Genomic DNA, 48349 nt, shown 5'->3' with positions numbered 1-48349 from the left:
CCTGAAGGAGCCCTCCATGACCCTCTGCCAACCCCTTGCCCGCGGCGCGGGCGCAGCGTGGGCGGGCCGCAGCGCAGGAAGCGGCCGCGCCCGGCGCGGGGGTGGAACTGCCGGCCGTCCCACACCACGTCGCCGCCGGCGATGGTGGTGCCGGGCCAGGCGCGCAGGGTCTGGCCGGCGTAGGGCGTGTAGTCGACGGCGTGGTGCAGGTGATCGTTGGACAGTACGAACTCGCGCTCGTCCCAGATCACCAGGTCGGCGTCGCTGCCGATGGCGATGGTGCCCTTGCGCGGGTGCAGGCCATAAGCCTTGGCCGGGTTGGTGGACGTGAGCTCGACGAACTTCTCGAGCGTGATGCGGCCGCCGAGCACGCCTTCGGAGTACAGCAGCGCCAACCGTGTCTCGATGCCCGGGATGCCGTTCGGGATGTGGCGGAAGGGCACCTCCTGGCCACCGGGCTTCTTGCCCTCGGGCGCGTCGTAGCGGAAGGGCGCGTGGTCGGACGAGAAAACGGTGAACAGGCCGTCGACCAGCGCGTCCCAGATCACCTGCTGGTTGGCCTTGTCGCGCGGCGGCGGGCTGCACACGCAGCGCGCGCCCTGGTAGCTGTCGTCGGTGCCCAGATCGGCCGCGGTCAGGAACAGGTACTGCGGGCAGGTCTCGGCGAACACCGACAGGCCATGGGCGCGGGCCCAGCGGATCTGCTCCACCGCCTCGCGGCCGGAGACGTGGACGATGAGGATGGGCACGTCCACCAGCTCGGCCAGCGCGATGGCGCGGTGCGTGGCCTCGCGCTCGACCAGCATCGGCCGCGCCTGCGCATGGAAGCGCGGCGCGGTGCGGCCGGCGGCCTCGAGCCGTTTCGTCAGCCACTCGATGCAGTCGGCGTTCTCGGCGTGCACCATGGCCATCGCGCCATGCTCGCGCGCCACCGCCAGCACGTCGAGCATCTGGCCGTCGTCGAGCTTCAGGTCGTCGTAGGTCATGTAGATCTTGAACGAGGTGTAGCCCTCGGCGATCAGCGCCGGAAGCTCCTCGGTCAGCACCTGCGGCGTGGGGTCGCTGACGATCAGGTGGAAGGCGTGGTCGACGTGCGCGCGGCCCTCGGCGCGGCGGTGGTAGTCGGCCACCGCGGCGCGCAGAGAGCCGCCCTTTTCCTGCGCCGCGAACGGGATCACCGTGGTGGTGCCGCCGCAGGCCGCGGCGCGGGTGCCGGTGTCGAAATCGTCGGCCATGCGCAGCGGCGGGGCCATCGGCTGGTCAAGGTGGCAGTGGGCGTCGACCCCGCCGGGCGTGACCACGCGGCCGGCGGCGTCGATCTCGCGCGCGCCCGGCGCCAGTTGCGTGCCGAGCTGCACGATGTGGCCGCCAGCGATGCCGATGTCGGCGTCGAAGGTGTCGCTGGCGGTGGCCACGCGGGCCCGGCGCACCACCAGGTCGAAGGCGGGGGTCATCGGGGCAGCCTGGCGCTGGGCGCTGCCATCGCCGCCCGCCGCAGGCACGCCGACGGGGTGCCCGGCGCACCAATCCGGCGCGGCATGCGACGACTTGTTGGCGACATGCTTGTTGACATTGCTGATTTGCCCATCGTTGGTGCGTCGAGGCCTGATTCCTGCTGCTGACAAGCGTTCGAGCAAGAGCCGGGCCAAGTTGTTGGTGAAGCTTGCGACTTTGATGTCAACATCATCGTCAACATGTTTTGTGTCGGGTATGGTGTTAGCACCAATGCCGACAATTTTTCGATTTCGGGCATCATCGGCCCACCGCCGCGGTTTCGGGGCCCTGCCCGCCCGCGCCACCCAGCAAGGAGTGCCATGACCCGTCCCCTGCGGCTCGGCGTGTTGACGCCGTCGTCCAACACCGCCCTCGAGCCCCTGACCAGCGCGCTGGCCGCGGCGGTGCCGGGCTGCAGCGCGCATTTCTCGCGCTTCAAGGTCACCGAGATCTCGCTCTCGGCGCAGGCCCTGGGCCAGTTCGACGACAGCAAGATCCTGGCCGCGGCCGAGCTGCTGGCCGACGCCAAGGTGGACGTCATCGGCTGGAGCGGCACCGCCGCCGGCTGGCTGGGCTTCGACAGCGACCTGCGCCTGGTCGAGCGCATCCACCAGCGCACCGGCATCCGCGCCACCACCGCGGTGCTGGCGCTCAACGAGCTGATGGCGCTGCAGGGCATCACGCGGCTGGCGCTGGTGTCGCCCTACACCGCCGACGTGCAGCAGCGCATCGTCGACAACTACCGCGCCATCGGCATCGAGGTGGTGGCCGAGCGGCACCTGGGCATCTGCGTCAACCACGACTTCGCGCTGGTCGAGCCGGCGCAGCTCGAGTCGCTGATGCACGAGGTGGCCGCCGCCAAGCCGCAGGCCATCACCACCTTCTGCACCAACCTGCGCGCCGCGCCGCTGGCCGAGCGCGTGGAGGCCGCCACCGGCATCGCGCTGCTCGACACCGTCAGCACCACGGTGTGGGGCCTGCTGCGCGCCGGCGGTGCCGACCCCGCGCAGGTGCGCGGCTGGGGCCGCCTGTTCGGCTGGCACTGACCGGTGGCGGCGTCGGGGCCCAAGGGCCTGCTCGATAAAATGCTGGCACCGGGTGGCGCGGCCCCCCGGACGGCCGCGGCCGCCATGCCCCGGCGCCTGGCGCGGCGCACCGCCCCCACCCCAGCAGTTGCATCCCCCGCCATGGCCAGTTCCGCATCCCCCGCGCGCAAGGCACCGCCCCAGGCCCGCCTGGACCGCGAGAACGCCAACGACGAGATCTACGAGCGCATCTACGTCGCCATCCTCGAGCACCGCCTGCCGCCCGGCACCAAGCTGGTGGAAGAGCGGCTGGCCGACATCTTCCACGTCAGCCGGGCGCGCGTGCGCGAGGTGCTGGCGCGCATGGCGCACGAGCAGATCGTCGAGCTCTACCCGCAGCGCGGCGCCTACGTGGCCAAGCCCACGCCGCAGCAGGCGCACGATGTGTTCGAGGCGCGCCGGCTGATCGAGCCGGCGCTGCTGCGGCGGCTGATCGACACGCTCACCCCCGAGCGCGTGACGCGCCTGCGCCAGCACCAGGAGCTGGAGGTGGACGCCCGCCGCCGCGACGACAAGCGCGCCATCGTGCGCCTGTCGGGCGAGTTCCACACCGTGCTGGCCGACCTGGCCGGCAACTCGGCGCTGTCGCGCAGCATGCGCGAGCTGTCGATGCTCACCTGCCTGATCATCTTCCTGTACGACGCGCCCACCGCCACCAGCTGCCGCGCCGACGAGCACTCCGAGATCATCGACGCCATCGCCCGGCGCGACGCGCCGCGCGCCGAGCGGCTGATGCTGGAGCACCTGGCCCACATCGAAAGCAGCCTGAAGCTCGACACCTCGACCGAGGAAGTCGACCTCGAGGCCATCTTCAAGGCCTGACCCGCGGTGCGCCGGCCCAGGCCATGCGGCTGCTGCTGATCAACCCCAACACCTCGGTGCACATCACCGAGCGCCTGGCGGCCTCGGCCCGGCAGGCGCTTGTGCCGGGCGACACGCTGACGGCCGTCACCGCGGCCGACGGCCCGCGCGTGGTGCGCTCGGCGCCCGACCTGCAGGTGGCCGAGGCCAGCGCGGCAGCCCTGGCCGCGGCGCATGCGGCCGACCACGACGCCATCGTGCTGGCCATCTCGCTCGACGGCGCCGCGCCGCGCTTGCGCGCGCTGCACCCGCACCTGGCGGTGGTCGGCATGACCGAGGCCGCCTTGATGACGGCCTGCCTGCGCGCCGACCGCGTGGGCCTGCTGACGCTCGGCGCCGCGCTGCTGCCGCTGTACCGCCAACGCGTCGACGACATCGGCCTGGCCTCGCGCCTGGCGGGCTTCGAGGCGCCGGAGGCGCCACTGGCCTTCGAGCCCGGCCCGGACGCCGTGTCGCCGGCACTGCTGGACACGCTGGGCGGCGCCGTCGATCGCCTGCGGCAGGCCGGCGCGCAGGCCGTCGTGCTGGCCGGCGCCGTGCTGTGCGGCTACGCCCGGGCGCTGCAGGCCGGCCATGGCCTGCCGATGTTCGATGGCGTGGCCTGCGCCGTGCACCAGGCGCGGCTGCAGCAGGCGCTCAGAGAGTGACCAGCAACTCGGCCACGGCCTCGCCGCGCGTCCAGACATCGCCGCTGGCGTCGACGCAGGTGAGCTGGTAGCGGGCGGTGCCAGCCGCCCGCGGGATCACCACCTGCGTGCCCGACACCGGCTTCGGCCCGCTCCAGGCGCCGCTGGCGGTGCAGCTGGCGGCATGGCGGGTCGCCCACGACAAGGTGGCGGCGCTGCCCACCGCCACGCTCTTCGGATCGACCACCAGGTCGACCTCGACGAACACATCCGCCGGACCGCAGCCCCCCGGCCCGATCGAGATGCACACGCCACCGCCGCAGCCGGTCAGCAAGCTTGCGCCTGCCAGCATCCAGGTCCATCCGAGTTGCATGGGTTCTTCCCTTTCTCAGGGGCGCGACCGACCAACAGCCTGGCCCTGCCGACAGGCGCGGCGTTGAGGCCCGTCAACCCGCGCCTGTGCCCGCCGGGGGCATTGAGCATCCTCAACGGCCAACCCGTGGCCACGCCCACACTTTATCCGGGCCGGGGCAGCCCGGCGATGGCTGTGGAGGTCGCGTCCTTCACGTGGCAGGATTCACTCAGGAGCCAGACCATGGAACTGATCCGAAACGGCTACTTCGAGACCGGCGAGCTCGACCCATGGCAACCCTGCATGGGCATGGCGCTCGAAGGCGGCGGTGTCAGCGAGGACAACCCCGTCTTCCTGAGCGCCTTCAACCTCAGGCTGATCGAGAACGACTGCGTGCGGCAGCCGCTGCCGTACCACGGCGTGGCGACGGATGGCGGGCTGGCCCTGTGGCTGATGGTGCACCACGTCGAGGGCGCCTGCGGGCGGTTCGAGGCGCGCATCGAGTACTCGGACGGCGGCGACCGCAGCGTGGGCAGCGTGACGCACGAGACCCTGCACGACCGGCCCCACCCGTCCTACCCCTATCACCTGCGGGTCGCCGTGGATCCCGATCGCTACGTCTCCGCGGTGCAGCTGCGCTGCGTCGATGCGGCGGTGGCGTGGTACGTCTGTGCGGTCTCGATGGAGGGGCGCTATCTCTTCCCGAACGACGGGCCCATGATGCGGGCGCAGCTCAGCCTGCTCGACCGGGTCGCCCGCATGGAACACAAGCTGGCCCGCATGGAGCGTTCGATGACCACCGCGCTGAGCACCTTGCCCCGGTCGAAGCGGCCGTCCAAGGCCTGATCGACCCGCGCTGGCGCGCGCGCCGGCCGCCGTTCACCGGAGGTTTCCGATGCGAACGCCGGCCTGATCGCGGCGCCCGCATACTCTCGGCACGGCATGGGCATCCTTCGTTCGCCTCGAACGGCCATGGCCATGGGAGGCGTTCATGGGTCGTCCAAGGAAGAAGCACAAGCCAGGCGTTGCCGGCCCCAGCCGCCGCCACTTCATCCAGCGCGTCGGCGGGTCGGCCCTGGCACTGGGCACGGTGCCGCTGATGCAGGCCTGCGGCGGCGGCGACGGCCAGATGCTGCCCACGCCGCCCGGCACGGGTGTGTTCCGCCACGGCGTGGCCAGTGGCGACCCGCTGGCCGACCGCGTGATCCTGTGGACGCGCGTCACCCCGCCCACGGGCGCGCCGGTGGCGCTGGACTGCGTGGTGGCCACCGACACGGCGCTCTCGCGCGTCGTTGCGCGCCTGAGCCTGGCCACCGACGCCAGCCGCGACCACACGGTCAAGGTCGACGTCGCCGGCCTGCAGCCCGACACCACCTACTACTACCGTTTCACCGCGGACGGCGTGGCCTCGCCGATCGGCCGCACGCGCACCCTGCCAGTGGGCACGGCCAGCCGCATGCGCATCGCCGTGGTCAGCTGCTCGAACTTCGCGGACGGCTTCTTCAACGCCTACCGCCGCGTGGCCGAGCGCGCCGACCTGGACCTGGTGGTGCACCTGGGCGACTACTTCTACGAAGGCGGCAACGCCTCCGGCAGCTACCGCGCGGTGGAGCCCGACGGCGAACTCGTCACGCTGGCCGATTACCGCGCGCGGCACGCGCTGCACAAGCGCGACGGCGACCTGCAGGAGCTGCACCGCCAGCACCCGATGGTGGCGATGTGGGACGACCACGACATCGTCAGCGATGCCAGCGCCACCGGCTCGCCCAGCCACGCCGCGGGCGCCGAAGGCACCTGGGCCGACCGCGTCGGCAACGCCCTGCGCGCCTACACCGAATGGATGCCGGTGCGCGTGGCCAACCCCGCCGACCTGCGCCAGGCCTACCGCGGGTTCGCCTTCGGCAACCTGGTCGACCTGCTGGTGCTCGAGACGCGCGTGGCCGGCCGGTCGCCGCAGTTGCCCGGCGATGCCACGCTGCCCGGCACCTTCCGGCAGCGCGGCGCCTTCACCGACCCCAGCCGCGAGATGCTGGGCCGCGTGCAGCACGACTGGGTGGCGGGGCGCCTGCGCACGTCCACCGCGCGCTGGAAGTTCCTGGCCCAGGGTGTGATGTTCGCGCAGCTGAAGATCCAGGCGCAGCGCAATGCCGACGGCGGCGGCCTGTACGCCAACGCCGACCAGTGGGACGGCTACCAGCCCGCGCGCGACCGCCTGTTCCAGGTGCTGACGGGCGACGGTGTGGCCCCGCCGGTGCGCAACGTGGTGTTCCTCACCGGCGACGCCCACAGCGCGTGGGCCGCCGACCTGACGCAGGACCCGAACAACGGCGACGTCGGCCGCGGCGGCTACGACCCCGACACGGGCGCGGGGTCGGTGGCGGTCGAGTTCATCGGCACCTCGGTCACATCGCCGATGATCCTGGACACGCACGGCTTGGCCGAATCGCTGCTGCGATCGGTCAACCCGCACCTCAAGTACATCGACCTGGCGCGCCGGGGCTACCTGCTGATCGACGCGGACGCCTCGCGGGTGGTGGGCGAGTGGTGGTTCGTCGACACGGTGGAGGTGCCCAGCAATGGGCAGGCCTTCGGCGCGGCCTTCCAGGTGCGGGACGGGGCCGCGCACATGGAGCGCGCCGAGCGCACCAGCCCGCGCGCCAACCCGCCTGCGCTGGCGCCGGCGTGAGGCACAACTGGCCCGCGCGTCACGCGCGGGCCGGGCGGCGGATCGGGCGGTAGATCGGGCCACCCCCGGCGCGGCCGCGACGGGCCAACGCCGTTTGTCGGTGCTGCTTACGGATTCGCGGCGCGGTACTCGACGCGCTTGGCGCGGTGGGCGATCACCCGCTCGGCCGCGCCGGCCAGGCCACGCTTCTCGTCGCGCAGCGCGCGCTTCAGGCGGTCGCGCAGGACGTGGAGCCGGGTTCGGTGCTTGTGGGCGGCAATGGCATTGGACATCGGGAAACCTTCTGGGATGGTGAGGCGCCCGTGTGTACGCGGCCGGCCACGGTCCGTCTGTGCGTTGGCCCACACAGGCGGCCTTCGATGACCCTTTGCCGTGAAGATGTCCCGCCCACGGGCGAGCCCCGGCCCTTCCGCGCGGCGATGGTCGCAGCGACCACGCGACGGCATTCGGACTGGCCACTGCGGAGCCGAGGAAACGTCCGGTGCAGTGGCCGGCTCGGCTGGCGCCGAACAAGCCACCCCTTGGCCCGCCGGCCAGGCCCGCACCCGGCGCCCGATGCGCTGAACCCGAGCCGCCGTCGATGGCTCGCTCAGCGGCCGCGGCAACGCCGTCGCACGGCATCGCCCAGCAGCCCGGCTGCGGCCACGGCGAAGGGCAGTGCCAGGAGGAAAGCGACGCTGGGGGACACCGTGTCCCACCAGGCCGACCAGGAGCTCAGGGCAGCATCCAGCATGAACGTCTCCTAAAGCAGCCTGAAAGCCAGGATCGCTGTGAGCGTCGGCGGCAACGCTGCGATGAACAGGCCCAGGGGGCTGATCGCTTCATCCTCGAACTGGCCGCGCAGGATGGCGTAGCCCGCCGGGTTGGGTGCATTGGCGATCACGGTCAGGCCACCGCCCGTGATGGCCCCGGCCACCACCGCGCGCTTGAACTCCTCGCTCAGACCTTCGACTTGCGAGGCCAGGTAGGTGAGGGCCGCGTTGTCGGTGACCGCCGTGAGTGCGGTGGCGCCGAAGTAGACGGTGTCTGCGTTCAGGCTGCGCAGCAAGGGCTCCAGCCACCACTGCTGCTGGCCACCGAGAACCACCAGGCCCGCCAGGAAGAAGGCCACCAGCAGACCTTCGCGCAGGATCAGGCGGTCCTGGTACTGCGGGTAGGCCCCAGCGAAGCCCATGAAGAACAGGAACAGCCCCATGAAGACCGCCGGGTGGTGCGCGAAGGCGACGATGCCCGCCAGGAACACCAGATGCACCAGCAGCACCGGGCCTGGGACGAGCCCTGCGGTGCTGGGCTGCGCCTTGGCCATGGCGGACAGTTCCCTGCGGAAGACCAGCGTCGTGATCCCGGCATTGACGCCCACGGCCAGGGCCATCTTCCAGCCGAAATGCGTCAGCATGTAGAACAGGTCCCAGTTCCACTTGCCCGCGACCATCAGCACGGGCGGCGCCGCGAACGGCGTGAGCGCCCCACCGATCGACACATTGACGAACAGCAGGCCCAGCGTGGCGTACTTGAGCTTCAGCGAGATGCCGGCCGTGTACAGCCGGTCGCGCAGCATGAGCGCGGCCAGCGTCATGGCAGCCGGCTCGGTGATGAACGACCCGAGCAAGGGCACGACGGACAAGGTCAGGAAGTAGAAGCCCAGCGACCCTGGCAGCGGCGCAAAGCGCGAGATGGCTTCGACCAGGCGGCGAGCCATGTGCAGCACCGACCGGCTGCCGGCGACCACCATGATCGCGAACACGAACATCGGCTCGGTGAAGTTGCGTGTGTCCAGGTACTGGGTGGTCGTCCTGGTGTCGACCAGGACGACCATCGTGACCATCAGCACCATGGCCCAGAAGCCGAACACCGCCTCGACTTCTCCAAGCAGGTGAAAGATGCCCGCGTGGGCAGGACGGGCATGGGCCAGTTTCTCGAAATACTTCGTCGAGAAGGTGTGGACGATGGCGATCGCAAAGATGATCGCCCCGGCCCACTGGACGGCCGTGGGGTTCATCGACGACCTCGGTTCTGCAGCTGGAGGCGAAGGCCGCGGCGCAGCCGGCGCAGATGGAAAGGGCCGAGCACGGCCACGAGCAAGGGCATCGCGACCGCGAAGTTGATCAAGGCCAGCCCGAACCGCGACGCCATGGACGGCTCGGGCACGCTGTACTTGGTCAGCGCCGTCACGACCACCAGGCCCACGGCCATGCCCACCAGCTCGATCACGTCGAGCGAGGTCTGTCTGGCCTGCTGCAGCGCCTGGTCGCGCTCGGTTTCCGGAAACTGCCGCAGTTCAGGCAGCAGCGCCGGCCAAAGCCGTTTCATCGAAGGACCACCGCCCAGCGCTTGCGCAGGGCGTGGATGTTGGGGCGCGGCCGCTTCACGGGGTGTCTCCATCTGCCCGTCGAGGGTAGGGAGAACCTGCGCTCCTGGAAATTCGCGCGCGCTCGTACGGGCGCGCCCGTACGAGTCTTGTCAGCGGCGCGCTGCGCCGCGTGCGTGCTCAGTCGTCGACGCTGCGGTCAAGCTTGCGGTCGACCAGGCGGACGAGCTCGACGACGCTGCGCACGCCCAGCTTGTCGAGCACGCGCGCCTTGTGGACCTCCACCGTCCTGTGGCTGATCCCCAGTTCCTCGGCGATGCGCCGGTTGTGCAGGCCTTGCACGAGCAGGCCCATCACCTCATGCTCGCGTGGCGACAGCACCGCGGCAGTAGGCGTGAGAGTGCCGTGCGGCGCCCTGCGTGGCGCCACGGCCTCCGCACAGGGCGCGACCTGTGCAGTCGCCACCGCACGGACCCCGGCCAGGGCGGACTCGACGGCACGCAGCAGTTGCTCGCCGTCGAACGGCTTTTCGAGGAAATCCACGGCATCGGCCATGAACGCCTGCCGTGCAGCCGCCACGTCCCCGTGCGCCGTGATGATGATGACCGGCAGCGGCAGCCCCTGCTCGCGCAGGAACGCCTGCAATTGCAGGCCGCTCATGCCGGACATCCGGATGTCCACCACCAGGCAACCACGCCAGTTCGGCTGCAAGGCGGAAAGAAAGTCTTCCGCCGAGGCGAACGCCGCACCGACATGCCCGCGCAAGCTCAGCAGCAACATCAACGCATCGCGAACCGAGGCATCGTCGTCGATGATGAAGACCGTCTCGCGGTGCATGTGGTCGTGATCCTCAGGAGGTCGGCCCGTCAGCCTCTTCGCCTTCCCGCGCGAGGGTAAAGCAGAAGTGACCGACCGGGCCCGGCAGAGCCCAGAGTCGGCCGCCGTGAGCCTCGACGATCGCCCGGCAGATGCCCAGGCCCACGCCCATGCCACCGACCTTGGTCGAGGTGCCCGGTTCGAAGACCGAAAGCGCCTGCGTCGGCGTGACGCCGCTGCCGCTGTCCAACACTTCGACGAGGATCTCCGAGCTGTCTGCACTCAGGCGAACCGTCACCTCGCCGGGTTCGCCCCGTGCGCTTGCCGAATCCAGCGCGTTGCCCACCAGGTTGCGAAGCACCACCTGGATCTGGACCTCGTCCACCCAGACCTTGGGCAGGCCGCCCGGTGCAGGCGACGTCAAGCGAATCGCCGAGGTGTCGGCACGGCGCTGCTGGGCCTGCAGTTCGGCCTGCACGAGCTGGGCCATGTCGCAGGCCTGCAGGTGGGTTGCCCCCGTCTGGAAGAAGTCGCGCAAGCGCTTGACGACATCGCCGGCGCGCCTGGCGTCGGCCGAGATGCGGCGGGTGACGTCGACCAGCAGGGCCTGTCGGTCCGGCGTCAGCGACGCCGGGTCTGCCACGAGCAGCTCGCAGGTCTGCGCGTAGGTGGCCAGCGCCGTCAGCGGCTGGCTGAGTTCATGGGCCAGTGCGGCAGACATCTGGCCCGCTGCGGCCATGCGCAGACTGCTGCGCAGTTCGGCGTCCGAGCGTGCGCGCTCGTCGACCGTGACACCCAGCAGCAAGCCGGTGGTGGTGATGGCGGCCATCAGCAGCTGCAGTTCGACGACGAACCCGTCCTGGTGCGCGCCGATCTGCATCGCCACGATCAGGCCGATCTGGGTCAGCGCCGCAGCCAGCACCGCGCCAGCGATGCCGAATCGCATCGAGGCCCAGATGACCGGCAGGAGCAGGAGGTAGGCGTAGTTGAAACTCTCCTCATCCCCTCCAGACAGCAGGCCCAGCAGCATGGCGATCGACACGGCGGTCAACCACCACTGGCCTTGCCGCAACGTCTGCATCAGCGTCTCGCGCCGATCGGCGTCCATCGCCACCAGCAGGATGGGCAGCGTGACCGTCATGCCCACCGCATCGCCCACCCAGTAGCGGGCCAGCGCGGCCCAGGCCGGGCCGGGTGGCAGGACGCCGCCCGCCGCATAGGTGCCGACATAGACCACACCACTGAGCAATGCGCCCAGCGCGATGATGGCCAGGAACCAGGCCACATCGCGCCCGGTCGAGACCCGCCAGCCGTCACCCAGCTTGCGTTCCAGTGCCGCTGCCATCGCAAGGTAGCTGCAGGTCAAGGCGGCCGCGGCCAGCGTGACCACGACGACGTCTCCCGGTATCCCGCGCACCAGCACCTCGGCCGCCAGCAGCCCGCCGATCACCACCCACCACAGGCGCCGGCTGGCCATCAGCAGTGCCACGGCCAGCGCCGGCTGCGGATTCCAGGGCGTGATGTTCAGCCCTTGCAGAGGCCGGATGAAGCTGGCCCAGTCCAGGATCAGGAAGACGAGCACATAGCCCACGACCACCGCCCATGGCAGGGGCGTCAGCATGGGCAGACGTGCCAGGTTCGGCAGGTCGTTGCGCTGGACTTCGGACATGCGGCGATTGTCCGCTCGACACCCCGTGCCGTGCCGGCCTCGCCGTGCGTTGGTGCCGAACCGATCGCCGGCCCCAGAATGGTCCGCCATGGGATACGACTGGCTTCAACTCGCAGCCTGTGCACTGGCCATTGCCTACGCCGGTGCCCGGCTGACTCGCCTGGCCGATGCCATCGGCGAGAAGACCGGCATGTCCGGTTCCTGGGTCGGGCTGCTGCTGCTGGCCGCGGTGACCTCGCTGCCCGAACTCGCCACCGGCATCAGCGCGGTCACGGCGGCACAGTCGCCCGACATTGCGGTGGGCGATGTCCTGGGCAGCACGGTCTTCAACCTGGCGCTGCTGGTGATGCTCGACGTGCTGCACCGCCCGGACACGATCTACCTCCGTGCCGGCACGGGCCACATCCTGTCGGCCGGGTTCGGCGTCATCCTGCTGGGCGTGGTCGGCGCCAGTGTGCTGCTGGAGCGCGAACACGTGCTGCCGGGACTTGGCTGGGTGGGTGGCTACACCCCGCTGCTGGGGGTGCTGTACCTGCTGGCGATGGGCAGCGTGTTCTCGTACGAGCGGCGCCAGGCGAGCACCCGGGAGCCGGCGGGTGAACCGCGCCATGCCGGACTGAGCCTGCGCACTGCCGCATGGCAGTTCGCGCTCTTCGCCGGCATCGTGGCCCTTGCGGGGGTCTGGCTGCCCATTGCCGGCAGCCGCATCGCCGACGAGATGGGGTGGTCACGGACCTTCGTGGGCACCCTGCTGGTGGCGGGCGCCACCTCGTTGCCCGAGGTCGTCGTCACGCTGGCGGCACTTCGGCTGAGGGCGCTCGACATGGCCATCGGTGGCCTGTTGGGCAGCAACCTGTTCGACCTTCTCATCATCGCGGTCGACGATGTGTTCTACACGAAGGGATCCCTCCTCGCGGACGTGTCGCCGATGCATGCGGTGACGGCGTTCTCGGCCGCCATGATGTCCGGTGCCGTCATCGTGGGCCTGGTCTATCGCCCGCACGGACGTGTCCTGCGCACCATGAGCGTCGTGAGCGCCGCGCTGCTGGCGGTGTACCTGATCAACGTCTACGTGCTGTTCGTCCATCGCGAATGAGGCCCGCTGGCGCTGCGGCACACGCCGCCGCCATCACAGCAGCAAGAAGGCGAGGGCAGCCACGACCGTCGGGCCCGCCGCGCCCAGAAGCAGCCCGCCGGCGCCGATGGACTCGTCGGCAAAACCCCGCCGGAGCAGCGCGACGCCCGCCGGGTTCGGCGCGTTGGCAATGACGGTGAGGCCGCCGCCGGCGACCGCCCCGGCCACCAGCATGTACTTCGATGAATCGGAGATGCCGGCGATCTGCGAGCCGAGGTAGGTGAGCGCCGCGTTGTCCGTGATGGCGGTCAGGCCCAGGGCGCCGATGAACAGGGCCAGGGGCTCCAGGCTCGACACGATCGGCTGCAGCCACCAGCTTTGCATGCCGCCCAGCACCACCAGCCCGGCGAGGAAGAAGGCGACCAGCAGGGCCTCCTTCAGGATCAGCGGACTCTGGTAGCGACCGTAGGCCTGCGTGAACCCCAGGAACATCAGGAACAGGCCGAGGAAGGCCACCGGGTGGTGTGCCAGCAGGACCACGCCTGCCAGCAAGCCCAGGTGCACGGCAGCAACCGTCTTCGGCACGGGGACTTCGATGTCTGCATCGGTCGCGGGCGCCGGCGCCGGAATCACATGGGCACGCAGAGCGAAGGCGCAGACCGTGGCGTTGACGATCACCGCCAGCGCGGCCTTCCAGCCGAAGTTTGCAAACATGAAGGCACTGTCCCACTGCCAGGTGGACGCGACCATCAGCACCGGCGGAGCGGCATACGATGTCATGGTCCCGCCGATCGAAACATTGACGAACAGCACACCGATCGACAGGTACTTGATGGGCTCGGGCATGTCGGGACGGAAGATCTGCGGCGCCAGCATCAGGGCCGCGATCGTCATCGCGGCCGGCTCGGTGATGAGCGAGCCGAGCAGTGGCACGGCGGCCAGACCCAACCAGGCGGTGGCCAGTGGTGTCGGCAACGGCATGGCGCCGGCCGCCAGGCGCACCAGCCACAGCACCGTCGTCAGCACCGGCCGCGAGGCCGCAACGACCATGACGACGAACACGAAGAGTGGTTCGGTGTAGTTCCTGGACTCGGCGTAGGCCAGTGCGTCGCCGCCGCCGGTGGCCAGGGCCATGACCAGGACGAGCACGATGGCCCAGAACCCGAAGACGACCTCGACTTCGCCGACCAGGTGGAAGAGGCCCGCGTGCTTGGGGTAACGGTGGGCGAGGCGCTCGAACTGCTTGGCAGCGAAGGTGTGGACGAGCGCCACGGCAAAGATGATGGCCGCGATGACTTGCATCGCCGGCTCCTGCGTCGAGTTCATGGTCATCCTTGATCCGCGTGGCGGCCCGACCGACGCATGAACCTGTCGACCTGCGATGCATCGACACCCGGAGTCAGTTTAGCCCACGGCGCGGAGTGCCCGCTGGAGGCACCGCATTGGCTGCGGATGCATCTGCGACCAGACGGTCTTGGGTGCCACCTGGCGTCAGTCGCCCTCGGGCCGGTGCCAGCGCGGGAATAACTTCGCCACCTGCGGCCCCGACGACTTCAGCGCATGGCAGCCGTCGATGCTGAAGGGTTTCTGCTCGGGGTCCTGTGTCAGCACCGACCACATCGCCTGCAGCACGGCGCTGCCCATCGCGCCGGCCAGTTCGTTCATGTGCGTGCAGCCGGCGGTGCGGCCGAACAGGCGGCGGATCGCGTCGCGGTAGCCGCGCGCCACCTGCACGCCCACCAGTTGGCCGTAGTCGGGTGCGATCGTGCCGCAGGCCCGGCCGTAGGGCCCGGCGTCGGTGACGGCCTGCACGGCGACGATGGTGGCGGTGCGGTCCACCGTCAGCCGCAGCCACATCGAGTGCATCGGCTCGCCGGCCGGTAGCACGCCGCCGGCCACCGGCACCGGCTCGGGCCAGGCGTCGGTGAGCCAGCCTTCGACGTCCCACAGCCCGTCGGTGCGGGCATAGGCTTTGATCGTGATGGCGCGCTGGTGCGAGGCTTCGCGGGCGCAGTCGGGTGGGGGCAGGGGCATGGGTCGCGGCGCAGTGGGGTCGAGACCAAGCCTACACCGGCCTCACCTGCATCCACGCAGACGCGGGCCGGGGCCACCGCACAGCCGCAGCCGACGCCGGGCTTTTCCGCTACGCTGGCGGCCATGCCCCTCGAAGTGACCCATGGCTGAGACGGTGTGGCGGCTCGAGATCCGCGGCTCGGTGCAGGGCGTCGGCTACCGCTGGTCGATGGCGGAGCAGGCCCGGCGCCTGGGCGTGCGCGGCTGGGTGCGCAACCGCCTCGATGGCTCGGTGGAGGCGCTGGTGGCGGGGCCGCCGGACGCGGTCGAGCGCCTCGTCGCCTGGGCGTGGCAGGGCCCGGCCTCGGCGACGGTGCGCTCGGTCGAGGCCTTTGCCGCCGAAGGCCCCGTCGACATGCCCCAGACCTTCGAGCCATGGCCCACGGTGTAGGCGAGGGGCCGTCGGCGCCGCCGCCCGCGCTGCCGGGTCGGGCCGCCGAGCCCATCGAGGCGGCCCCTGCGGCCTCCGATGCGCTGCGGCCGCGTGCGCCCCGCCCGGCGGCGCGCCTGCCCGACATCGACGCCGCCCGCTGCACCGGCTGCGGCTGGTGCGTGGCCGCCTGCGACCTGCACCTGCTCAGCCTCGAGGTGCGGCACTGGCGCAAGACCTCGGTGCTGCACGAGCCCGGGCGTTGCACCGGCTGCGGCCTGTGCGCGGTGCGCTGCCCGTTCCATGTCATCACCTTGCGCGCGCCGGCCGCGGGCCAGGCCCGCAAAGCTGCCGTGGCGGCGCCCGATCAGCCCGCCGACGGGCGCTGAAGGATCGCCTTCGAGTCCTCGAAGCCGATCGGCGCCGAGGTGTGCTCGTGCACGATGCGCAGCACGTGGCCGGACGTGCGCAGCCCCCAGGTCAGCCGGTTCTGCATCGCTCGCAGCGGCGCGCCCTCGGCGGAGACGCCCTCGTAGGCGACGATGGCGGTGACGATCGCGAGATCGGGGCCGCCCACGGTGCGCAGGTCGTCGAAGCGCACCTTCACCCGCTCGGTGCCCAGCGAGGTGAACCAGCCCTCGACGGCGGTCTGCCAGGCCTCGGCCTTCTCGTACGACCACAGGCCCCAGGTGTCAAACACCCGCACGGCGGGGTCGTACAGCCGCACGAAGGCGGCCACGTCCTTCGCGTACACCGCCGCCTTGTAGGCCTCGACGATCCGGCCGACGGGCTTGTCCATGTCGTTCATGTGAACCTCTGTGGGTGGGGGATGGGTCTGGGAGTGCGATGGCGTGCGTGGCCGCCCGGCCGAGTCAGTCCGCGCAGGGGCCGTTGACGACGGCTTCGATGCGGTAGCCGTCCGGGTCGACGACGAAGCAGGCGTAGTAGTCGGCACCGTAGTCGGGCCGCAGCCCCGGCGCGCCGTTGTCATGCCCACCGTGGGCCAGCGCCGCCGCGTGGAAGCGGTCGACCGCGGCCCGATCGGGCGCCGCGAAGGCCAGGTGGAAGCCCGGGCCGGGGGCCACGACGGCGCTCGGCCGGTGCTTGATGGCGAACGCATCGCCGCCGCCTTCACGGCCGTAGCCGATGGCCTGGTTGGGGTGGTCGGGGCCCAGGTCGTCCCACACGCGCACGAAGCCCAGCGCCCCGAGCACCGCGTCGTAGAAGCGGCTCGAGCGGTCCATGTCGGACACGCCGAACGAGAGGTGGTGGAGCATCGGCGGGTGGGGTGGCGGGTTCGGTCGAGGGATCAGGCTGGCGGCGGGATGCGGTACAGGTGGCGCTCGAGGCCGTCGGGAAACGACTGTCGGCGCAGTATCGTCCCGTCCAGGCGGTCCACCCGTTCCAGGCCGCGCCCGGCGTGAGCGGTCCGCCGCAGGCACGCGGCATGCACCCGGCGCCGGGCCGATCCAGTCGACGGGCCGAACTGAACGGGCCCTGCACCCGGCCCACGCCGACGGGTGCGGCCAGACGATGGCTGCCATGGCCGTTCGCGGGGCACCGGACACCGCGCCTTGGCATCGGCGCCGTCGTTGGTTCAACGGCCGCCAATGCCCGAGGGGCCCATGCCGCAGGCCAGGACGTTCTATCCCCAGCGCGAGAGCCGCGAGGCGAGTTCGGTCGTCGCACCGCCGGCCTGCAGCATGTTCTGGAGGCCTTTCACATCGGTTCGCCCGCCCACGCAGAAGCCGTAGGCCCGGCGAATGCCGGCAACCTGCCTGTAGGCCTTGATTTCGTCGGGCTTGTCAAAGAGGAAGTTCATCTGGGACAGCCCCGTGCCGGCGCACACGAGCAGGTGCAGGTTGCGGGGGTCGGCATCGAAGCGCTCCAGGGTGGCCCGCAAGGCGTCGTGTCCCATGCCGGGCAGCACCAGCGTGCCGTAGAAGCCGATCGCGTAGTCCATGTAGCCGTGCCGGGTCAATGGCCACGCGCATTCCACCAGGGCGTGGTGACCCTGGGGCACCATGGTGGCAATGGCGATGAGCTGCGACAGCGCGTTGTTGCGGTCCTGGCCCGCCCAGCGCAGCGCGGCGATGGAATCGGAGGTGGTGCCCGAAATGTCTCCACCCTCGATGTGCAGGCCGAAGGTCCAATCGATGGTCTGGATCACGCTGCGGTCGCCGAAGCTGAACTTTTCCACCCCTCGCCAGGGCACGGCCTGCCGCGGGATGTCGACGAAGGGTTGTTGCATGACCGCCGGATTTTCCTTGTCGTTTCTGTCGCGGTGTCCCCAGCCCTGGTCGTTGACCTTGGGCTTGCCGTACACCGGCTCGGGTCGGAGCTGGGCCTTGTCCAGCATCTTGCCGAGGGCGGCACCCCAGATCGACTGCGCCAGCGCGCTCTCGGACAACTCTCCGAACAGCCGGATGACGTCGGAGCACACGGTCAACCACTCGGTTCGGCCACCCGGACCGGCGGCCACGTAGCGACCCACCGCCTGCACGCCCTGCAGCCCCGGCTGCTGCCCGCAGATGGACCACATGGCGAAGCTGGTCTGCTTGCAGATCAGCGAGCCGTCCACGTCGCAGCCCGGAGGCGCATGCGCCCCCAGCTGCAGCACCTGATCGACCATGCTGCCGATCATGCGGCCGATGCGCAGGGCCCCTTCGTTGTCGAGCAGGTAGTTCGCGATCGCCGTGGCGACATCCACTTCCAGCGACCGCCGGTCGGCCCGCAGGCGTTCGAGTTCAGGCAGCGTGACGACTTGCATGATTGCCTTTCCGGCCACTTGCCTCGGCCTGTCGCGTCGGCAATGTGCCCTCGTCGATGTCAGGATAGGCGTGTCACCGGTGCCTGTCGAGCGCCCAGGGCGACCCCGTCCCGGCAGATTCGGCCAGGCTTGGACGCAGATCAAACGGCCACGTCGCGCCGGGCCCTGCGGGCCTCGGCGAGGTGGGCGCGGGCGGCTCAGCCCGCCCGCGCGGCCTCGGCCGCGATCCACTCATCGGTCAGCCGGTCCAGCACGTTCAGCGGCAGCGCGCCCTGGTCGAGCACGGCGTTGTGGAAGCGGCGGATGTCGAACCGCGCGCCCAGCCGGGCCTTGGCGCGGTCGCGCAGTTCGTCGAACTTCAGCTTGCCGATCATGTAGGCCAGTGCCTGGCCGGGCTCGGAGGTGTAGCGGTCGATCTCGGACTCGACGAAGGCCAGGTCGACGCCCGTGCGCTCGGTCATGAAGTCGATGGCCTTCTGGCGTGGCCAGCCCAGCTGGTGGATGCCGGTGTCCACCACCAGGCGCGCCGCGCGGAAGGCCTGCCACATCAGGTGACCGAAGCGGCTGTAGGGGTCGGTGTACAGGCCCAGCTCGAAGCCCAGGGTTTCGGCGTACAGGCCCCAGCCTTCGGTGAACGCGGTGTAGCCCCAGCTGCCTCGGCGGAAGGCCGGCAGGCCGCGCAGCTCGGACGCGCGCGCGATCTGCAGGTGGTGGCCGGGCACGGCCTCGTGCGCCACCAGGGTTTCCATGCCCCAGGTGGGTCGGGTGCGCCAGGAGATGGTGTTGGCGAAGAAGAAGCCGGCGCGGCTGCCGTCGAGCGCCGGGCCGCTGTAGTACTCGGCGCGGTTGGCGCCCATGTGCGCGGGCATGGCCTGCACGCCGTAGGGTGCGCGAGGCAGCTCGGCAAAGAGCCGGGGCAGTTCGGCGTCCACTCGCTTGGCGATCTCGCGGTAGCCGGCCAGCAGCGCCTCGGGGCCGGCGGCGATGAAGCGCGGGTCGGTGTTCAGGAAGTGGACGAACTGCGCAAAGCTGCCCTCGAAACGGGTCTCGCGCATCACCGCCTCCATCTCGGCGCGCAGCCGCGCCAGCTCGCGCTGGCCGATGGCGTGGATCTGCGCCGGGCTCAGGTCGGTGGTGGTGCGGTGGCGCACCAGCATCGCGTAGACCGCGGCGCCGTCGGGGTAGCGGCTCAGCGAGCCGTCGGTCGGCGCCTTGGGCATCAGCTCGTCCACCACCAACGCCCGCAGCCGCCGCAGCGCCGGCACCACGTGGGTGGCGATGGCCGTGCGCGCGTCCGCCTGCAGCGCGGCCTGGTCCGCGGCCGGGATGTCGCGGCCCAGGCGCTTGAAGGGCGCGAAATGCGGGCTGTCGTCCACCTGGGCCGGGAACTGCGTGTCGATCTGCGCCAGCACGCGCTCCAGCACGCCGCGGGCGGGCACCCAGCCGGCCTTGGCGCTGGCGCGCAGCAGCTCGATCTGCTGGTCCATCAGCCGCGGCAGCGCGGCCATGCGCGCCAGGGCCTGGGCTGCCTGGTCGGGGCGCTGCATCGGCGCGATCGACATCAGCTCGGCGAAGTCGCTCTGCGGACCGCCCAGCACGCGCAGGCTCATGTGCTGCGCCGCCGGGAAGGCGGCCCACTCCAGCTGCCGCTGCTGGCTGTCGATGAACAGGTCGAGCGAGACGCGGTCGGTCGGCGACAGCGCCTCGCGGCGGACGGCCCTGGCTTCAGCCAGGAAGCCGGCGGTGTCGCGGTCGCGCGCGGCCTCGGCCGCGGCCGACAGGTCGCTCAGCTGGTCGTTGAAGCGCAGGTCGCCGCGGTAGGTGGCCCATTCGGGAAAGCTGCGCGCGCTCCAGTCCCACTGCCGCTCGAACAGCGCGTGCAGCGCCTGACCGGCCTCGGCCGGGGCGGCGGGGTCGGCCGCGCGCAAGGTGGTGGGCAGCAGAAGGGCCAGGGCCAGTGCCGGCAGGAGGAGGGCGGTGCGTCGGATCATGGCGTGGCGAGGGTGCAGGGGCGCGGCGCGCGATTGTGCGCCAGCGCGGTGTGCGGGCGGCCCTGGCCCTGTGCCGGCAAGGGCTTCAGCGGCCGCCGACCCGCCACACCTGCACGCTCTGCGGGGCCAGTGGCAGTTGGGCGCTGCCGCCCGCATCGGCACGCACGGACGCGTCGGATTCAGGATAGGCTGCGGTCAACCGAGCACCCGCCGGCAACCCGCTGACGCCGGCCTGCGCCGGCGTGCTGCCGTAGTTCACCAGCACCAGCGTCCTGTCGTCCAGGGCACCTTCGCGCAGGTGGCGCTGGAAGCCCAGCACCAGCCCGTCGGCGAACGAGTGCTCGAAGCTGCCGCGGGCGATCGACGGCAGCGTGTTGCGCAGCGCCAGCATGGCCCGGTAGAAGGCCAGGATCGAACCGGGCTCGCGCGACTGCGCCTGCACGTTCTGCAGGGCCAGGTTGGGTGCCACGGGGCGGAACGGCAGGCCGGTGGTGAAGCCGGCGGTGGCGCGGTCGGGCGTCCAGCTCATCGGTGCGCGCAGCGGGCGGTCGCCGCGCAGCCCGGGCACGCCGGCCTGGCCCACCTCTTCGCCGTAGTAGATGAAGGGCGTGCCGGGCTGCAGCAGGTAGCCGGCGGCGGCCAGCTTGTACTGCGCGATGTCGCCGCCCACCTGGTCCCACAGCCGGCGTCCGGCAAAGATGTCGTGGCTGGAGACGAAGGTGGCCATCGTCGGCGACGCGCGGCGGTAGAAGTCCGCCAGCGCCTTCACCGACTCGGCCTGGCCGCGTGCCGCGCCCACGTAGTGCTGCACCTGGCCGAAGGCGAAGGCACCGCCGCACACCTCGGGCCGGCCGTAGTCCTGCGGCGCCGCGGTGGCCTCGCAGACGACGTAGCGGTTGGGGTAGGACAGGATCAGGTCCTGGAAGACCTTGGCCAGGCGTCGGCTCTCGGGCTGGTCGTTCCATTGCCTGGCGTCGGTCTCCACCAGGTGGGGCACGGCGTCGAGCCGAAAGCCGTCGAGCCCGCGGTTCAGCCAGAAGCGCAGGCTGTCGAGGTGGTAGTCCAGCACCTCGCGCCGGCGGAAGTTGAAGTCGGGCATGTGCGGCCCGAAGGTGCCGAAGTAGAAGCTGCGGGCCTGCGGCGGCGGCGCGGGCCAGTCCTTCGGGTCGCCCTTGAACTGCCAGGGCCGGCTGCCGGCGTGGTACCAGGGGTTCTTGCCCCAGATGTCCCAGCCCTGCGGTGCGGCGTCGGACCAGACGAACCAGTCGCGCCAGGGGCTGACCGCGTCGCCGCGCGCCTGCACGAACATCGGGTGCTCGGCCGCGCTGTGGTTCACCACATAGTCGATGATCACCCCGATGCCGCGCGCATGCGCCTGGCGCAGCAGTTCGTCGAAATCGGCCAGCGTGCCGTAGTCGCGCTCGATGGCGCGGAAGTCGGTGGTGGCGTAGCCGTGGTCGCGGTCGGCGCTGGCCGTCACCGGCATCAGCCACAGCCCCTTCACGCCCAGGTCTCGCAGGTGGTCCAGCCGCGAGATCAGGCCGGGTAGGTCGCCTACGCCGTCGCCGTCGCTGTCCTGGTAGGCGCGCACGAAGATCTCCATGAACGCACCGCGGTGCCAATGCTCCTGCAGCGGGCTGGCCTGGCGCAGGGCCGGCACCGCGGTGGTGTCGATGGCCACCGGCGCCGGGGCGGCGGCGCAGCCGGCCAGGAGGGCGACCAGGGCCAGGCCACCGGCCGAGGGAAGCAACGGGCTCATGGGGCAGCGTCTGTAGGAATACTACGAGTTGTGGGGTTCGTTGATTGCCGGCAGCATAACGGCCTTTCTCAGCTGAAGGAACCCGGTGCGCGGTGCATGGTGTAGTGCGGCTACGTGGCTGGGCGGGCTGCTGCTGGCTGGGTCGGCCACCGCCCAGCGCGCCGATTGCGACGCGGCCGAGCCCTGGCGCGTGCTGCGGCCATCGGCACCGGTCGACGCGCAGGCCCATTGGCTGGACCGCCGGCGCCTGCGCTGGCCCGGCACGTCGGTGGCTGTGGCGCCGGGCGATCGCTTCCGGTTGCATCACGCCCGCCACGGTGGCCTGGTGGTCGAGGCGGGGGCCGCGGTGCGCGGTGGCGACCGCCCAGTGCCGTTGGTGCCGTCCGTGGAGCCCTTGCCTGCGGCGCTGGCCGAGCGCTTCCGCTTCGTGGCCCCGGGTGTCGACCTGGCGCTTCCCGCCACCGCACAGGCCCGCCTGCCCGAGCTGCTGCGCGGCGAACTGCTGCTGGTGCACGAGGACGCGCGGGGCCGCGTGAAGCGCGCCACCGCGCTGCAGGTGGCCGGCGCGCTGGACGACCGCTACGCCGCCGCCGGGTCGGTGCGCGACCTGGGCGCCATGCCGCGCGCCGGCGGCACAGCCTTCGCGCTGTGGGCGCCCACCGCGCGGCGGGTGTCGGTGTGCCTGCACGACACGCCCGACGGCCCGTCGCGGCGGTGGCTGCCGCTGCGGCGCGACGAGGCCACCGGCGTCTGGCGCGGCACCGATGCCGGCCAGCGGCCCACCACCACGCGGCGCACCGTGCCGACCGGCCCCGCCTACACCTACCTGGTCGACGTGTTCGTGCGCGGCACCGGCTGGGTGCGCCAGCGCGTCACCGACCCGTACTCGCTCGCGCTCACCGCCGATTCGCACCGCAGCGTGGCGGTCGATCTCGAGGCCCCCGCGCTGCAGCCCGAGGGCTGGACCGCCACGCGCGCGCCGGCCAGCGTGGCCGCGCCCACCGACCTGGTGGTCTACGAGCTGCACGTGCGCGACTTCTCCTGGCACGACGCCAGCGTCGGCCCGCGCCACCGCGGCCGCTACGGCGCCTTCACCGAGCCGGGCACCGACGGCATGCGCCACCTGGCGGCGCTGGCCCGCGCCGGCGTCACCGACCTGCACCTGCTGCCGGTGTTCGACATCGCCAGCATCCCCGAGCGCGACTGCGCCACCCCCACCGTGCCACCCGGCCCGCCCGACGGCACCGCGCAGCAGGCCGCGGTGGCCGCCACGCGCGCCGTCGACTGCTTCAACTGGGGCTACGACCCGCTGCACTACACCGTGCCCGAGGGCAGCTACGCCACCGAGGCTGCCGACCCGGCCGCGCGCATCCGCGAGTTCCGCGCCATGGTGGTGGCGCTGCACCGCACCGGCCTGCGCGTGGGCATGGACGTGGTCTACAACCACACGCCGGCCTCGGGCCAGCACCGCCACTCGGTGCTCGACCGCATCGTGCCGGGCTACTACCACCGATTGGACGCGTCCGGCCGGGTCGAGCGCAGCTCTTGTTGCGACAACACCGCCACCGAGCACCGCATGATGGGCAAGCTGATGCTCGACTCGGTGCTGGCCTGGGCGCGGCACTACCGCATCGACTCGTTCCGCTTCGACCTGATGGGCCACCAGCCGCGCGCGCTGATGGTCGAGTTGAAGCGGCGGCTGAAGGCCGAGACCGGCCGCGACATCCCGCTGATCGGCGAGGGCTGGAACTTCGGCGAGGTGGCCGACGGCGCGCGCTTCGTCCAGGCGTCGCAGCTGAGCCTGAATGGCACCGGCATCGCCAGCTTCAGCGACCGCGGGCGCGACGCGCTGCGGGGCGGCGGCCATGCCGACACCGGCGCGGCGCTGGTCGACGCCAAGGGCTGGGTGCACGGTCCGCAGGCCGATGCGGCCGCGCAGGCGCGGCAGGCCGACGGGGTGCGGGTGGGCCTGGCCGGCACGCTGCGCGGCTATCGCATGATCGACGCGACCGGCCAGTTGCGGCCGCTCGAGGCGCTGCGCTACGGCGGGCAGCAGCCGGCGGGCTTCGCCAGCCAGCCGTCCGAGGTGGTGAACTACGCCGAGAACCACGACAACCACACGCTGTTCGACCTGAATGCCCTGCGCCTGCCGGCCGACACCCCGGGCGAGGACCGCGCCCGCGTGCAGACGCTGGCCGCCGCGGTGGTGGCCTTCAGCCAGGGCATCGCCTACTTCCACGCCGGGCAGGACATGCTGCGCAGCAAGAGCGGCGACCGCAACAGCTACGACTCGGGCGACCACTTCAACCGCCTCGACTGGACCGCCACCGACAACGGCTACGGCGCCGGCCTGCCGCCCGCCGAGGACAACGGCCGCGACTGGCCGCTGTGGCGCGAGCGGCTGGCCGACGTGCGCCTCAAGCCCGCGCCCGCCGACATCGCGTGGGCCCGCGATGCCTTCCGCGACCTGCTGCGCATCCGCGCCAGCACGCCGCTGTTCCGCCTGCGCAGCGCCGACGACGTGACGGCGCGGCTGCGCTTCGTCAACACAGGCCCGACCCAGGTGCCCACCGTGGTGGCCGGCCACCTCGACGGCAGCGGCCTGCCCGGTGCCGGCTTCCAGGCGCTGGTGTACCTCGTCAACGCCGACACCGTGGCGCAGACCGTGGGCGATGCCTCGCTGGCCGGCCGCCCGTGGCAACTGCACCCGGTGCACCGCGCCGCCGACGCGGCCGACCGGCGCGCGCGGCAGGCGCAGGCCGACACCGCCAGCGGCCGCTTCACGGTGCCGCCGCGCACGGCGGTGGTCTTCGTCGTCGAGTGACCGGGGCCGGGCCGCCACGCCGCGCACCGCTACCATCGCCCGCATGCGCACCTTCCTGACCTGGTTGATCCTCGGTGTCCTGGGCCTGGCCCTGGCGCTGCTGGCCGCGGGCCGGCTGGGCCTGTTGAGCGGCACCCGGCCGGCCGACCTGGGCGTGCGCGACGGCCGCCTGAAGCCGCCGTCGGCCACGCCCAACAGCGTGTCGAGCCAGGCGGCGCTGTACCCCGATCACCCGATGCGGGCCTACGCCACCGTGGAGCCACTGCCGATGAAGGGCGATGCCCGCGCCACGATCGGCGCGCTGCGCACGCTGCTGCAGGGCATGCCGGGGGCGGTGCTCGTCACCCAGCGCGACGACTACCTGCACGTGGAGTTCAGCACCGCCCTGCTCCGCTTCGTCGACGACGCCGAGTTCTGGGTCGACCCGGCCGCGGGGGTGGTGCAGGTGCGCAGCGCCTCGCGCCTGGGCCGCAAGGATTTCGGCGTCAACCGCGAGCGCCTCGAGGCCATCCGTGCGCGCTGGCGGGCCGGCGGCTGAGCCTTGCCCCCGACGCGGGGCCGCCTGCGGGCCCGGGCACCCCCATCGACCGCCCGGTGCGCGCGACCGGGCATGATCCGCCGCGAGACCCATTGACCGCGAGGTGCCGCATGACCTGGTTCGAAGGCTTCGACGACCGACGCCTGCCCGTGGGCGACATCGCGCTGCGCGTGCGCACCGGCGGCCGCCCCGACGCCCCGCCGCTGCTGCTGCTGCACGGCTTTCCGCAGACCGGCGCCATGTGGCACCGCGTCGCGCAGCGGCTGGCGCCGCACCACAGCCTGGTCATCCCCGACCTGCGCGGCTATGGTGAATCGGACAAGCCCGCCGGGGCCATCGACCACGCCAACTACAGCAAGCGCACCATGGCCGCCGATCTGCACACGCTGATGCGCCGCCTGGGCCACGAGCGCTACCGGGTGGCCGGCCACGACCGCGGCGCGCGCGTGGCCCACCGCCTGGCGCTCGACCAGCCGCAGGCCGTGCAGTGCCTGGCGCTGCTGGACATCGTGCCCACCAAGGACATGTACGACGCCACCGACATGCGTTTCGCGTCGGCCTACTACCACTGGTTCTTCCTGATCCAGCCGGCGCCCAACCCCGAGCGCATGATCGGCCACGACCCCGAGCACTACCTGCGTTGGAAGCTCGGCGGCTGGGGCTCGCTGGGCCACAAGTTCTACGAACCCGAGGCGGTGGCCGAATACCTGCGCTGCTTCAGCCGCCCCGAGGCCATCCACGGCGCCTGCGAAGACTACCGCGCCTCGGCCACCGTCGACGTGGCGCTCGACGCCGAATCGGTGCAGGCCGGCGTGCAGATCGCCTGCGACCTGCTCGTGCTGTGGGGCACCCGCGGCGTGATCCACGCGCTGTTCGACCCGCTGGCGCTGTGGCGCGCCCGCTGCGCCGGCACGGTCACCGGCGAGGCGATGGAGGCTGGGCATTACCTCGCCGAAGAACTGCCGGACGAGACGGCGCAGCGGCTGCTGGGGTTCTTCGGGGGCTGAGGCGTTGGGCGGCGTGGCCGGGAGGGCCCGCGGCGGCATCGGCGACGCCGACCCGCGATGTCGGTCGGCCCCGCCGATCACCCCATGGCGGCGGGTTCCGACAGGCCCACGGGCTGGTGCCCAGGGCTCAGCGCGGTGGCCAGCCGTTCGGCCACGTCGTTGTCGAAGCTCATCAGCAGGTCGGACGACTGGCCGGCCGCGGCGGCGCGCAGCACGTCGCCGATGCAGGTCTTCTGCGCCTCCGTGGCCGGGCGCTCGAGCCGGGCCTCCAGCAGCGACACGGTGGCGTCGTGCAGCCGGTCCGACCCCAGCACGTGCCAGGCATAGTCGATCTCGTAGCGCTCCATCGCGTCCTTCAGGCTCTCGCCGTCCAGCCGAGCCTCGGCGGCAAAGTGGTTCAGCGTGCGGGTGCTGAGGCTGTCGGCGACGTGGGCCAGCAGGTCGGCGTGCGCGTGCGCGGGGGTGTGATCGGTGGCCATGGGGGGTCCTTGCGAAGTCGACCCACGGGGATGGCATCTGTCGAAGGCCCATGGGCGGACCCGCGAACACCGGTGCAGCGGCCGAGGATCAGCCGGGCCAGAAGAACGAAAGCCCGTCGCAGGGACGGGCTTCCGAGAGGATCCGGTGGCCTGGGGTTCAATCAACCCATCGTCTGGCGTGTCTTGAATTCAAACTGCTTGCAACTGCGAGGATTCTAGTCCGTCCTCAAGCCAACGTTCCCTGCGATCAAACCGCCATCGTTGCTACACCGCCATCTACGCGGACTGACACTTGAGCCGAAAACCGTCCGTGGAAGTGGGGTAAGTCCAAATCCAGTCCAGTTCGCGCCCGTCCGCTGGGAGGCGTCCTCCCTTGCAGGTGATGCGAGCGTCGCCTTTTGCGGGTTTGGTCAAGGGCTTGGTCTCGATGTTGAAGATACGGGCACGCCCGGTGAGCACGTGGTCGTCCGTCGCGTCAGGCGGCCGCCTGCGCCGGTCCGGCTCAACGGACCTCAGCCCAGCCGGCGCTCCAACTCGTCCAATGCCGAGAACCCGGCGGCACGCTCGATGTGGGCACCGGCCCGCAGCGCCAGGTCTTCGCGGAAGCGCCCCGCCACAAGTTGCACACCGGTAGGCAGTCCGGCGCTCAAGCCGGTGGGCACCGACAGCCCGGGCAAGCCCAGCAGGGCCGTGGCCAGCAGCGGGCTCTGCGCCCGCACCATCTGCTCCACCTGTGCCGGCTCAGTGTCGTCTGAATCGTTGGCAAACTGGCGCTGCCAGCTGTTGGGCATCAAGAGCACCGGGTGCTGGTCCAGAAAGACGGCCCAGTCGCGCGCGATGTCGAAGCGGCGGGCCAGCGCGTCCAGCGTCTGGTCGCGATCCAGCGGCCTCACCGGGGCCATGTAGTTGCGCAGCGCTGCGCCTGAGGCGGCATCGCCCAGGCGTTCCACCTCGGCCAGCGTGCTGCGGCGCGCGTCGTCCATCACCAGTTGACGCCAAAGCTGCGCGCTCTCCTCGAAATGGGGCGGCTCGATCTCCTCGACCTCGTAGCCTGCGGCGGCCAGCCAGGCGGCGGCCTGCGAAATGGCGGCCACCACGCTGGGGTCGGCATCAAAGGCAGGGTGGCGCTTGAACATCGCCACCTTCAGCGGGCGCTGTGCGTCCTGCGGATACGCCAGCGGCGCATCCACCCACTGGGGGTCGAACGGGCTGCCCTGGGCCATCACCTGCAGCGCCAGCCGCGCATCGGCCACGCTGCGGGTGAGCGGGCCCTGCACAGACATCATCTGCTGCGTCGGCGGTCGCGTGGGCGCGCTGGCCGAGTAGGAAGGGATGCGACCTACCGTGGTACGCAGTCCGACCACGCCACAGGCCCAGGCCGGGTAGCGGATCGAGCCGCCGTAGTCGTTGCCATGCGCGATGGCGCCCATGCCCATGGCCGTGGCCGCTGCCGCGCCGCCGCTGCTGCCGCCAGGCGTCACGCCGGCATCGAACGGGTTGAGAGTGCGGCCGTGCAGGTCGTTGTCGGTGAACCAGCGCAGGCTGAAGGCCGGCGTGTTGGTGCGGCCCACGATCACCGCGCCGGCGGCTCGCAGGTGGGCCACCAGCGGTGAATCGGCCGTGGCGATGTGGTCACGGCAAGCCACCACGCCGTCGGTGGTGGCGCGGCCGGCGGTGTCGACATTCACCTTGATGGTGATCGGCACACCATGCAGGGGCCCGACGGGATCCCCGCGCTCCAGGCAACGGTCGGCGCGGTCGGCCGCGGCCAGGGCATCCTCGCCCATCACATCGGCAATCGCATTAATTCGACCGTTGTGCCGCCCGATGCGCTCGAGCACGCTGGTGGTGGCTTGCCGGCAGCTCAGTTCCTGACGCGCAATGCGGGCGGCCAGATCAACGGCGCCGAGGCGCCAGGGGACAAGGGTCATGGTGATTCCGTTGGTCTGGTCGGCGCTGCGTCTTGCGCTCAGTTCATCGGTGTCTTCTTGCCAGCGATGTACTGCGAGAACGTCATGGCCGGGACCTTCATTTCGCCGGTGGCGTCGAAGGCCAGCTTGCCGGTGACGCCTTGCACGTCGATCTCGAACAAGCGCGGCCCGTACACCTTGGGGTTGGCCGATCCCGCCTTCAGCATGGCTTCGGCCAGGGCCATGGTGGCGTCGTAGCCATAGGGTGCATTGCCCTGGAAGGCGCCCGGGTAGGCGGCGTCGTAGCGCTTCTTCCAGGCCGGGCCGCCAGGCATCTTCTCGATCGACACGCCGCCTTCGGCACACACCACCTGCGACACCGCATCGGGCCCGCCGGCCAGCTCTGCCAGGCCCACGGTGCACATGCCGTCACCGCCCATCAGGCGCACCTTGCCCATGCCGAGAGCCTGCATCTGCCGCAGCATGGGGCCGGCCTGCGCCTCCATGCCACCGAAGAAGATCACCTCGGCGCCGCTGGCCTTGACGGCCGTGAGCAGGGCCGTGAAGTCGGCTGCCTTGTCGCTGGTGTACTGCTCGGCCACCACCTTCATGCCCTTGGCCAACGCGGTCTTTCGGAAGGCGTCGGCCACGCCTTGGCCGTATGTGCTGCGGTCGTCCACCACGGCCACGCGGCTGAGCTTGAGCCCGTCGGCCGCGTAGTTGGCCAGGCCGGCGCCGGTGATGTTGTCGTTGGCCAGGATGCGGAACGTGGTAGCAAAACCCTGCTGCGTGATCTTGGGGTTGCTGGCGGTGGGGCTGATGTTGGGGATACCGCAGTCGTTGTAGACCTTTGTCGCCGGCAAGGTGGAGCCTGAGGTCAGGTGCCCCACCACGCCGGCGACCTTCTGGTCACACAGCTTTTGCGCAGCCAGCACGCCTTGCCGCGGGTCCGCCGCGTCGTCTTCGGCGATCAGTTCGAAGTGCGCCACCTTGCCGCCAATGCGCAGGCCGCGCGCATTCAGGTCGGCAATGGCCAACCGCACGCCATTGACGTTGTCCTTGCCCAGGTGGGCGGCCGGGCCGGATGTGGGCCCAACCTGGCCGATGCGCACCGTGAGGGTGTCCTGGGCCGCCACCAGGGCGGGCATGAGCGCGACGATGGCCAGCAAACGGTGTGTCATGGGGTGGATCTCCGATGGAGGGTTGTCAGCGTCGGCCGCAGCCGTCGACCTGGAAGGCGTCACCGGCCGGGCGGCACGTGGCGCGAATCGTAGACACCGCACCCGCGCAGCGGGAGACAACATATCGTGCGGACGAACACCTTGGGTTGTCACTTCCAGGCACCCATGCACGCCACAATCCGCCGTCATGAAACTGCAGCAACTGGAGGCCTTGGTGGCGGTGGTCGACAGCGGCAGCATCCGTGCCGCGGCCCGCATGCTGAACCTGTCGCAGGCGGCCATCAGCAAGTCGATGCGCACGCTGGAACAGGAAGCCGCCGTGCCGCTGCTGGTGCGCCTGTCGCGTGGTGTGGAGCTGACCCCCGCCGGCCACCGCCTGCTGGCCCGCGCGCGGCTGGTGACACGGCAGTTGGAGCTGGCCCGCGATGACCTGCGGCAGGCCAACGATGGCGATGCCGGCACGCTGCGCATCGGCATCGCGCCGTTCATCACCATGATCTCGCTGGGCCAGGCCTTCCGCTGGTTTCGCCAGCGCTACCGCAATGTGGAGGTGCACTTCATCGAGGGACTGATGACCCGCGTGCTGCCGCGCCTGCGTGACGGCACGCTCGACATGGCTGCGGTGGCCGCGGACGTGGGCGAGCTTCAAGGCGACGAGTTCGTCCGCCAGCGCCTGCTGCTGGCGCCGCAATGCGTGCTGGTGCGCGAAGGCCATCCCGTGTTGGCCGAGCCCACCGCGCGCGCGCTGGCCGATCTGGAATGGGTGTTCACGCAACCCATTGCCGGCGGCTTGCAGCCACGCCTGGACGCCATGTTCGCATTGGCCGGCGTGGCCCCGCCCACTCGGGTGGTGTTGACCGAGACGCTCGCGGGCCTGGCGGTGCTGCGCGGATCAGACGCCGCCGCCGTGGCCCCGAACCTGGTGCTGGGCCTGCCCGAGACCCACGGCATCGTGGCCGTGCCCAACTCGCCACTGCGCCCCGGCGACCTCGAGGTGCTGCTGCTCACCCGACCCGACGTGCCCATGACACCCGCGGCAGCCTACTTTGCCCATTGCTTGGCCACCGTGGTGAGCCAATCGAAGAGCCCGGCGGCGTTGCCTGAACTCAGGGCGCGATCTTCCGCTTGAGCGCGCGCGCCACCGGCTGAGGCAGGCTGGGCAGCGAGCGCAGCAGCCACGGCAGCACCCGGCGCTTGAGGCCGCCGAGCGCCTGCGGCACCATGGCCTCGATCAGGTGCGGCCCTGGCGTCACCAGGGCCTGCTCCAGTGCGCGCACAAACTCTTCGGTGGTGGTGGCGCGCACCGCATGCACCCCCATGCTCTGCCCCATCTGGGCGAAATTCATCACCGGCCCGGTCAGGTCCAGCTGCGCCTTGGCCTTGGGGCCCGCTTCGTCCGCCCCCACGCGCTCCAGTTCCACATTGAGCACCGAGTACGAGGCGTTGTTGAAGATGATGGTGGTGACGTTGAGCTTCTCGCGCGCCATGGTCCACAGCGCCTGGATGGTGTACATCGAGGTGCCATCGCCGATGAGCGCCAGCACCGGCCGATCCGGGCAGGCCACGGCCGCGCCCACGGCGTTGGGCAGGCCCTGGCCGATGGCGCCGCCTGTCAGCGTGATGAAGTCGTGCGCTGGTGCGCCGGCGGTGAAGATGTTCAGCATCAGCCCGGAGGTGATGGCCTCATCCACCAGGATGGCGCGCTCGGGCAGCAGATGCCCCACAGCCTTGCAGACCTTCTCGGCGGTGAGCTTGCCGCGCGGGCGGCTGGGTCGGAGCGCCGCTTGCAGCAGCGGCTGGGCGTGCAGCGCCCCCAGGGCCTCGGCCAGCTTGTTCAGGCTGATCACGGTGTCCTGGTCCGGCGCGGCCAGGGTGTGCACGGTGCACGCGTCGGGCACGAGGTAGCTCTTCTTGCCGGGGTAGGCAAAGAACGAGACGGGGGCCTTGGCGTCGACCAGGATGAGGTGGTCGATGCCAGTCAGTTGCACGGTGGCCAGTTCGGCCAGATAGGCCAGTCGCTCCACCACGGGCCGGCCCGCGCCACGCTCCAGCCGAGTGGGGAAGACCTCGCCATACAGCTTGACGCCGCTGTGCGCCGCGATGCGCGCGGCAGCCAGCAGGCTGGGCTCGCGCAGGGCCCGCCCGCCCAGCAGGAAGGCGCACCTGGCGCCTGAGTGCACGGCCTGGGCAACGGCCTGCACCGTGGCATCGTCAGCCCCCTGGGGCATGGGCAGCACAGGCGGCGGCGCGGCCACAGCGCCCTCGCCCCACGACACATCGGCCGGCAAGATGAGCGTGGCCACCTGGCCGGGCAGGCTGCGCGCGGCGGCAATGGCATCGACCGCGTCGCGGCTCAGCTCGGCCGTGCTCTTGGACGTGCGCACAAAGCCCGGTGAGACGTTGCGCGCCACGGTCTCGATGTCGGACTGCAGTTGCGCGTCGTAGGGCACATGCGTGGTGGCATGGTCGCCCACGATGTTGACGATGGGCACGCGGCCCTTGCGCGCGTTGTGCAGATTGGCCAGGCCGTTGCCCAGCCCGCAACCCAGGTGCAGCAGGGTGGCGGCGGGCTTGTCGGCCATGCGCGAATACCCGTCGGCCGCGCCGGTGGCCACGCCTTCGAACAGGCACAGCACGGCGCGCATCGCGGGCTCGCTGTCGAGGGCGGCCACGAAGTGCATTTCAGAGGTGCCGGGGTTGGTGAAGCAGGCGGTCACGCCGGCATCGACCAGCGTTTTCATCAGGGCTTGGGCGCCATTGGCCATGGGGTCTCCTTGTATCTGCAGCGGCGCACTGGCGCGGGTGCACAAAAGCTCTTGTCGCGTCGCGCCCACGGCCCGATCAGAAGGGACTCCGCCTGGCAGGCGGCATCGATTCTCAGTCAAACACCGGGCTTGGACGATCACCCCGCACTGTGCTCTAGAGACCTTTCCCCATCTGTCCATTCGTGGACAGAAAGGCCGTGCCCAAGTCGCCACCATGCGAGCCGGCGCTTGCCGCACGCCAAACGGGCCTGAGCCCCGGTCGACCCTCACGGAGCCCGAGCATGGACATGACCTCCAAAGCACTCACCGCTCACTTGCAAGCCGTTCTGCACCTGCAGCGCCAGGCCTACGTCGCCAACCCGGTGCCCAGCCTGGCCGAACGCAAGGCCGACCTGCGCACGCTGCAACGCTTCATCCGTGAGAACAAGGCCGTGCTGTGCGACGCCATCAGCGCCGACTACGGCAACCGCTCGCGCCACGAAACGCTGCTGGCCGAGATCTTTCCGGCCACCGACGGCATCGACCATGTCGTCAAGCACCTGCGCGGCTGGATGAAACCGCAGCGCCGCGCCGTGGACCTGCGCAATTTCTTCGGCGCACGCAATCGCGTGATCCCGCAGCCACTGGGCGTGGTGGGCGTGATCGTGCCGTGGAACTTCCCGGTCAACCTGAGCCTCGTGCCGCTGTCCTACATCTTCGCCGCCGGCAATCGCGCGATGGTGAAGATGAGCGAGAACTCGCGCCACCTGGCCAAGGTGCTGATCGAGCGGATGCCGGCCTACTTTCCGCCCGAGAAGCTGCAGTTCTTCGACGAGACCGGCGGCGTGGGCATCGAGTTCTCCAAGCTGCCGTTCGACCACCTGCTGTTCACCGGCTCGGGCACCACCGGACGCGCGGTGATGGCCGCAGCGGCGCAAAACCTCTGTCCAGTGACACTCGAACTGGGCGGCAAGGCGCCGGCCATCGTCTGCGACGACTTTCCGCTGAAGGTGGCGGCCGAGCGCATCCTGTTCGTCAAGTACCTCAACGCCGGCCAGATCTGCACCACGGTGGACCATGCCTGGCTGCCGCTGTCATGCATCGATGATTTCGTGGCGCTGGCGCTCACCATCGTGCCGCAGCGCTACCCCAGCCTGGCCTCGCCGGACTACACCTCGATCATCGACCAGCGGTCCTTTGATCGCTTGCTGCAGGCGCTGGACGACGCCCGCGAGCGCGGCGCCCGGCTGGTGCCGCTGATCCCCGGCCCGGCCTTCGACCGCGCCACGCGCAAGATCGCCCCGCACATCGTGCTCAACGCGCCCGACGACTGCGTGCTGATGCAGCGCGAGATCTTCGGCCCCATCCTGCCGCTGCGTGGCTACACCGACCTGGGCACGGTGATCCAAAGCATCAACGCCGGCCCGCGGCCGCTGGCCATCTACCCCTTCAGCCACGACCGCGCAAAAGTGCAGATGCTGCTGGACCGCGTGATGTCGGGCGGTGTGTCGGTCAACGACGCCCTCTTCCACGTCGGCCAGCACGACCTGCCGTTCGGGGGCGTCGGAGACTCCGGCATGGGCCATTACCACGGCCATGAAGGCTTTGAGACGTTTTCGAAACTGCGCCCGGTGTTCTACCAGGCGCGCTTCAGCTCGCTGAAGTTCCTGTGGCCGCCCTACGGCAAGTTTGCCGATCGGGTGCTGGCCTTTCTGACCAAGTGAGGAGACCTGCGTGAACCACCGATTCCACATCCTTCGATTCGCCGCCCTGGGCGCTGCCGTGGCCGCCCTGGTGACCAGCCAACTGGCGGTGGCCGCCGACCCCGTGCCGATGTCCGGCCCCAAGAATCTGAATGACACCACCAAACCGGGCATTCCCGGTGTGCGGACCTGCTTCTGGGAGACAGGGCCTTACAGCGGAGACCCCTACTACAACACCGCTTGGCCTGACACCAACACCATCTATTGGGGTGCGAAGTTCACCATTCCGGACGGCGCCAAGTTGGTCATGGAAGGTCAGTTCCCCCGTTCGCGCTATACGTCGTATGTGAGCTATGACGAACGCGGCCAGCCGGTGGAAACCGTGGCCGACTATCTGATCGAGCCCCTGCCAGGGCACACCAACACCACCCGCCACGGCGCAGACCGGACCACCTCGAAGCGCTCCTACCAGATCGAGATCAAGACCGGCAATGTTCGCGACACCAGCCGTCCGGAAGGCATCTATCTGGAGGATGGCCGGACCGTCAAGCTCATCAACGCGCCACAAAACGGCGAGGGCAAGCAGCAGGTCGTCATTCTGCGCATCTACACGCCGGACAAGGGCACGGGCATCACCGGTGGCGTGCCACTGCCTTCCCCCGTCTTGACGCTGGCCGATGGCAAGGTTTTGCGCGGCATGGCGGCCTGTCAGGCCCTCAACACCACCCAGCGCCTGGCCGTGGCGCCTGACGCCTTTGGCATGCCGGCATGGCGCTACCGCGAGTTGCTGACCACCCCAGGCAAGCCAGACACGCACCCGGCGACGCGCCCGGCCACCTGGTACGCCCAGTTTGACCGCAAGCAGTTCGAAAGCATCTTCACGGGCATTCCGACCGGCGACTACAGCCGCAAGAGCGAGGGCTTCTACCCCACCACCGACAACACCTACATCCGCACTTTCTACAACCGCAAGTTCGGCCCGGTGTTCGTGATCCGAGGCAAGTTGCCCATCACCCCCAAGACCATGAATGGCGAGAAGATCATGGATGTCAAGAACGCTGACATGCGCTACTGGTCCATCTGCTCGCAAAAGGGTGCGGCCAACACCATGGTCATCAAGTGCCTGAACGACGAGGAAGTGGTCATCGACAAGGACCGCAACTATGTGATCGCCTTCAGCAAAGCGGCGGATCGCCCACGCACGGCCTACCCTGAGTGCGGCATCAACTGGCTGCCCATGCCCGACGATGGCGACGGCATGTATGACCCCGATCAGGGCAACACGATGATCCGCAACATGCTGGTCAATCCCAACTTCAAGCAAACCACGCGTGAAGTTCAAAAGCCCGGTGACGAGAAAGCGGTCATGGGCCCCTATCTGCCGACCAGTGTCTACTTGACCACCTCCAACTTTGAGTCTTCGTTCAACTGCCGTTCACCCGGCGTTGTGGCGCAGATCGCCAAAGACACCGAAGAGATGGACGCCGCGCAGCAGGCCGCAGCCAAGGCGAAGTAGCGCCGCATGGGAGAGTTTGACCACGTCATCGTCGACAGGCTGCGGCGGTGACCGCGTGCGCATGCGACTGGACCGCGTGCGGTCCGGTGGCGAGTCGGTCAACGACGCCTTGATCCACGTCGGCCCGCACGACCTGCCGTTTGGTGGCGTCGACGACTCGGGCATGGGGCATGGCCGTGAAGGCTTTGAAACCTTCTCGAGCAAGAGGTCGCGCAGATGGTGGGAAAGGCCCCGACGGACTGGCCGAGCTGACCCGTCCTAAAACACCGACAAGCCCGTCCGCGCCACAAAGAGTTCGAGCGCCAGGCGTCCGAGATGGGAGTTGCCGGTGGGGTCCAGCGCCGGCGACCACACGCACAGGCTCAGCCGGTCGGGCACCACCGCCATGATGCCGCCGCCCACGCCGCTCTTGCACGGCAGACCGATGCGGAACGCAAACTCGCCCGCCGCGTCGTAGGTGCCACAGGTGAGCATCAGCGCATTCACGCGCCGCGCCTGGGTTTCACTGATCAGCGGCGAACCGTCGTACGGGTGCGCGCCATCGCGGCACAGGTAGCCGGCCGCCCGCGCCACCTGCAGGCAGTTCATGGCGATGGCGCATTGGTTGAAATACACATCCAGCACGTGGCTGGGATCGTTGTCCAGCGTGCCAAAGCCCTTCATGAAATTGGCCAGCGCCGCGTTGCGGAACCCGGTGTCGGCTTCGGACTGCGCCACCTCGGGGTCGATCCGTATCGAATCACCGCACAAGCTGGACAGCAGCCCCAGGATCTCGGCCTTGGCGTCGCCCTGGGTCAACAAGCGGTCGGCCACGGCAATGGCGCCGGCATTGATGAACGGGTTGCGCGGGATGCCCCGCTCGGTCTCCAGTTGCACCAGCGAGTTGAACGGGCTGCCCGAGGGCTCGCGCCCGATGCGGTGCCACAGCGTCTCACCCAGGCTGCGAATGGCCAGCGTGAGCGTGAACACTTTGGACATGCTTTGGATGGAAAACGGCGTCGCGCTGTCACCGGCCGCCGCCTCCTGCCCGTCGCAGGTGCGCAAGGCGATGCCGAACTGGTGGGGCGAAACGCGCGCCAGCGCCGGGATGTAGCTCGCCACCCGACCGCCCGTGCCCAGCAGCGGCCGGATTTGCGCGTTGATGTCGTCGAGGATGCCTTGAAAGTCCATGATCTCAGGCAACATGGCCCCGGGTTTCCTTCAGGGATGGCATCGTCATGCGAACCTCGGCAATCACAGGGGCCTGAAGGATACCGGTCAGCGCGACTTGGCCCGCAGCGCCTCGGTGATTTGGGCCGCCAGGCGAGCATACGCAGGATTCTGCGGATCGATGCCACGCAAGGACTCGGCGGCCTCGGCGGCCCGTCGCAGCTCGCCAGCCTCGCGCTCGTAGCTCACCAGCGCCAGCAGCACATCACGGTCGTAGGGGCGCCGCTGGCGCGCGGCACGCAGTTGCTGGAGCGCGGCGGCCCGGTCTCCGCTGTCGTGCAAAGCGACCGCATGCACATAGGCGAAGCGGATGTTGTCGGGGGCGCCCCGGGCCGCCGCGGCGAGCCAGCGCAAGGCCTGTTGGCGATCCGCGCTGCGGATCAGCGCCAGGCCCAGCGCGTGCTGCAACTCGGCGGCCCGCGGGTTGCGCGCGAGCCCGTCGCGCAGCAGTTGCAGCGCCTGCGCGCCCTGGCCCGCCTGCTCCAGCTGGTTCGCCAGGCCGACCCAGGCCGGCAAGTGGGTGGCGTCGCGCTGCAGCGCCAGCCGGTATTCGGCGGCGGCCTGGTCTGCGGCGCCTCGCGCGGCCTGCACATCCCCCAGGCGCACATGGGCTTCGGGGCGATCGGCATTGAAGGCTTCGGCGGCGGCGAATTCCGCCAAGGCCTTGGTGAACATCGCTTGATCGGCAGCGCTCAGGCGCCGCTCGGCCGGGCCGGCCAGGGCGCGCGCGGCCTCGATGCGCACCGCGCGCCGCGCGTCGGCCAGCCGTGGGCCGAGGTGGCGCGCGCGCAAGCCAGGTTCCAGCGTCGCCAGCGCCTGCACCGCTGCCAGGCGGACCTGATCGTCGGCGTCGTCCAGTGCAGAGACCATCACCGGCAGCGCGGCTGGCGAGCGATGGGCCGCCAGGCGCGCCAAGGCACTGGCGCGCGCGATCGCGCTTTGGGCCAGGTCGCTCACAATGTCCGTCAGCCCCTGCGCGGCACCTGGGGCACCGGCGTCCGCCGCGAAGAAGGCTTCGGCGAAGGCTTGGAAGCCAGGCTTCGGATTCGCAAACCATTGCCGCACGGCCTTGGCCGCCCAGGGCGCACCGCGGTCGCGATGGCATTGGTCGCAGGCATTGGGCACGCCGAGGGCGACGGTGCGATCGGGGCGCGGGATGCGCAGGCTGTGGTCGTGCCGAGGGTCCACACCCATGTAGACCGTGGTGGGCATGTGGCAGGCCACGCATTGGGCGCCGGGTCCTTGAGGTGCATGGTGGTGATGTGCCGGGGTGTCGAAACGCGCGCTCTCGTGGCAACGCGCGCAGACCGCATTGCCGGCGGCGCGCAGCTTGCCGCCATGCGGCTCGTGGCAATCGGTGCACGTGACGCCGGCCGCGTGCATGCGGCTTTGCAGGAAGGAGCCGTGGTTGTAGACCTCGTCGCGCTGCTGGCCATCGACGTGGTACAGGCCGGGCTCCAGCAACGCGGGTCGGAAGGCGTCGAACAAGGCATCGCCCGCGCGGTGCTCGTCGCTGAACTGGCCACGCCGCGCATGGCATCGCGCGCACACCTCGACCTCGCTGCGGCGCGCGGGTGGCGCGCCGCGCCGGGCCGTGCCGCTGGCCGCGTCCGGCATCCAGACGACAGCGGCGCGCTCATCGAGCCGGGCACTCAGGCCGAGGCTGGGCAGATCGGGCCGTTGCGCGGCGGGCGTCTCGGCCCATCGCACATGCGCCGAGCCGGGGCCATGGCAGGCCTCGCAGGCGACGTTGATTTCCGACCAGGTGGTGGCAAAGCGATCGCTGGCCGCGTCATAGCCTTTTCGCAGATTCGTCGAGTGGCAGTCCGCGCACTGGTGGTTCCAGTTCTGGTCGATGCCCGACCAATGTTGCGGATGGCCCGGTCGCTCGCCGTCGCCCGCAAACAGCTGAAACCAGCGCTGCCCGCCCACCGCCGCCGGCCGGCTGTCCCAGGCCAGACCCAGGGCCTGCTTGCGGCCGTCGGGCCGGCTGACCAGGTACTGCTGCAAGGGCGCCACGCCAAAGCTGTGGCTGACGAGCACATCGACGGGGCGGCCGTCGGCCCCCTGCGTGGCGACGCGAAATTCGCCACCGCGGCGGTAAGGGCGCGTGCTGCTCGGCCCATGGGCCACGCTGCGGCCGTCGAAGCGGCCCAGCACCGTGCGCTGGCTCGCCGGCTGCATCGCCTTGGCATGCTGTGAGCCCTGCCAGGCGCGTCCGGCTTCGGCATGGCACGCGGTGCAGCGGCCGCTGCCGACGTAATCGGCGGCCACAGAGGTTCCGGCGCCTTTTGTTGGCTCGCGATGATCTGGCGTCGGCTCCTCCGCCGTCCAAGCCACCCAAGGGGCCAGGCTGAGCATGACCACCGACAGCGTCAGCACCAGCCGTTGGGCCATGGATCGGGGCATCGCGGAGCGATCGGTGGGGGACGACACGGGGAACCGATCCTACGATGCCAGCGCCTGGTGCAAATGTGTCGATCCCTTGACAGTGCACCGAACGGCCACGCCGTACGCTCGCGCGTCCGCGGCTTGATCCGCGCCAGGGCACCGTGTGTCGACGGGCCGCAAGACACCGGAGAACTGCCCATGAGAACCCTGCTGCGCTGGCTGCTGCGAGTCGTCGGTGCGATCGCCCTGCTGGTCATCATCGTGATGGTCTGGATGAGAGGCTTGGCCAAGGACGATGGCGGCGCCGGTCGCCCCACCGGCGGCCCCTACACCTGGTCTGCGCCCGAGCCGGCAGCCAACGCCGCGTCCGGCGCCAACATCGACGACGACCCACGCGCCCGCTCGCTGCCGCAAACCCCGCGCGGCGGCCCGGTGCCGCGCGCCGACGGCCACGTGGTGGGCAGCCAGGGCACCGGCAACCTGCTCACGCCCATGCCGCCAGAGCGCGTCACCGACATTGCACGGAAGGACAACGTGCACAAGGCGGTGGCCATCAAGACCTGCTTCTGGCCGGGCCCCCGCCTGCGCAGCGGCTACTACACCACCGATCCGGACGACTACGGCATCGAGAACCAGATCCCCGACATCGGCAACACCTTCTCCACCGCCTGGTTCAGCATCCCGGCTGGCGGCAAGATCGTGCTGCAGGGCGAGTTTCCGCACATCCGCCACTGGAGCTTCGTCACCTACTCGGTCGATGGCGTGCCGCGCGATGGCCTGTACGACAGCGAGATCGAGCCAGATGCCGGCGCGGCCAATCCTTTCCGCCCTGGCGAGCGCCGCGACGCGCAGCCGCGGCGCTACACGCTGACCATCGTCAACGGCGCACCGCCGGCCGACCAGGCCGCGCGGCCCAAGAACACGGTCTACACACTCAGCGAGCCGGGCGTGCCCACGGGCATGCACATGCGCAACTACATCCCCGACCGCGGCCTCGACTGGACCGGCGGCGTGGGTTTGCCGAAGGCCGCATTGCACCAGGCCGATGGCAAGGTGCTGAGCGAGCAAGACACCTGCGCCGCGACCGACGTGCCACACAAGCGCGGCAAGCAGTCGCCGATCACCGTCTCGCCCAAGCTGTGGCTGGCGCTGAACAGCCTGCCGTGGCGGCCGGGCGACCGCACACCGGCCACCAACTTCGATGTGGCGCCGATGGTCAAGTTCTACAACCGCGAACACCTGATGCTGAGCACCTTCTTCCCCGCACTGCCCAGCGACGGCCTGGCCGTGGAGAAGGGCGGCTTCTGGAGCAACCCGGTCACGCGCTACGGCTTCACCTACCTGAGCCAGGCCTACGGCAAGGTCTACGTGGTGCATGGCAAGCTGCCCAGCACACCGCGCACCTTCGACGGCACGGCCGAGCCGATGGACCATCAGGCCGACATGCGCTACTGGTCGCTGTGCACCTCCACGGCGCCGCCCATCGGCAACACAGTGGATTGCGTGCACGACGAGAACGTGCACCCGGTGGTCGACGCGCGCGGCTACTTCAGCGTGGTGGTCTCGCGCGCCAGCGACCGCCCGGCCAACGCCAACGCCAAGTGCGGTGTCGAATGGATCGAGTACGGCAACGGCGACGGCATCCCCGGCGGCTCGGCCGACTTCGGCGTCGTCATCAACCGCCACACCTTGGTGAACCCCGCGTTCAAGCACAGCTGGTTCGACGTGAAGTCGCTGAACGGTGAACAGCAGGCCATGGGCGAGTACCTGCCGCAAGTGATCAACCTGCGCGAGAAGGCGCGCTTCGAATCCCTGGGCTGCCCGGTGGACACCTCGAAGCTCAGCGCCATGCTCAAGCACTGACCGCGCTGAACGGGCTGACAAAACCCTCTGGAGACCCCGATGAGCTTGCTTCGATTCCTGGCCGCTGGCCTGGCCTGCGCCCTGTCGCTCAGCGCGTGGGCGCAATCCGCCGCCGCGCCACCCAACATCGTGATGATCATGACCGACGACGTCGCGCCCTTCGACGTCTCGGCCATTCACCGCGGCCTGGGCGCGGTGAACACGCCCAACATCGACCGCCTGGCGCGCGAGGGCCTCACCGTCAGCGACTACTACGCGCAGCCGAGCTGCACCGCCGGGCGCGCTGCCTTCATCACCGGCCAGTACCCGATCCGCACCGGACTCACCTCGGTGGGCCAGCCCGGCGCGCCACTGGGCCTGAAGGCCGAGGACCCGACGCTGGCCGAGATGCTCAAGGCCCGCGGCTATGCCACCGCGCAGTTCGGCAAGAGCCATGTGGGCGACCGCAACGAGCACCTGCCCACGGTACACGGCTTCGACGAATTCTTCGGCCTGCTCTATCACCTGAACGTGATGGAGCAGTTCGAGCAACCCGAGTTTCCGAAGAACGCCAACTTCCCAGGGCGACCACGCAATGTGCTCTACAGCTGGGCCACCGACAAGGACGACCCCACCGCCGACCCCCGCTTCGGGCCGGTGGGCAAGCAGCGCATCGAGGACCGCGGACAACTCGGCGCCAAGCGCCAGGAAACCTTTGACGACGAGGTGCTGGCCGTCACGCAGGACTGGCTCAAGCGCACGCAGAAGACCGGCAAGCCCTTCTTCCTGTGGTTCAACCCCACGCGCATGCACCAGCAGATTCACATCAGCCCCGAGTGGATGGGCAAGAGCGGCCACAGCCGCTATGCCGACGGCCTGCTGCACCTGGATGCCATCGTCGGCAAACTGCTCAAGCAGCTCGACGACATGGGCGCGGCCAAGAACACCATCGTGATGTTCACCTCCGACAACGGTGTGAACCTGGCGCATTGGCCCGAGGCGGGAACACCCTCGTTCCGCGGCGAGAAGGGCACCACTTGGGATGGTGGCTTTCGCGTACCGATGCTCGTGCGCTGGCCCGGCCGGATCGCCGCCAACGAATGGACCAGCGAATTCATGGCCAGCGAGGACTGGCTGCCCACGCTCATGGCGGCAGTGGGCGACGGCGACATCAAGGAGCGGTTGCTCAAGGGCACCAAGATCGGCGAGCGCGACTACAAGGTCTTCCTCGACGGCTACAACCAGACCGACATGCTCACCGGCAAAGGCAAGAGCAAGCGCCGCGAGTTCTTCTTCTATGCCGAGAACGAATTCAACGCGGTGCGAGTGGACCAATGGAAGCTGCACTTCCAGCTCAAGAACACCTGGCTGGGTGCGGCCGAGAAGCTCGATGGCGGCATGCTGGTGAACATCAAGCTCGACCCCTTCGAGCTGACACCCAACACCGGCGGCCACTTGCTGTGGATGAAGGAGAAGAGCTTCCTGCTGCCGCTGATTGGCGGTCAGATGCAGCGCTTCGGCAAGAGCCTGCAGGACTACCCGCCACGGCAGAAGGGTTCTGGCATTGGCGCGGCGACGTTGCTGAACCCGAAGTAGCACCAAGCACAAACCACGAACCCATCGGCCGACCGGCCTCGCTGGACTGAAAGGACTTGCCTCATGCACGCGCAACCCTGGCTCGAAACCCACCGCGCCAACGGCATCCCCGCCGGGATCAATGCCGATGCCCACCCGTCGATCGTGCATCTGCTGGACGCAGCGATGCTGCGTTATGCCGATAAGCCGGCCTTCCGTTCATTCGGCCAGACGCTGAGCTACGCCGATGTCGACCGCTTGTCGGCCGCGTTCGCCGCCTGGCTGCAGCAGACCCTCGGCGTGAAGAAAGGCGACCGCGTGGCGGTGATGTCGCCCAACCTGTTGGCCTTCCCCATCGCTTGCCTGGGCATCATTCGCGCCGGCGGGGTGCAGGTCAACGTCAACCCGATGTACACGCCGCGCGAGCTCGAACACCAGTTGAATGATTCGGGCAGCAAGATCATCGTCATCTACAACGGCTCGACGCCCACGCTGGCCGAAGTGATCGCCAGGACCGGCATCCAGACCGTGATCACGGTGGCGCCGGGCGACGGCAGTGGCACCGCACTGCCCAGCCCGCCGGTGGACGCGCGGCTGGTCGGCAGCATCCCGCTGGCCGACGCGCTGGCAAAGGGCGCATCGATGCAGCGCACACCCGTCGCGCTCAGCGGCGACGACCTGCTGTTCCTGCAGTACACCGGCGGCACCACCGGGCTGTCCAAGGGCGCCTGCCTGTCGCACCGCAACCTGGTGGCCAACACCGAGCAGTACAAGGCCATGATGCCCAGCGCCTTGCGCGACGGTCAGGAGGTGATCCTCACTGCCATTCCGCTGTACCACATCATGGCGCTGATGGTGAACTTCATCACCTACTTCTCGGTGGGTGCAGACAACTGGCTGGTGGCCGACCCGCGCAACATGGACGGCTTCATCGACGTCTTCAAGAAGGCCAGGCCCAGCATCTTCATCGGCGTGAACACCTTGTATGCGGGCCTGAGCATGCACCCGCGCATTGGCGAAGTCGACTTCTCCAACCTGCGCTTGTCTGGTGGCGGTGGCGCCGCCGTGGTGGGCGCCACCTCGGCAAAGTGGAAGGCCCTCACCGGCACCTTCATCCGCGAGGGCTACGGCCTGTCGGAGACCAGTCCGGTGTTGTCGTTCAACCCGGCCATGATCGAGGACTTCAGCGGCACCACCGGCCTGCCGGTGCCGGGCACGGACATCAAGTTGTTGAAGGACGACGGCACCGAGGCCGCCATCGGCGAGTCGGGCGAGATCTGCGCAAAGGGTCCGCAGGTGATGAGCGGCTACTGGAACCAGCCCGAAGCCAATGTGGCGGCCTTCACCGCCGATGGCTACTTCCGCACCGGCGACGTCGGCGTGTTCGACGACAAGGGTTTCCTCAAGATCGTCGATCGCAAGAAGGACATGGTCATCGTCTCGGGCTTCAACGTGTTCCCCAACGAGGTGGAAGCCGTGGCCAGCGCCTGCCCCGGTGTGGGCGAATGCGCCTGCATCGGCGTGCCCGACGCCAAGACCGGAGAGGCGGTGAAGCTGTTCGTGGTACGCGCGCCCGGTTCGGCACTGACCGCCGAAGAGCTGACGGCCCATTGCCGCAAGGAAATGACCGCCTACAAGGTGCCCAAGATCGTGCGCTTTGTCGACTCACTGCCCAAGTCCACGGTCGGCAAGATCCTGCGGCGCGAGCTGCGGGATGTGGCTTGAGCCCGGACCGACCGTCATCGAGCCGGCGCATGAGCTTCAGCCTGCTTGACCCAGCAAGTCCGGCCTGAACCACCCCGGAAACCCGCCACAGGACCCCGGCCGTGAGCAAACTTTCCTTTCTGGACTTCGGCTTCTTCATCGCCGAAACCGCCGCGAGCCCCAAGCACGTGGCGGGCCTGCTGATCTGCAAGCGGCCGGCGAAATCAACGACCGCATTTGCCAGGAACCTTTACCGCGAATACCTCACCCACAGCGATCTGAAGGCGCCGTTTGATCGGGTCGTCGAGTTCTCGAAGACGGGCATGCCCAGCTGGAAGACTGCCACGGAGGTGGATCTGTCGCAGCACATCTTCTTCCATCGCCTGCCTCGGGGTGGCAATGATCGGCATGCGCTGTATGCCTTCGTGGCCAAGCTGCACGAGCCGGTGCTGGACCGCAGCCGACCGCTGTGGGAAATGCATGTGATCGATGGCCTGGCTGATGGCCGCTTTGCCCTCTATCAGAAGATTCACCATGCCTACGCGGACGGGGTGACCATGTCGCGCTGGATTGCCGAAACCATGGCGTCCGATCCCGATGACCTGCAGGTGTGGCCGCTGTGGACCCAGAAGCATGGCGGGCATGCGGTGAAGCGCAGGAAGGCGGCACAAGAGGTTGCTCAGTCGGTGTGGAAGGAACTGGCCGACACCACGCAGCGCGCCATGGGGGTCGGGCGGCTGGCGGCCATGCTCTTGCTGGAAGGCGCCAAGCTGACCAAGAACGCGATTGCCTTGCCCTTCGTCTCCAGCGCCAAGACCCTGCTCACAGGACAGGTCACCGCCGGACGGCAGTTTGCGGCCACCGGTATCGCCATGGACCGCATCGGCCGCATCCGCGACCGCACGCGGTCCACCGTCAACCACGTGGCGCTCACCTGCCTGGACGGCGCCCTGCGCCGCTACCTGGCCGACCAGGGCGTCGAGCTGAAGCGCCCCATCACCATCCAGATGCCGGTGAACCTGCGCCGCGAAGGCGACAAGTCGGCCGGCAACAAGATCGGCATCGTGCAAGTCGAGCTGTCGCCCCCCACCGACGACCCCTATGTGCGGCTGCGCAACATCGGCTATTCGCTGCGCAATGTGCGCGCGATGATGGACAGCGTGGCCCCCGTGGCGATCGAGTCCTACACCATCCTCACTGGCCTGGTGGCCCAGGGCGCGGAAACCTTCAAACTGAGCGACCGCTTGCCGCCCCTGAGCAACGCGATGGTGTCCAATGTGCCGGGGCCGAAGGAGTACCTCTACATCAAGGGCGCCAAGATGGAGGAGATGCACCCCATCAGCACGCTGCCACCCAGCAACCTGCTCAACATCACGCTGTTCAGCTATGCGGGCACCTTGTACTTTGGCCTGGTGGCCGCCGAAGGCCTGCCCGACCTGCAAGGTCTTGCAGGCCATGTGCAGACGGCGTTTGACGAGCTGCACGCCTGCATTCTCGAGTGAGCACCGCCTGTCCTGCCGCTCGCGCGTGGAGTTTGCTGCGTCCACAGGAGACGAAGATGACCCGACCCTCATTGACCTGCGCGCTGGCCGCCTTGTTGACGGCCTTGGCCGGCGTGGGCTGCAGCCGCCCGGTCAGCGACGCACCCGCTGCCAGCGCTGTCGGCGGTGCCTCGGCCACCACCGCAACGGCCAACGCGCTGTTCGCCCAGCAGCTCAACCTGGCCGATGCGCAGGATTTCGAGGATGCCAAGCGCGGCCTCATCGCAAGGCCCAGCGGCAAGATCAGCAGCGCCGACGGCACGGTGTTGGTCGACTTCGACGCCTTCAAGTTCGTCGATGGACCGGCGCCGCCGACGGTCAACCCCAGCCTGTGGCGGCACGCGGTGCTCAATGCACAGATCGGCCTGTTCAAGGTGGTGGATGGCGTCTGGCAGGTGCGTGGTTTCGACATCGCCAACATGACACTGATCGAAGGCAAGACCGGCCTGATCGTCGTGGACGCGCTCACCGCGCGCGAGAGCGCCAGCGCGGCGCTGACCTTTGCACGTCAGCACCTGGGCAACAAGCCGGTGACGGCCATCGTCTTCACGCACAGCCATGCCGACCACTTTGGCGGCGCGCTGGGCGTGGCCAGTGCCGAAGAGGTGGCACAGCGACAGATCCCCGTGGTGGCCTCCGAGGGCTTCATGGAAGAAGCCACCAGCGAGAACATCCTGGTCGGCACCGCCATGGCGCGGCGTTCGATCTACCAGTTCGGCAAGGATCTCGAGCGGTCGGCTCGCGGCCTGGTCGACACCGGCCTGGGCAAGAACGTGGCCTACGGCGCGATCGGCGTGCTGGAGCCCACGATCCTCATCAAGGAGCCGACGCAGGAGCTGGTGCTGGACGGCGTGCGCTTCGTCTTTCACAACGTGCCCGGCGCCGAGGCGCCGGCCGAGCTGACTTTCTCGATCCCCAGCAAGAAGACCTACGGTGGCGCCGAGAACCTCGCGCAGACCATGCACAACCTGCTGCCGGTGCGCGGCGCCAAGGTGCGCGATGCGCTGCGCTGGGCCGGCTACATGCAGCAGGCGCTCGATCGATTGGGCGACTCCGAGGTCTACATCGGCCAGCACAACTGGCCCATCTGGGGCCGCGAGCGCATCGCCCAGTTCATCACCCAGCACCGCGACGTCTACAAGTACACGCACGACCAGACCGTGCGCATGATCAACGCTGGCCTCACGCCCTACGAGATCGCCGACAAGATCAAGTTGCCGAAGTCATTGGAGTCTCACTTCGGCGCGCGCGGCTATTACGGCGACCTGCGCCACAACGTCAAGGCGGTGTACCAGCTCTATCTGGGTGCTTACGACGGCAACCCGGCCCACCTCAACCCGTTGCCGCCCGCCGACTCGGCCAAGCGCTATGTCGAGCTGGCCGGTGGGGCCGACAAGGCCGTGGCGGCCGCGCAGGCCGCATTCGACAAGGGCGACTATCGCTGGTGCGCGGAACTGCTCAACCACGTGGTGTTTGCCGACTCGGCCCATGCGGCGGCCAAGGAACTGCTGGCGCGCTGCTACGAGCAGATGGGCTTCATGGCCGAAGCGGCCACCTGGCGCAACAGCTACCTCACGGCAGCGGCCGAGCTGCGCCAGGGCCCGCCCACGAAAGGCATTGACCGCCGCTTTCTGGTGGAGATGCTCGGGCGCACACCCGTCGAGCGCTTCCTCGAAGCCATGGCGGCCGGCCTGGACGCCCAGGCTGCCGACGGCAAGAACCTGAAGGTCAACCTCGTGTTCACCGACACCAAGGAATCCTTCGTGCTGTGGATCGAGAACGCCGTGCTGCACCACCGCAAGGCGGCACCGGCCAGCGACGCCAATGCCACGCTGACGCTGACGCGGCCGATCTTCGTCAAGATGATGGCTGGCACCGCGGGGGTGACGGACACGCTGCTGTCCGATGACCTCCAGATCGCCGGCAGCAAGATCGACCTGGTGCGCTTCTTTGCGCTGATCGACAAGGCACCGGGCACCTTTGCGATCGTGACGCGCTGACGGCCTCGGACGCTTGCTGCTTCACTCACCCTCACGAGGAGAACGACGATGGAACAGAAGTACAGCGCCCCGGTGGACAAGGTCTTCGCGTTGCTCACCGACGCCAAGTGGCTGGAAGCGCGCAGTGCCGCGCTCGGCGAGTTGAGCGCCACCGTCAAGGCCAAGAAGGCCGCCGGCGGCGTGACCGTGACGATGAGGCGGCGCGTGAAGCGCGACTTGCCGGCTCTGGTGGCCAAGGTCATGTCGTCAG

41 protein-coding genes (1 of these 41 running past the window's edge) are annotated in these 48349 nt (G+C 69.6%); 20 read left to right on the top strand and 21 right to left on the bottom strand.

Annotation, left to right across the window (positions count from 1 at the left end):
* A partial coding sequence (gene hydA / locus EOINJALH_RS23650; RefSeq protein ID WP_088284782.1) for a dihydropyrimidinase occupies window positions 1-1454 on the bottom strand: 1454 nt, incomplete at its 3' end.
* Window positions 1455-1814: 360 nt separating this feature from the next.
* On the opposite strand from hydA, the gene EOINJALH_RS23645 reads away from it, so the two are divergent.
* From EOINJALH_RS23645 to EOINJALH_RS23635, 3 genes are all read left to right on the top strand, one after another.
* Complete coding sequence (locus tag EOINJALH_RS23645) at window positions 1815-2540, top strand: Asp/Glu/hydantoin racemase (protein WP_088284760.1); 726 nt, start codon at window positions 1815-1817, stop codon at window positions 2538-2540.
* Between the two features lie 141 nt (window positions 2541-2681).
* Window positions 2682-3401 (top strand): GntR family transcriptional regulator, encoded by a 720-nt coding sequence (locus EOINJALH_RS23640; protein ID WP_088284758.1) that lies wholly within the window; start codon window positions 2682-2684, stop codon window positions 3399-3401.
* Window positions 3402-3424: 23 nt separating this feature from the next.
* Window positions 3425-4087 (top strand): aspartate/glutamate racemase family protein, encoded by a 663-nt coding sequence (locus EOINJALH_RS23635; RefSeq protein ID WP_088284756.1) that lies wholly within the window; start codon window positions 3425-3427, stop codon window positions 4085-4087.
* On the opposite strand, the gene EOINJALH_RS23630 is transcribed toward EOINJALH_RS23635, so the two are convergent.
* Complete coding sequence (locus EOINJALH_RS23630) at window positions 4077-4439, bottom strand: hypothetical protein (protein ID WP_088284754.1); 363 nt, start codon at window positions 4437-4439, stop codon at window positions 4077-4079. The two genes, EOINJALH_RS23635 and EOINJALH_RS23630, sit on opposite strands and share 11 nt — an antisense overlap.
* Window positions 4440-4661: 222 nt before the next feature.
* Here EOINJALH_RS23630 and EOINJALH_RS23625 point away from each other — a divergent pair, with 222 nt between their 5' ends.
* Together EOINJALH_RS23625 and EOINJALH_RS23620 are read left to right on the top strand one after the other, a co-directional pair.
* Entirely contained in the window at window positions 4662-5264 is a 603-nt protein-coding gene (locus EOINJALH_RS23625; protein ID WP_088284752.1) for a hypothetical protein, read from the top strand.
* 145 nt (window positions 5265-5409) lie between these two features.
* Window positions 5410-7104, top strand: a complete 1695-nt coding sequence (locus EOINJALH_RS23620) for an alkaline phosphatase (protein ID WP_088284750.1) — start codon at window positions 5410-5412, stop codon at window positions 7102-7104.
* A 107-nt stretch (window positions 7105-7211) separates the two neighbouring features.
* On the opposite strand, the gene EOINJALH_RS31940 is transcribed toward EOINJALH_RS23620, so the two are convergent.
* The 6 genes from EOINJALH_RS31940 to EOINJALH_RS23600 all read right to left on the bottom strand — a co-directional run bounded on the left by EOINJALH_RS31940 (window position 7212) and on the right by EOINJALH_RS23600 (window position 11897).
* Window positions 7212-7376, bottom strand: coding sequence for a hypothetical protein (locus EOINJALH_RS31940; protein WP_158219870.1), 165 nt, complete (start codon window positions 7374-7376; stop codon window positions 7212-7214).
* Window positions 7377-7693: 317 nt separating this feature from the next.
* Window positions 7694-7837 (bottom strand): hypothetical protein, encoded by a 144-nt coding sequence (locus tag EOINJALH_RS31935; RefSeq protein WP_158219869.1) that lies wholly within the window; start codon window positions 7835-7837, stop codon window positions 7694-7696.
* 9 nt (window positions 7838-7846) lie between these two features.
* The gene (locus tag EOINJALH_RS23615; protein WP_088284748.1) at window positions 7847-9103 is read right to left on the bottom strand and encodes a putative Na+/H+ antiporter; all 1257 of its coding nucleotides are present in this window, start codon (window positions 9101-9103) and stop codon (window positions 7847-7849) included.
* The gene (locus EOINJALH_RS23610; RefSeq protein ID WP_088284746.1) at window positions 9100-9414 is read right to left on the bottom strand and encodes a hypothetical protein; all 315 of its coding nucleotides are present in this window, start codon (window positions 9412-9414) and stop codon (window positions 9100-9102) included. Before EOINJALH_RS23610 ends, EOINJALH_RS23615 begins: the two co-directional genes overlap by 4 nt.
* Window positions 9415-9592: 178 nt before the next feature.
* Entirely contained in the window at window positions 9593-10249 is a 657-nt protein-coding gene (locus EOINJALH_RS23605) for a response regulator transcription factor (protein ID WP_088284744.1), read from the bottom strand.
* Between the two features lie 13 nt (window positions 10250-10262).
* Complete coding sequence (locus tag EOINJALH_RS23600) at window positions 10263-11897, bottom strand: MASE1 domain-containing protein (RefSeq protein WP_234414004.1); 1635 nt, start codon at window positions 11895-11897, stop codon at window positions 10263-10265.
* A gap of 88 nt (window positions 11898-11985) precedes the next feature.
* Between EOINJALH_RS23600 and EOINJALH_RS23595 the strand changes: the two genes are divergently transcribed.
* Window positions 11986-12993: a sodium:calcium antiporter gene (locus tag EOINJALH_RS23595; protein ID WP_088284742.1), complete on the top strand. Its 1008-nt coding sequence runs from the start codon at window positions 11986-11988 to the stop codon at window positions 12991-12993.
* A 33-nt stretch (window positions 12994-13026) separates the two neighbouring features.
* Here the strand turns inward: EOINJALH_RS23595 and EOINJALH_RS23590 are convergent, their stop codons facing one another.
* Together EOINJALH_RS23590 and EOINJALH_RS23585 are read right to left on the bottom strand one after the other, a co-directional pair.
* Window positions 13027-14298, bottom strand: coding sequence for a putative Na+/H+ antiporter (locus tag EOINJALH_RS23590; RefSeq protein ID WP_088284778.1), 1272 nt, complete (start codon window positions 14296-14298; stop codon window positions 13027-13029).
* A 165-nt stretch (window positions 14299-14463) separates the two neighbouring features.
* Entirely contained in the window at window positions 14464-15006 is a 543-nt protein-coding gene (locus EOINJALH_RS23585) for a DUF2889 domain-containing protein (protein WP_088284740.1), read from the bottom strand.
* A gap of 142 nt (window positions 15007-15148) precedes the next feature.
* Between EOINJALH_RS23585 and EOINJALH_RS23580 the strand changes: the two genes are divergently transcribed.
* Both EOINJALH_RS23580 and EOINJALH_RS23575 read left to right on the top strand, forming a co-directional pair.
* Window positions 15149-15436: an acylphosphatase gene (locus tag EOINJALH_RS23580; RefSeq protein WP_088284738.1), complete on the top strand. Its 288-nt coding sequence runs from the start codon at window positions 15149-15151 to the stop codon at window positions 15434-15436.
* A complete protein-coding gene (locus EOINJALH_RS23575) occupies window positions 15421-15804 on the top strand; it encodes a 4Fe-4S dicluster domain-containing protein (protein ID WP_088284736.1) in 384 nt (127 codons plus the stop codon). Before EOINJALH_RS23580 ends, EOINJALH_RS23575 begins: the two co-directional genes overlap by 16 nt.
* Here the strand turns inward: EOINJALH_RS23575 and EOINJALH_RS23570 are convergent.
* The 5 genes from EOINJALH_RS23570 to EOINJALH_RS23550 all read right to left on the bottom strand — a co-directional run bounded on the left by EOINJALH_RS23570 (window position 15783) and on the right by EOINJALH_RS23550 (window position 21935).
* A complete protein-coding gene (locus EOINJALH_RS23570) occupies window positions 15783-16223 on the bottom strand; it encodes a nuclear transport factor 2 family protein (RefSeq protein WP_199873467.1) in 441 nt (146 codons plus the stop codon). The genes EOINJALH_RS23575 and EOINJALH_RS23570 overlap by 22 nt on opposite strands.
* A 64-nt stretch (window positions 16224-16287) precedes the next feature.
* The gene (locus tag EOINJALH_RS23565) at window positions 16288-16692 is read right to left on the bottom strand and encodes a VOC family protein (RefSeq protein ID WP_088284734.1); all 405 of its coding nucleotides are present in this window, start codon (window positions 16690-16692) and stop codon (window positions 16288-16290) included.
* Window positions 16693-17060: 368 nt separating this feature from the next.
* Window positions 17061-18329, bottom strand: coding sequence for a hypothetical protein (locus tag EOINJALH_RS23560; protein ID WP_144290141.1), 1269 nt, complete (start codon window positions 18327-18329; stop codon window positions 17061-17063).
* Between the two features lie 53 nt (window positions 18330-18382).
* Entirely contained in the window at window positions 18383-20176 is a 1794-nt protein-coding gene (locus EOINJALH_RS23555; RefSeq protein WP_088284730.1) for a DUF885 family protein, read from the bottom strand.
* Window positions 20177-20261: 85 nt separating this feature from the next.
* Window positions 20262-21935 (bottom strand): alpha-amylase family glycosyl hydrolase, encoded by a 1674-nt coding sequence (locus EOINJALH_RS23550; RefSeq protein ID WP_088284728.1) that lies wholly within the window; start codon window positions 21933-21935, stop codon window positions 20262-20264.
* 85 nt (window positions 21936-22020) lie between these two features.
* Here EOINJALH_RS23550 and EOINJALH_RS23545 point away from each other — a divergent pair, with 85 nt between their 5' ends.
* From EOINJALH_RS23545 to EOINJALH_RS23535, 3 genes are all read left to right on the top strand, one after another.
* A complete protein-coding gene (locus EOINJALH_RS23545) occupies window positions 22021-24759 on the top strand; it encodes an alpha-1,6-glucosidase domain-containing protein (protein ID WP_088284726.1) in 2739 nt (912 codons plus the stop codon).
* Between the two features lie 43 nt (window positions 24760-24802).
* Entirely contained in the window at window positions 24803-25297 is a 495-nt protein-coding gene (locus EOINJALH_RS23540) for a DUF1499 domain-containing protein (RefSeq protein ID WP_088284724.1), read from the top strand.
* A 110-nt stretch (window positions 25298-25407) separates the two neighbouring features.
* Complete coding sequence (locus EOINJALH_RS23535) at window positions 25408-26304, top strand: alpha/beta fold hydrolase (protein WP_088284722.1); 897 nt, start codon at window positions 25408-25410, stop codon at window positions 26302-26304.
* A gap of 77 nt (window positions 26305-26381) precedes the next feature.
* Here EOINJALH_RS23535 and EOINJALH_RS23530 read toward each other — a convergent pair whose 3' ends face one another.
* The 3 genes from EOINJALH_RS23530 to EOINJALH_RS23520 all read right to left on the bottom strand — a co-directional run bounded on the left by EOINJALH_RS23530 (window position 26382) and on the right by EOINJALH_RS23520 (window position 29874).
* Window positions 26382-26783, bottom strand: a complete 402-nt coding sequence (locus EOINJALH_RS23530; RefSeq protein WP_088284720.1) for a hypothetical protein — start codon at window positions 26781-26783, stop codon at window positions 26382-26384.
* A gap of 512 nt (window positions 26784-27295) precedes the next feature.
* The gene (locus EOINJALH_RS23525; RefSeq protein ID WP_088284718.1) at window positions 27296-28714 is read right to left on the bottom strand and encodes an amidase; all 1419 of its coding nucleotides are present in this window, start codon (window positions 28712-28714) and stop codon (window positions 27296-27298) included.
* A gap of 38 nt (window positions 28715-28752) precedes the next feature.
* The gene (locus EOINJALH_RS23520) at window positions 28753-29874 is read right to left on the bottom strand and encodes a branched-chain amino acid ABC transporter substrate-binding protein (RefSeq protein WP_088284717.1); all 1122 of its coding nucleotides are present in this window, start codon (window positions 29872-29874) and stop codon (window positions 28753-28755) included.
* A 187-nt stretch (window positions 29875-30061) separates the two neighbouring features.
* Between EOINJALH_RS23520 and EOINJALH_RS23515 the strand changes: the two genes are divergently transcribed.
* Window positions 30062-31003: a LysR family transcriptional regulator gene (locus tag EOINJALH_RS23515; protein ID WP_158219868.1), complete on the top strand. Its 942-nt coding sequence runs from the start codon at window positions 30062-30064 to the stop codon at window positions 31001-31003.
* Here EOINJALH_RS23515 and EOINJALH_RS23510 read toward each other — a convergent pair.
* Entirely contained in the window at window positions 30981-32639 is a 1659-nt protein-coding gene (locus tag EOINJALH_RS23510; protein ID WP_088284715.1) for an acetolactate synthase large subunit, read from the bottom strand. The two genes, EOINJALH_RS23515 and EOINJALH_RS23510, sit on opposite strands and share 23 nt — an antisense overlap.
* A 281-nt stretch (window positions 32640-32920) precedes the next feature.
* Between EOINJALH_RS23510 and EOINJALH_RS23505 the strand changes: the two genes are divergently transcribed.
* Both EOINJALH_RS23505 and EOINJALH_RS23500 read left to right on the top strand, forming a co-directional pair.
* Window positions 32921-34342 (top strand): coniferyl aldehyde dehydrogenase, encoded by a 1422-nt coding sequence (locus EOINJALH_RS23505; protein WP_088284713.1) that lies wholly within the window; start codon window positions 32921-32923, stop codon window positions 34340-34342.
* A gap of 10 nt (window positions 34343-34352) precedes the next feature.
* A complete protein-coding gene (locus EOINJALH_RS23500; protein WP_088284711.1) occupies window positions 34353-35837 on the top strand; it encodes a hypothetical protein in 1485 nt (494 codons plus the stop codon).
* 258 nt (window positions 35838-36095) lie between these two features.
* Here the strand turns inward: EOINJALH_RS23500 and EOINJALH_RS23495 are convergent, their stop codons facing one another.
* Window positions 36096-37022 (bottom strand): glutaminase, encoded by a 927-nt coding sequence (locus EOINJALH_RS23495; RefSeq protein ID WP_234414003.1) that lies wholly within the window; start codon window positions 37020-37022, stop codon window positions 36096-36098.
* Between the two features lie 72 nt (window positions 37023-37094).
* Window positions 37095-39455: a multiheme c-type cytochrome gene (locus EOINJALH_RS23490; protein ID WP_088284709.1), complete on the bottom strand. Its 2361-nt coding sequence runs from the start codon at window positions 39453-39455 to the stop codon at window positions 37095-37097.
* A 180-nt stretch (window positions 39456-39635) separates the two neighbouring features.
* On the opposite strand from EOINJALH_RS23490, the gene EOINJALH_RS23485 reads away from it, so the two are divergent.
* The 6 genes from EOINJALH_RS23485 to EOINJALH_RS23460 form a co-directional block, all read left to right on the top strand.
* Window positions 39636-41300 (top strand): hypothetical protein, encoded by a 1665-nt coding sequence (locus EOINJALH_RS23485; RefSeq protein ID WP_088284707.1) that lies wholly within the window; start codon window positions 39636-39638, stop codon window positions 41298-41300.
* A gap of 39 nt (window positions 41301-41339) precedes the next feature.
* On the top strand, window positions 41340-42875 hold the full coding sequence (locus EOINJALH_RS23480; protein WP_088284705.1) for an arylsulfatase: 1536 nt from the start codon (window positions 41340-41342) through the stop codon (window positions 42873-42875).
* Between the two features lie 63 nt (window positions 42876-42938).
* Complete coding sequence (locus EOINJALH_RS23475; RefSeq protein ID WP_088284703.1) at window positions 42939-44579, top strand: AMP-binding protein; 1641 nt, start codon at window positions 42939-42941, stop codon at window positions 44577-44579.
* A gap of 101 nt (window positions 44580-44680) precedes the next feature.
* Window positions 44681-46060 (top strand): wax ester/triacylglycerol synthase family O-acyltransferase, encoded by a 1380-nt coding sequence (locus tag EOINJALH_RS23470; RefSeq protein ID WP_088284701.1) that lies wholly within the window; start codon window positions 44681-44683, stop codon window positions 46058-46060.
* A gap of 56 nt (window positions 46061-46116) precedes the next feature.
* Complete coding sequence (locus tag EOINJALH_RS23465) at window positions 46117-48099, top strand: alkyl/aryl-sulfatase (RefSeq protein ID WP_088284699.1); 1983 nt, start codon at window positions 46117-46119, stop codon at window positions 48097-48099.
* 48 nt (window positions 48100-48147) lie between these two features.
* Window positions 48148-48349, top strand: partial view of a DUF2505 domain-containing protein gene (locus tag EOINJALH_RS23460; protein WP_088284697.1) — the beginning only. The gene runs 278 nt beyond the window's last position; 202 of the gene's 480 nt are visible here — the first part of the coding sequence; its start codon is at window positions 48148-48150; its stop codon lies beyond the right edge, outside the window.

Source organism: Ideonella sp. A 288 (genome assembly GCF_002198735.1).
GTDB lineage: Bacteria > Pseudomonadota > Gammaproteobacteria > Burkholderiales > Burkholderiaceae_C > Pseudaquabacterium.
Note: the sequence above shows the minus strand (reverse complement) of the source record. Positions and strands in the feature narration are given on the sequence as shown.

Excerpts from the sequence above, each read along its gene's own strand:
- EOINJALH_RS23645 (WP_088284760.1), top strand. The coding sequence starts at position 1,815 with ATGACCCGTCCCCTGCGGCTCGGCGTGTTGACGCCGTCGTCCAACACC.
- EOINJALH_RS23640 (WP_088284758.1), top strand. The coding sequence starts at position 2,682 with ATGGCCAGTTCCGCATCCCCCGCGCGCAAGGCACCGCCCCAGGCCCGC.
- EOINJALH_RS23635 (WP_088284756.1), top strand. The coding sequence starts at position 3,425 with ATGCGGCTGCTGCTGATCAACCCCAACACCTCGGTGCACATCACCGAG.
- EOINJALH_RS23630 (WP_088284754.1), bottom strand. The coding sequence starts at position 4,439 with ATGCAACTCGGATGGACCTGGATGCTGGCAGGCGCAAGCTTGCTGACC.
- EOINJALH_RS23625 (WP_088284752.1), top strand. The coding sequence starts at position 4,662 with ATGGAACTGATCCGAAACGGCTACTTCGAGACCGGCGAGCTCGACCCA.
- EOINJALH_RS23620 (WP_088284750.1), top strand. The coding sequence starts at position 5,410 with ATGGGTCGTCCAAGGAAGAAGCACAAGCCAGGCGTTGCCGGCCCCAGC.
- EOINJALH_RS31940 (WP_158219870.1), bottom strand. The coding sequence starts at position 7,376 with ATGTCCAATGCCATTGCCGCCCACAAGCACCGAACCCGGCTCCACGTC.
- EOINJALH_RS31935 (WP_158219869.1), bottom strand. The coding sequence starts at position 7,837 with ATGCTGGATGCTGCCCTGAGCTCCTGGTCGGCCTGGTGGGACACGGTG.
- EOINJALH_RS23615 (WP_088284748.1), bottom strand. The coding sequence starts at position 9,103 with ATGAACCCCACGGCCGTCCAGTGGGCCGGGGCGATCATCTTTGCGATC.
- EOINJALH_RS23610 (WP_088284746.1), bottom strand. The coding sequence starts at position 9,414 with ATGAAACGGCTTTGGCCGGCGCTGCTGCCTGAACTGCGGCAGTTTCCG.
- EOINJALH_RS23605 (WP_088284744.1), bottom strand. The coding sequence starts at position 10,249 with ATGCACCGCGAGACGGTCTTCATCATCGACGACGATGCCTCGGTTCGC.
- EOINJALH_RS23600 (WP_234414004.1), bottom strand. The coding sequence starts at position 11,897 with ATGTCCGAAGTCCAGCGCAACGACCTGCCGAACCTGGCACGTCTGCCC.
- EOINJALH_RS23595 (WP_088284742.1), top strand. The coding sequence starts at position 11,986 with ATGGGATACGACTGGCTTCAACTCGCAGCCTGTGCACTGGCCATTGCC.
- EOINJALH_RS23590 (WP_088284778.1), bottom strand. The coding sequence starts at position 14,298 with ATGAACTCGACGCAGGAGCCGGCGATGCAAGTCATCGCGGCCATCATC.
- EOINJALH_RS23585 (WP_088284740.1), bottom strand. The coding sequence starts at position 15,006 with ATGCCCCTGCCCCCACCCGACTGCGCCCGCGAAGCCTCGCACCAGCGC.
- EOINJALH_RS23580 (WP_088284738.1), top strand. The coding sequence starts at position 15,149 with ATGGCTGAGACGGTGTGGCGGCTCGAGATCCGCGGCTCGGTGCAGGGC.
- EOINJALH_RS23575 (WP_088284736.1), top strand. The coding sequence starts at position 15,421 with ATGGCCCACGGTGTAGGCGAGGGGCCGTCGGCGCCGCCGCCCGCGCTG.
- EOINJALH_RS23570 (WP_199873467.1), bottom strand. The coding sequence starts at position 16,223 with ATGAACGACATGGACAAGCCCGTCGGCCGGATCGTCGAGGCCTACAAG.
- EOINJALH_RS23565 (WP_088284734.1), bottom strand. The coding sequence starts at position 16,692 with ATGCTCCACCACCTCTCGTTCGGCGTGTCCGACATGGACCGCTCGAGC.
- EOINJALH_RS23555 (WP_088284730.1), bottom strand. The coding sequence starts at position 20,176 with ATGATCCGACGCACCGCCCTCCTCCTGCCGGCACTGGCCCTGGCCCTT.
- EOINJALH_RS23550 (WP_088284728.1), bottom strand. The coding sequence starts at position 21,935 with ATGAGCCCGTTGCTTCCCTCGGCCGGTGGCCTGGCCCTGGTCGCCCTC.
- EOINJALH_RS23540 (WP_088284724.1), top strand. The coding sequence starts at position 24,803 with ATGCGCACCTTCCTGACCTGGTTGATCCTCGGTGTCCTGGGCCTGGCC.
- EOINJALH_RS23535 (WP_088284722.1), top strand. The coding sequence starts at position 25,408 with ATGACCTGGTTCGAAGGCTTCGACGACCGACGCCTGCCCGTGGGCGAC.
- EOINJALH_RS23530 (WP_088284720.1), bottom strand. The coding sequence starts at position 26,783 with ATGGCCACCGATCACACCCCCGCGCACGCGCACGCCGACCTGCTGGCC.
- EOINJALH_RS23525 (WP_088284718.1), bottom strand. The coding sequence starts at position 28,714 with ATGACCCTTGTCCCCTGGCGCCTCGGCGCCGTTGATCTGGCCGCCCGC.
- EOINJALH_RS23520 (WP_088284717.1), bottom strand. The coding sequence starts at position 29,874 with ATGACACACCGTTTGCTGGCCATCGTCGCGCTCATGCCCGCCCTGGTG.
- EOINJALH_RS23515 (WP_158219868.1), top strand. The coding sequence starts at position 30,062 with ATGAAACTGCAGCAACTGGAGGCCTTGGTGGCGGTGGTCGACAGCGGC.
- EOINJALH_RS23510 (WP_088284715.1), bottom strand. The coding sequence starts at position 32,639 with ATGGCCAATGGCGCCCAAGCCCTGATGAAAACGCTGGTCGATGCCGGC.
- EOINJALH_RS23505 (WP_088284713.1), top strand. The coding sequence starts at position 32,921 with ATGGACATGACCTCCAAAGCACTCACCGCTCACTTGCAAGCCGTTCTG.
- EOINJALH_RS23495 (WP_234414003.1), bottom strand. The coding sequence starts at position 37,022 with ATGTTGCCTGAGATCATGGACTTTCAAGGCATCCTCGACGACATCAAC.
- EOINJALH_RS23490 (WP_088284709.1), bottom strand. The coding sequence starts at position 39,455 with ATGCCCCGATCCATGGCCCAACGGCTGGTGCTGACGCTGTCGGTGGTC.
- EOINJALH_RS23485 (WP_088284707.1), top strand. The coding sequence starts at position 39,636 with ATGAGAACCCTGCTGCGCTGGCTGCTGCGAGTCGTCGGTGCGATCGCC.
- EOINJALH_RS23480 (WP_088284705.1), top strand. The coding sequence starts at position 41,340 with ATGAGCTTGCTTCGATTCCTGGCCGCTGGCCTGGCCTGCGCCCTGTCG.
- EOINJALH_RS23475 (WP_088284703.1), top strand. The coding sequence starts at position 42,939 with ATGCACGCGCAACCCTGGCTCGAAACCCACCGCGCCAACGGCATCCCC.
- EOINJALH_RS23465 (WP_088284699.1), top strand. The coding sequence starts at position 46,117 with ATGACCCGACCCTCATTGACCTGCGCGCTGGCCGCCTTGTTGACGGCC.